Source organism: Bacteroides sp. RCH18 (assembly GCF_058231005.1).
Window position 1 is genome coordinate 2,941,242 of sequence record NZ_JBIPTC010000001.1, and the last position, 57,671, is coordinate 2,998,912.

37 protein-coding genes and 1 tRNA gene (2 of these 38 cut by a window edge) are annotated in these 57,671 nt (G+C 44.4%); 12 read left to right on the forward strand and 26 right to left on the reverse strand.

All coding sequences use genetic code 11. From position 1 onward, the window contains the following. Both ACHLI0_RS11805 and secDF read left to right on the forward strand, forming a co-directional pair. Positions 1 to 605: the 3' end of a M3 family metallopeptidase gene (locus tag ACHLI0_RS11805; protein WP_490749219.1), read on the forward strand. Its footprint begins 1,483 nt before the window's first position; the window shows 605 of its 2,088 coding nt (coding positions 1,484-2,088); its start codon lies off the left edge, out of view; its stop codon occupies positions 603 to 605. A 165-nt stretch (positions 606 to 770) separates the two neighbouring features. Next, entirely contained in the window at positions 771 to 3,803 is a 3,033-nt protein-coding gene (gene secDF, locus ACHLI0_RS11810) for a protein translocase subunit SecDF (protein WP_008765303.1), read from the forward strand. Positions 3,804 to 3,976: 173 nt separating this feature from the next. Here the strand turns inward: secDF and ACHLI0_RS11815 are convergent. After that, positions 3,977 to 4,048, reverse strand: a tRNA-Arg gene (locus ACHLI0_RS11815). A gap of 203 nt (positions 4,049 to 4,251) precedes the next feature. Between ACHLI0_RS11815 and ACHLI0_RS11820 the strand changes: the two genes are divergently transcribed. Then, complete coding sequence (locus ACHLI0_RS11820) at positions 4,252 to 6,102, forward strand: 2-oxoacid:acceptor oxidoreductase subunit alpha (protein ID WP_032840807.1); 1,851 nt, start codon at positions 4,252 to 4,254, stop codon at positions 6,100 to 6,102. Positions 6,103 to 6,105: 3 nt separating this feature from the next. Beyond that, entirely contained in the window at positions 6,106 to 7,116 is a 1,011-nt protein-coding gene (locus ACHLI0_RS11825; protein WP_490749220.1) for a 2-oxoacid:ferredoxin oxidoreductase subunit beta, read from the forward strand. A gap of 183 nt (positions 7,117 to 7,299) precedes the next feature. On the opposite strand, the gene ACHLI0_RS11830 is transcribed toward ACHLI0_RS11825, so the two are convergent. The 5 genes from ACHLI0_RS11830 to aroQ are packed head-to-tail and all read right to left on the reverse strand — an operon-like array spanning position 7,300 to position 11,446. Beyond that, positions 7,300 to 8,526, reverse strand: coding sequence for an FtsX-like permease family protein (locus tag ACHLI0_RS11830; RefSeq protein ID WP_062694253.1), 1,227 nt, complete (start codon positions 8,524 to 8,526; stop codon positions 7,300 to 7,302). Continuing rightward, positions 8,523 to 8,855 carry a 30S ribosome-binding factor RbfA gene (gene rbfA / locus ACHLI0_RS11835; RefSeq protein ID WP_008761924.1) on the reverse strand — a complete coding sequence of 111 codons (333 nt, stop codon included), beginning with the start codon at positions 8,853 to 8,855 and terminating at the stop codon, positions 8,523 to 8,525. The genes ACHLI0_RS11830 and rbfA overlap by 4 nt, the downstream gene beginning before the upstream one ends. 16 nt (positions 8,856 to 8,871) lie before the next feature. Further along, positions 8,872 to 9,510: an O-methyltransferase gene (locus tag ACHLI0_RS11840; protein ID WP_055218663.1), complete on the reverse strand. Its 639-nt coding sequence runs from the start codon at positions 9,508 to 9,510 to the stop codon at positions 8,872 to 8,874. Positions 9,511 to 9,534: 24 nt separating this feature from the next. After that, a complete protein-coding gene (pyk, locus tag ACHLI0_RS11845) occupies positions 9,535 to 10,992 on the reverse strand; it encodes a pyruvate kinase (RefSeq protein WP_008761922.1) in 1,458 nt (485 codons plus the stop codon). A gap of 31 nt (positions 10,993 to 11,023) precedes the next feature. Next, entirely contained in the window at positions 11,024 to 11,446 is a 423-nt protein-coding gene (aroQ, locus tag ACHLI0_RS11850; protein ID WP_008761921.1) for a type II 3-dehydroquinate dehydratase, read from the reverse strand. A gap of 74 nt (positions 11,447 to 11,520) precedes the next feature. On the opposite strand from aroQ, the gene xerD reads away from it, so the two are divergent. From xerD to ACHLI0_RS11890, 8 genes are all read left to right on the forward strand, one after another. Continuing rightward, the gene (gene xerD, locus ACHLI0_RS11855; protein WP_008761920.1) at positions 11,521 to 12,480 is read left to right on the forward strand and encodes a site-specific tyrosine recombinase XerD; all 960 of its coding nucleotides are present in this window, start codon (positions 11,521 to 11,523) and stop codon (positions 12,478 to 12,480) included. A 138-nt stretch (positions 12,481 to 12,618) separates the two neighbouring features. Next, positions 12,619 to 14,310 carry a tetratricopeptide repeat protein gene (locus tag ACHLI0_RS11860; protein ID WP_008761919.1) on the forward strand — a complete coding sequence of 564 codons (1,692 nt, stop codon included), beginning with the start codon at positions 12,619 to 12,621 and terminating at the stop codon, positions 14,308 to 14,310. Between the two features lie 112 nt (positions 14,311 to 14,422). Next, on the forward strand, positions 14,423 to 15,538 hold the full coding sequence (locus ACHLI0_RS11865) for a DUF4369 domain-containing protein (RefSeq protein WP_490749221.1): 1,116 nt from the start codon (positions 14,423 to 14,425) through the stop codon (positions 15,536 to 15,538). Between the two features lie 13 nt (positions 15,539 to 15,551). Continuing rightward, a complete protein-coding gene (locus tag ACHLI0_RS11870) occupies positions 15,552 to 17,090 on the forward strand; it encodes a YifB family Mg chelatase-like AAA ATPase (RefSeq protein ID WP_490749222.1) in 1,539 nt (512 codons plus the stop codon). 99 nt (positions 17,091 to 17,189) lie between these two features. Next, the gene (locus ACHLI0_RS11875; RefSeq protein ID WP_490749223.1) at positions 17,190 to 18,824 is read left to right on the forward strand and encodes a tetratricopeptide repeat protein; all 1,635 of its coding nucleotides are present in this window, start codon (positions 17,190 to 17,192) and stop codon (positions 18,822 to 18,824) included. A 198-nt stretch (positions 18,825 to 19,022) separates the two neighbouring features. Beyond that, positions 19,023 to 20,231, forward strand: a complete 1,209-nt coding sequence (locus tag ACHLI0_RS11880) for a DUF4934 domain-containing protein (protein ID WP_490749224.1) — start codon at positions 19,023 to 19,025, stop codon at positions 20,229 to 20,231. A 328-nt stretch (positions 20,232 to 20,559) separates the two neighbouring features. After that, complete coding sequence (locus ACHLI0_RS11885) at positions 20,560 to 21,573, forward strand: aldose epimerase family protein (protein ID WP_490749225.1); 1,014 nt, start codon at positions 20,560 to 20,562, stop codon at positions 21,571 to 21,573. A 125-nt stretch (positions 21,574 to 21,698) separates the two neighbouring features. Then, entirely contained in the window at positions 21,699 to 23,252 is a 1,554-nt protein-coding gene (locus ACHLI0_RS11890) for a sensor histidine kinase (RefSeq protein ID WP_234120302.1), read from the forward strand. A 487-nt stretch (positions 23,253 to 23,739) separates the two neighbouring features. On the opposite strand, the gene ACHLI0_RS11895 is transcribed toward ACHLI0_RS11890, so the two are convergent. The 20 genes from ACHLI0_RS11895 to ACHLI0_RS11990 form a co-directional block, all read right to left on the reverse strand. Next, entirely contained in the window at positions 23,740 to 25,896 is a 2,157-nt protein-coding gene (locus ACHLI0_RS11895) for an alpha-galactosidase (protein WP_490749226.1), read from the reverse strand. A 106-nt stretch (positions 25,897 to 26,002) separates the two neighbouring features. Further along, positions 26,003 to 27,547, reverse strand: coding sequence for a glycoside hydrolase family 43 protein (locus ACHLI0_RS11900; protein ID WP_490749227.1), 1,545 nt, complete (start codon positions 27,545 to 27,547; stop codon positions 26,003 to 26,005). A 29-nt stretch (positions 27,548 to 27,576) separates the two neighbouring features. Then, on the reverse strand, positions 27,577 to 27,765 hold the full coding sequence (locus ACHLI0_RS11905; protein ID WP_008765291.1) for a hypothetical protein: 189 nt from the start codon (positions 27,763 to 27,765) through the stop codon (positions 27,577 to 27,579). Continuing rightward, positions 27,762 to 30,041 (reverse strand): glycoside hydrolase family 3 N-terminal domain-containing protein, encoded by a 2,280-nt coding sequence (locus tag ACHLI0_RS11910; RefSeq protein WP_490749228.1) that lies wholly within the window; start codon positions 30,039 to 30,041, stop codon positions 27,762 to 27,764. The genes ACHLI0_RS11905 and ACHLI0_RS11910 overlap by 4 nt, the downstream gene beginning before the upstream one ends. 6 nt (positions 30,042 to 30,047) lie before the next feature. After that, positions 30,048 to 32,963 (reverse strand): galactose-binding domain-containing protein, encoded by a 2,916-nt coding sequence (locus tag ACHLI0_RS11915; protein ID WP_490749574.1) that lies wholly within the window; start codon positions 32,961 to 32,963, stop codon positions 30,048 to 30,050. 243 nt (positions 32,964 to 33,206) lie between these two features. Continuing rightward, complete coding sequence (locus tag ACHLI0_RS11920; protein ID WP_011108514.1) at positions 33,207 to 34,421, reverse strand: DUF4998 domain-containing protein; 1,215 nt, start codon at positions 34,419 to 34,421, stop codon at positions 33,207 to 33,209. A gap of 39 nt (positions 34,422 to 34,460) precedes the next feature. Next, entirely contained in the window at positions 34,461 to 35,666 is a 1,206-nt protein-coding gene (locus tag ACHLI0_RS11925) for a DUF5000 domain-containing lipoprotein (protein WP_074857929.1), read from the reverse strand. Between the two features lie 29 nt (positions 35,667 to 35,695). After that, positions 35,696 to 37,636: a RagB/SusD family nutrient uptake outer membrane protein gene (locus tag ACHLI0_RS11930; protein WP_118337064.1), complete on the reverse strand. Its 1,941-nt coding sequence runs from the start codon at positions 37,634 to 37,636 to the stop codon at positions 35,696 to 35,698. A gap of 13 nt (positions 37,637 to 37,649) precedes the next feature. After that, a complete protein-coding gene (locus ACHLI0_RS11935; RefSeq protein ID WP_490749229.1) occupies positions 37,650 to 40,778 on the reverse strand; it encodes a SusC/RagA family TonB-linked outer membrane protein in 3,129 nt (1,042 codons plus the stop codon). Positions 40,779 to 41,014: 236 nt separating this feature from the next. After that, a complete protein-coding gene (locus ACHLI0_RS11940; RefSeq protein WP_490749230.1) occupies positions 41,015 to 45,028 on the reverse strand; it encodes a two-component regulator propeller domain-containing protein in 4,014 nt (1,337 codons plus the stop codon). A gap of 877 nt (positions 45,029 to 45,905) precedes the next feature. Continuing rightward, complete coding sequence (locus tag ACHLI0_RS11945; RefSeq protein WP_008765282.1) at positions 45,906 to 47,096, reverse strand: OmpA family protein; 1,191 nt, start codon at positions 47,094 to 47,096, stop codon at positions 45,906 to 45,908. Positions 47,097 to 47,279: 183 nt separating this feature from the next. Beyond that, entirely contained in the window at positions 47,280 to 49,652 is a 2,373-nt protein-coding gene (locus ACHLI0_RS11950) for a GumC family protein (protein ID WP_490749231.1), read from the reverse strand. Between the two features lie 18 nt (positions 49,653 to 49,670). Next, entirely contained in the window at positions 49,671 to 50,486 is an 816-nt protein-coding gene (locus ACHLI0_RS11955; protein ID WP_055218696.1) for a polysaccharide biosynthesis/export family protein, read from the reverse strand. A 3-nt stretch (positions 50,487 to 50,489) separates the two neighbouring features. Next, a complete protein-coding gene (locus ACHLI0_RS11960) occupies positions 50,490 to 51,659 on the reverse strand; it encodes a glycosyltransferase family 4 protein (protein ID WP_490749232.1) in 1,170 nt (389 codons plus the stop codon). Then, the gene (locus ACHLI0_RS11965) at positions 51,656 to 52,777 is read right to left on the reverse strand and encodes a glycosyltransferase family 4 protein (RefSeq protein ID WP_258970396.1); all 1,122 of its coding nucleotides are present in this window, start codon (positions 52,775 to 52,777) and stop codon (positions 51,656 to 51,658) included. Before ACHLI0_RS11965 ends, ACHLI0_RS11960 begins: the two co-directional genes overlap by 4 nt. A gap of 98 nt (positions 52,778 to 52,875) precedes the next feature. Beyond that, on the reverse strand, positions 52,876 to 54,009 hold the full coding sequence (locus tag ACHLI0_RS11970; protein ID WP_490749233.1) for a glycosyltransferase family 4 protein: 1,134 nt from the start codon (positions 54,007 to 54,009) through the stop codon (positions 52,876 to 52,878). Between the two features lies 1 nt (position 54,010). Then, positions 54,011 to 55,030 carry an acyltransferase gene (locus ACHLI0_RS11975; RefSeq protein ID WP_490749234.1) on the reverse strand — a complete coding sequence of 340 codons (1,020 nt, stop codon included), beginning with the start codon at positions 55,028 to 55,030 and terminating at the stop codon, positions 54,011 to 54,013. Beyond that, positions 55,027 to 56,274 carry a hypothetical protein gene (locus ACHLI0_RS11980; RefSeq protein WP_234120287.1) on the reverse strand — a complete coding sequence of 416 codons (1,248 nt, stop codon included), beginning with the start codon at positions 56,272 to 56,274 and terminating at the stop codon, positions 55,027 to 55,029. The genes ACHLI0_RS11975 and ACHLI0_RS11980 overlap by 4 nt, the downstream gene beginning before the upstream one ends. Positions 56,275 to 56,286: 12 nt before the next feature. Then, positions 56,287 to 57,285, reverse strand: a complete 999-nt coding sequence (locus ACHLI0_RS11985; RefSeq protein WP_055218706.1) for a glycosyltransferase family 2 protein — start codon at positions 57,283 to 57,285, stop codon at positions 56,287 to 56,289. Further along, positions 57,282 to 57,671: the end of an acyltransferase family protein gene (locus tag ACHLI0_RS11990; protein WP_490749235.1), read on the reverse strand. It continues 714 nt past the right edge of the window; only the last 390 of its 1,104 coding nucleotides appear in the window; the start codon falls outside the window, past its right edge; the stop codon is at positions 57,282 to 57,284. The genes ACHLI0_RS11985 and ACHLI0_RS11990 overlap by 4 nt, the downstream gene beginning before the upstream one ends.

Here is a 57,671-nt window from a genome sequence, read left to right on the forward strand (position 1 = left end):
ACGGCTTGCTGACAAAGTGCGAATACAAAGGGACCTCCGGCACCAATGTCGTACGCGATTTTGTTGAACTTCCTTCTCAGATCAACGAACATTGGGCTACCGAACCGGAAGTGCTGAAAATGTATGCCAAACACTATCAGACAGGAGAAGTAATCCCCGATGAAATCATCGAAAAGATTCTGAAACAGAAAACGTTCAACCAAGGATTCATGACCACCGAGTTACTGGCTGCCGCCATCCTCGACATGAACCTTCACATGATAACAGATGTAAAGAATCTGGATATACTTGCTTTCGAAAAAGAAGCCATGGACAAGCTCGGTCTGATCCCCGAAATTGCCCCCCGTTACCGCGTCACTTACTTCAATCATATCATTGGCGGATACGCTGCCGGATACTACAGTTACCTTTGGGCGAATGTACTTGACAATGATGCCTTTGAAGCCTTCAAAGAACATGGAATCTTTGATAAAAACACTGCCGATCTCTTCCGCTACAACGTATTGGAGAAGGGAGACAGCGAAGATCCGATGATACTTTATAAGAATTTCCGCGGTGCGGAACCAAGCCTGGAGCCGTTACTGAAAAACAGAGGAATGAAATAAAACGGCAAAAAAGCCCTTAAACATCAAATATTTGAGGGCTTATTACATATGAATGTGAAAAAAAAACTATATTTGCAGCCTTGTATGCGGCAAAATGGACTTGTATACGGCAGAATTTAACTGAAAATTAAATTAAAAAAGTAATCATCATAAATTAAAAGTAAAATGCAAAACAAAGGATTTGTAAAGGTTTTTGCGGTACTACTCACGCTGGTATGCGTGTTCTACCTCTCCTTCTCCTTCGTAACCCGCCATTACACTAATAAGGCGAAAGAGATTGCGAACGGCGACCCGAAAGTAGAACAAGACTACCTTGACTCTCTCTCCAATGAGAAAGTAATGCTGTGGAACTGGACGCTGAAAGATTGTCGTGAAATGGAGATCAGTTTAGGTTTGGACCTAAAAGGTGGTATGAATGTTATCCTTGAAGTTTCTGTGCCTGATGTTATCAGAGCATTGGCTGACAACAAGCCGGATGAAAACTTCAATAAAGCGCTGAATGAAGCTGCAAAACAAGCTGTCAACAGCCAGGACGATATCATTACCTTGTTCGTCAGAGAATACCAGAAGACTGCTCCGGGCGCAAAACTTTCCGAACTTTTCGCAACACAACAGTTGAAAGATAAAGTTAACCAGAAATCATCAGATGCCGAAGTAGAAAAAGTATTGAGAGCAGAAGTAAAGGCTGCCGTTGAAAACTCATACAACGTGCTTCGTACCCGTATCGACCGCTTCGGTGTTGTTCAGCCGAACATCCAGAGCCTCGAAGATAAGATGGGCCGTATCATGGTGGAACTTCCGGGTATCAAGGAGCCGGAACGTGTGAGAAAACTTCTTCAAGGTTCGGCCAACCTCGAATTCTGGGAAACATATACTGCAAAAGAGATTCTTCCGGCTATGCAGTCGGCTGACTCAAAATTGCGTGCTATCCTGTCACAGGAAACTGCCGCTGATTCTACAGCCACTAACGCAACTGCAGACACAATCCCCGCAGCCAAGCTGGCAGAAGCTACTCCGGCAAAGAAAGCCGTAAGCGTTGCCGATAGTCTCGCAGCTACTCTGAAAGGAGATGCCAAAGACGAAAAGGCGGGAGCAAATATGGAAGAAATCAAAAAGCAATATCCGTTGCTAGCTGTTCTTCAGTTGAATTCAAGCGGTCAGGGTCCGGTGATCGGCTATGCTAACTATAAGGATACAGCCGATATCAACAGATATCTGAGCATGCCTGAAATCCAGTCAGAACTTCCGAAAGACCTTCGTCTGAAATGGGGTGTTTCTCCTTCTGAATTCGATAAGAAAGGACAGACATTCGAATTGTATGCTATCAAGTCTACCGAACGTAACGGCAAAGCTCCGTTGGAAGGTGACGTAGTAACAGATGCAAAAGACGAATTCGACCAATACAGCAAACCGGCTGTAAGCATGACCATGAACTCTGACGGTGCACGCCGCTGGGCACAGCTGACCAAGCAGAACATCGGTCGTTCTATCGCTATCGTTCTTGATAACTATGTATATTCTGCTCCGAACGTAAACTCTGAAATCACAGGCGGACGTTCACAGATTACAGGTCACTTCACCCCGGAACAGGCAAAGGACTTAGCTAACGTATTGAAATCAGGTAAGATGCCGGCTCCGGCCCATATCGTACAGGAAGATATCGTAGGTCCTTCTCTGGGTCAGGAATCTATTAACGCAGGTATTTTCTCATTCGTTGTAGCTTTGATCCTGTTGATGATCTATATGTGTTCCATGTATGGCTTCATCCCGGGTATGGTTGCCAACTGCGCATTGTTCCTGAACTTCTTCTTCACGCTGGGTATCCTTTCATCCTTCCAGGCGGCACTGACCATGTCCGGTATTGCCGGTATGGTGTTGTCACTCGGTATGGCGGTGGATGCGAACGTACTTATCTATGAACGTACAAAAGAAGAGCTTCGTGCCGGCAAGGGTGTGAAGAAAGCATTGGCTGACGGTTATTCAAATGCCTTCTCTGCTATCTTCGACTCCAACCTGACATCTATCATCACCGGTATCATCCTGTTCAACTTCGGTACAGGTCCTATCCGTGGTTTTGCCACTACATTGATTATCGGTATCCTTGTATCCTTCTTCACTGCTGTGTTCATGACTCGTCTGGTTTACGAACACTTCATGAATAAAGACAAGTGGCTGAACCTGACATTTACTTCCAAGATTTCCAGAAACTTGCTGGTAAATACCCGTTTCGACTTCATGGGAACCAATAAGAAATCACTGATCATCGTAAGCGCTATTATCCTTGTTTGTATCGGTTCGTTTGCATTGCGTGGTTTAAGTCAAAGTATTGACTTCACCGGTGGACGTAACTTCAAGGTACAATTCGAGAATCCGGTAGAACCGGAACAAGTTCGTGAACTGATCGCTGACAAGTTTGGTGAAGATGTAAATGTAAATGTGATCGCTATCGGTACAGACAAGAAGACAGTACGTATCAGTACCAACTACCGTATCGCAGACGAAGGTAACAATGTAGACTCTGAGATCGAATCATACTTATACGAAACACTGAAGCCGTTGCTGACACAGAACATCACACTGGCTACTTTCATCGACCGTGACAATCACACAGGCGGTAGTATCGTAAGTTCACAGAAAGTAGGTCCGAGTATCGCAGACGATATCAAGACAGGTGCCGTATGGTCAGTTGTTCTGGCTCTGATCGCTATCGGTCTGTATATCTTGATCCGTTTCCGCAACATCGCTTACAGTATCGGTTCTATCGTAGCTCTGACTTGTGATACGATCATGATTATCGGTGCTTACTCATTGTTGTGGGGTATCGTTCCGTTCTCACTGGAAATCGACCAGACATTCATCGGTGCTATCCTGACGGCTATCGGTTACTCTATTAATGATAAGGTGGTAATCTTCGACCGTGTACGTGAGTTCTTCGGCTTGTATCCGAAACGTGACAAGCGTCAGTTGTTCAACGACTCTCTGAACACTACACTGGCTCGTACCATCAATACTTCATTGAGTACGTTGATCGTATTGCTGTGTATCTTCATCCTCGGTGGTGATTCAATCCGCAGCTTCGCATTCGCAATGATCCTCGGTGTTGTTATCGGTACTTTATCTTCGTTGTTCATTGCATCTCCGATTGCATACAACATGATGAAGAACAAAAAAGTAGTGGTAGCAGCTACGGAAGAATAATAAATTCCAGAAATAGAAAAAGCCTCTTCCGAACATTCGGAAGAGGCTTTTTCTATTGATTATTAAAACAAATAGAAGCTATAAGACGTTAATCTTTAAAGAAGCCATTGTAATACTTAAAACTCAATACAGTATGAAGCAAAACAACACCGCCTCCCGCAGATTTCTCTTAGTAGCCCCGAGGGGAATCGAACCCCTATCTAAAGTTTAGGAAACTTCTATTCTATCCGTTGAACTACAAGGCCGCTTTTATTTTGGTTGCAAAGATAACGGTTTCTGTTGATTTAACAAGAATAAAAATGCAGGTTCCTTTCAGTAAATCCAATTATTTGGCGTCAATAGGACAATAAAGTTCGATTTATTTTGATAATTCGATTAACTTTCCGACCTTTGCGCTCACAAATTGAAAGTAAAATCAGTTTTTAAATTAAATATAGTAATTAAAGTTATGGCAGACGAAATGATGGTTAAAGAATTGGAGGAAGTCGTAGTACGTTTCTCCGGCGACTCCGGCGATGGTATGCAGCTGGCAGGCAACATCTTCTCGAACGTGTCGGCTACGGTAGGAAATGACATCTGTACATTCCCCGACTATCCGGCAGACATCCGTGCCCCGCAAGGTTCACTGACCGGTGTTTCCGGTTTTCAGATCCACGTAGGCGCAGGACAGGTGTACACTCCAGGAGACCGTTGCCACGTATTAGTAGCGATGAACCCCTCCGCACTGAAAACACAAATCAAATTCTGTAAACCGCAAGGACTTATCATTACCGACTCCGACTCGTTCGAAGCCAGAGACCTGGAAAAAGCACAATTTAAGACCAACAATCCTTTTGAAGAATTAGGCGTTAAACAAGAAGTGCTGGAAGTGCCCATCTCTTCTATGTGCAAAGAAAGTCTGAAAGATTCCGGACTGGACAATAAAACGATTCTCCGTTGCAAGAATATGTTTGCGCTCGGACTGGTTTGCTGGCTGTTCAACCGCAATCTGGCAGCAGCGGAAAAGATGCTGCGCGAGAAGTTCGCCAAGAAACCGGAAATCGCAGAAGCAAATATTAAGGTATTGAACGATGGCTACAACTACGGTGCCAACACACACGCTTCTACCTCTACTTATAAGATTGAGAGCAAAGCTCCGAAATCAAAAGGGCTTTATACAGATATTAATGGTAACAAGGCAACGTCTTACGGGCTGATTGCCGCTGCCGAGAAGGCCGGTCTGGAACTGTATCTGGGTTCGTACCCGATCACTCCGGCTACCGACATTCTGCATGAATTGGCCAAGCATAAATCACTGGGAGTAAAAACCGTACAGTGCGAAGACGAAATCGCCGGTTGTGCTTCTGCCGTTGGTGCAGCTTTTGCAGGTGCGCTGGCAGTAACGACAACTTCCGGTCCGGGCATCTGCCTGAAAAGTGAGGCGATGAACTTGGCCGTTATCGGCGAACTTCCATTGGTGATTGTCAACGTACAGCGTGGTGGCCCGTCTACGGGTCTGCCTACCAAATCGGAACAGACCGACTTGCTGCAAGCACTCTACGGTCGTAACGGCGAAAGCCCGATGCCGGTTATCGCCGCCACTTCACCGACCAACTGTTTCGATGCCGCCTACATGGCAGCCAAAATTGCTTTGGAACACATGACTCCGGTCGTATTGCTGACAGATGCTTTCGTTGCCAACGGCTCTGCCGCATGGAAACTTCCCGATCTGAATGACTACCCTGCCATCAACCCTCCGTATGTAACTCCGGACATGGCGGGCAACTGGACCCCGTACCAACGTAACGAAGAAACAGGCGCACGCTACTGGGCGACTCCGGGAACAGAAGGCTTCATGCACCGTATCGGTGGGCTTGAAAAGAGTAACGAAACCGGCGCTATCTCTACCGAACCCGAAAACCACAACAAGATGGTTCACCTGCGTCAGGCAAAAGTGGACAAGATTGCAGACTACATCCCCGAACTTGAAGTGCTGGGCGACGAAGACGCAGACTTGCTGATTGTAGGCTGGGGCGGTACCTACGGACATCTCCGTCTGGCTATGGACTTCATGCGCGAACATGGAAAGAAGGTTGCATTCGCACACTTCCAGTACATCAACCCGCTGCCGAAGAATACAGCCGACGTATTACGTAAATATAAGAAGATCGTAGTAGCCGAACAGAATCTGGGACAATTTGCCGGTTACCTGCGTATGAAAGTACCCGGACTGAATATCAGCCAGTTCAACCAAGTGAAAGGACAGCCTTTCGTTACGAGAGAATTGATAGATGCATTTACTAAATTATTGGAGGAATAAGAGATGAGCGATAAAGTATATACCGTACAAGATTATAAATCAGGTCAGCCTCGCTGGTGTCCGGGATGCGGTGACCACGCTTTCCTGAACTCACTGCACAAGGCAATGGCCGAACTGGGAGTAGCTCCGCACAATATCGCCGTAATTTCCGGTATCGGTTGCTCTTCCCGTCTGCCTTATTATGTAAATACGTATGGCTTCCATACCATCCACGGACGTGCCGCTGCCGTTGCAACAGGTGCCAAAGTGGCTAATCCGGCTTTGACTATCTGGCAGATTTCCGGTGACGGTGACGGTCTGGCTATCGGTGGTAACCACTTCATCCACGCTGTTCGTCGTAACATTGACCTGAACATGATTCTGTTGAACAACCGTATCTACGGACTGACCAAAGGACAGTATTCACCGACTTCCGAACGCGGATTCGTCAGCAAATCGTCTCCTTACGGAACGGTAGAAGACCCTTTCCATCCGGCAGAACTGGCATTCGGCGCACGCGGACGTTTCTTTGCACGTTGTATCGCTGTAGACGGCGCCGCTTCTGTAGAGGTTCTGAAAGCAGCTGCCAACCACAAGGGTGCATCCGTTGTGGAAGTTCTCCAGAACTGCGTAATCTTCAATGACGGAACTCACGCTTCTGTTGCAACAAAGGAAGGACGCGCAAAGAATGCAATCTATCTGGAACACGGCAAACCGATGTTGTTCGGTGAAAACAAAGAGTTCGGATTGATGCAGGAAGGTTTTGGACTGAAAGTGGTGAAACTTGGCGAGAATGGCATCACAGAAAAAGATATTCTGATTCACGATGCTCATTGCCAGGACAATACTCTTCAGTTGAAGCTGGCTTTGATGGAAGGTCCCGATTTCCCGATTGCACTCGGTGTGATTCGTGAAGTAGAGGCGCCTACTTACAACGATGCCGTAGCAGAACAGATTGAAGAAGTCAAAGGCAAGAAAAAATATCACAATTTCCAAGAGTTGCTGATGACAAACGATACTTGGGAAGTGAAGTAATTCACTTGACTGAGAAAAAATAGAAAAGCGCAGGTAAAGGAGTTCGTCTCCTGCCTACGCTTTTTTGTTTATATAGTTTCTGCCCAAATACATAAAATACTTTAGTTCCACTTTAGCAAACTCCCCTACAAAATACCTACACCTCCGTATTCTAAGGTTATAATCTTTTTCTTCTTCAGCCAATTACAGAAGTCGCTTGCTTAAATAGCGCACCGGATACCATACAGACAAGAATCCCACTGCTAAAACAGTAATAAAAATAAGCACTACATCCCACGCATGAACACTTACCGGATAAGCGTCCACCACAAAAGTTCCACCACCTCCGCCAAGGGTAATGATGCCAAACTTCTGCTGAATGAAACACAATATCAACCCCAGTATAATACCGGAGATAGCACCAAAGAGAGAGATGAGCCGTCCCTCAAATAAAAAGATACGGGATATCAGTTTATCACTGGCTCCCAGACTGCGCAAGGTTATGACATCGTCTTTCTTATCCAAAATCAACATGGAAAGAGAACCAATCACATTAAAACAGGCAATCATCAGAATAAAAGTAAGAAACAGATAAGAGATCAGCTTCTCTATTTCCATGATACGGAAAACATCTGCTTGCTGCTGATAACGGTTCTGTACCACAAAGTCATCACCCAGCATTTTTTCTATTTTAGACTGTACGGATGATATATTGGCGTTCGGTTTCAGTTTCAACTCAATGCCGGAAACCTCTGTCGTATAGTCCAATAAGTTACGAAGAAAATCAAGGGAAGTGAGAATATAGCTTTCATCATACTTTTGTTGGTTGACCACGAACACAACACCCGGTGAATAAAGATAGTCACGATTGAAAGAAGCCCCGGGATTCGCCATATTCACTTTGGCATTACGCTTGGGAAGATACACCTGCAAAGGATCCACGAAGGCCAGTCCGGTACCCAAAGTTGAAACCAGTTCCACGCCCATCACCCCATAATTCACTATCGAATCATGAAGAATAAACTCGCCGGCTCCGTAAAGAATGCTATCTATTTCGGTTAAATCCTCAAAGTTATCTTCCACGCCTTTCAACACAACCATAGCCTGACGGTCTTTATATTGCACCATCGCATTCTCTTCCAGCGTCTCTGTAGATACCGAGACCTCCGGAAGCGCACAGACCGCACGAATCTTTTCATCCTGTCCATCGAAGACTTTTCCCTCGCGGATGGTAATCTTCAACTGAGGATCAAAAGCTGTGAAAAAGCTGGCTACCATATCCTGAAATCCGTTGAATACGGAAAGCGTGCAGACCAGTGCCAGCGTAGCAAGTGCCACCCCGCATACTGATATGCCGGAAATAATATTGATAGCATTATGCTTCTTTTTCGAGAAAAGATAACGCCGGGCTATGTAGAAGGGAAAATTCACTTCAGCAAAGAGTCAATCTTCTCAATATAATCCAGTGAGTCGTCCACGAAGAACTTCAATTCGGGAATAATCCGTAATTGATGACGCACACGAGTTCCGAGTTCAAAGCGGATGGACTTCATGTTCTCATTGATATTCTTCACCATTTCTTCTGCTTTCTCTGACGGGAAAACGCTCAGGTACACGCGTGCGATACTCATATCAGGACTGATACGAACAGCGCTGACCGATATTAATATACCCGGCATTGCCTTTGTCTGAAGCAGGAATATCTCGCTCAGCTCCTTCTGCAGTAGGCGGGATATCTTATTCTGTCTGGTTGTTTCCATAAATTTACTCCTTATCTTACTTTTTTCTTATTATAGTTAACCCGTCACGCAAAGGCAGGATTACTTTCTCCACCCGGTCGTCCGTCACAAGGGCGTCATTGAATGCTTTGATGCCAATGGTCTGCGTATCCGTACTACGAGGTTGCTCCAACACATGACCATCCCACAATGTATTATCGGCAATGATATACCCACCTGTGGAAAGATGCTTTAAAACCATCTCGTAATAATCGATATATTTACGTTTATCACCGTCAATGAAGGCCAGATCGAACGTAACGCCCAAATGAGGAACAAGCTCCAAGGCATCTCCTATATAAAAGCGAATCTTGTCCGCAAAAGGAGAATTTTCCAGCCAGGGACGGGTAAAGTCCTCTTGTTCATCATTAATTTCAAACGTATGCAACATTCCGCCCTCTGACAAGCCTTCCGCCAGACAAAGGGCAGAATAACCGCTATACGTTCCTATCTCCAGTATATGCCGGGGGCGAATCATCTCTACAAACATTTTCAGCATCCGTCCCTGTAGATGCCCGGAAGCCATACGGGGACGAAGCAGTTTCACGTGCGTATCCCGGTAAAGTGCTTTCAGATAGTCACTTTCCGCATCGATATGCTGCAAAATATATTCATCAATAGATTCAGTCTCCTGCATAAAACCTTATTTTATAAGTAACAGTTAGAGATAACGATTGTTGTTAGGCAATACAGTTTCTCCCGCGTGTTTCAACGCATCTTCCACGACATTGATTTCGAGGAATGAAGTTTGTGTACCTGCCTTACCGCTACTCAAATATCCTACCATATCTGTCGGCTGCAAACGTCCTTCCTTCAACAGGCGGCGCAAAGCGGCAAAATAATATTCCTGTCCGTTGGCCAGCTCCGGCATATAGATTGCTTCCACTCCATAAGAAAGTGCCAGATGACGCATGGTCTTTTCTTTATAGCAGATAGCCAATACCGGGAATTTGCCACGGAAAGCTGCCAGATTACGGGCGGTCCGTCCGCTATAGCTGTCTGTGATGATGGCACGTATCTTCAGTTTCGATGTAGCTTTCACTGCCTGTTTAGCAAGGAAGGCCGTTACATCGTTACTGTTTTCGTTCAATGGGATACGGATATCATTTTCTTCCAGTTTATCTTTTTCAGCCTGAGCTGCGATCTTGGTCATTGTCTTGACTGCATCTACCGGATATTTGCCATAAGCAGTCTCACCGCTCAACATCAGAGCATCCGTACGATAGTAGATTGCATTCGCAATATCGGTCACCTCCGCGCGGGTCGGACGAGGATTGTTGATCATGGTATGAAGCATCTGAGTCGCAACGATTACCGGTTTCTTTGCCAGGATACATTTGCGGATCAGCACACGCTGGATACCCGGAATACGTTCCTGCGGCACTTCGATACCCAAGTCACCGCGAGCTACCATCACGCCGTCCGCCACTTCAAGAATCTCGTCGATGTTGTCCACCCCTTCCTGATTCTCAATCTTGGCAATAATCCGGATATCACTGTTGTGAGCATCCAGGATTTCACGGATATCGAGTACGTCCTGACGGTTACGCACAAAAGAGTGAGCGATGAAATCGATATCTTTTTCAATCGCGTAAAGTATATTGTTACGGTCTTTCTCTGTCAATGAAGGAAGATTGATACGAACACCCGGAACGTTCACGCTCTTGCGGCTTCCCAACGTTGCATCGTTTTTCACTTCGCAAAGCAGATAATCGGCTGTCTTATCGATTACTTCCAGTTCAAGATCACCATCGTCAATCAGAACCAGACCTCCGATATTCAAATCGTTCACAAAGTTAGGATACGAAACAGCGATACATTCACGAGTCGTCTCCTGATCAGGATTGCCGACAATCTTTACTTTATCACCTATCTGATATGGAATCGGTTCCGCATTGGCAGTTGTACGTACTTCCGGTCCTTTGGTATCCATGAGGATTGCAATCCGGTTGGATACGGAACGTACATTAGCAATCAACGCTTCAAAACCTTCACGGCTAGCGTGAGCCGTATTCATACGTACCACATTCATCCCAGCTTCAAACAGCTGTTTTATAAAGTCCACATCGCAACGTCTGTCCGAAATGGATGCGACGATTTTTGTCTGTTTCAGTAACATAGCCTTTTTACCTATTTAATATATTAATACCTTATTTATTACCTAACAAAGCCTCCAGAGCCAACCGATACGAGTTCAGCCCGAAGCCACAGATCACTCCTTTGCACGCGCAGGCGATCATAGATACATGCCGGAAAGACTCACGGCTATGTACATTAGAAATATGTACCTCGATCACCGGAGAAGTCACAGAACGAATGGCATCCTGCAGAGCGATGGATGTATGTGTATAAGCGCCGGCATTCAGAATGATGCCGTCTACCTCAAAACCTACCTGCTGAATGCAGTCAATCATTTCTCCCTCAATGTTCGATTGAAAATAGTCGATCTCCAAATCAGCATATCTTTTACGAAGCTCAGCCAGATAGTCTTCAAATGTAACACTTCCGTATATGGAAGGTTCACGTTTGCCCAACAGATTGATGTTCGGGCCATTAATAATTTGTATTCTCATCGCCGTAGTCCTGCTTTTTTAATACCTTTGTATCCAAAGAACAATATTTCAGGCTACAAAGGTAGAAAAAAGAAATGGAAATCAACGAAAAAAACAAGAAGAAGGAGCAACAAGCACTGATAATCAGAAAGTACCAGCAGTACCTCAAGCTGGAAAAGTCTTTATCTCCCAATACATTGGACGCTTATCTGACCGATCTGGATAAACTGATGAGTTTTCTGACTCTGGAAGGGATAGATGTTCTTGAAGTATGCCTGTCCGATCTCCAGCGTTTCGCTGCGGGATTGCATGACATCGGCATTCATCCCCGTTCTCAGGCACGCATTTTATCCGGCATCAAGTCCTTCTTCCGTTTCCTGATTATGGCGGATTATCTGGAGGCTGATCCCAGCGAACTGCTGGAAGGTCCCAAGATCGGATTAAAACTCCCCGAAGTGCTGACCGTAGAAGAGATCGACAACATCATCTCCTCCGTAGACCGCAGCAAAGCCGAAGGACAGCGCAACAGAGCTATTCTGGAAACATTATACAGCTGCGGACTCCGTGTATCCGAACTTGTCAGCCTCAAATTATCCGATCTCTATTTCGATGAAGGCTTCATCAAAGTAGAAGGTAAAGGAAGCAAGCAACGTCTTGTTCCCATTTCTCCCCGTGCCATTAACGAGATCAAACTTTATTTCTTGGACCGCAACCGGATAGAAGTTAAAAAAGACTATGAAGATTTTGTGTTTGTCAGCCAACGGAGAGGCAAATCACTTTCCCGGATTATGATCTTTCATATGATAAAAGAATTAGCACAAAATGCGGGTATCACCAAAAACATCAGTCCGCACACTTTCCGGCACTCCTTTGCCACTCATTTACTGGAAGGTGGCGCCAATTTACGGGCCATCCAGTGCATGCTCGGACACGAATCGATTGCGACGACCGAAATTTATACCCATATCGACCGAAACATGCTTCGCAGCGAGATTATCGAGCATCATCCCCGAAATATCAAGTATCGGCGAGAAAAAGAGTCGGGTTTTCATTAAATTATGATAAAAACCTCCTGCTAACTACATAATTATATTAAGAATTAATATCTTTGCGATGTTTTTCCTTTATTAGGATTGAAAAGGGGTTATAAATATGACGATATTTCAATTACAAACATTTAATTTATACCTAAAATGACAAAGAAGTTGTACTTGCCTTTACTCATGGCAATTGTTGTTGCACTTTTCTCTTCGTGCAAGAAAATGGGTCCCCTGTCAGCGGACTACTTCACTGTTACTCCACAAGTGTTGGAAGCAGTAGGTGGTAAAGTTCCTGCTACCATTAATGGTAAATTCCCTGAAAAGTATTTCAAGAAAAAAGCTGTAGTAGAAGTTACTCCGGTTTTGAAGTGGAATGGCGGTGAAGCTAAAGGACAAAGTGCTGTGTTCCAAGGAGAAAAAGTAGAAGGAAACGATCAGACTATCTCTTACAAAGTAGGTGGTAGCTATACAATGAAAACATCTTTCGACTATGTTCCTGAAATGGCAAAATCTGAACTGTGGCTTGAATTTAAAGCTAAAGTTGGTAAAAAGGAAGTCGTTATCCCCGCTGTGAAAGTAGCTGATGGTGTAATCTCTACTTCTGAATTGGTAAATAACACATTGGGCAGCGCTAACCCGGCTCTGGGCGAAGATGCTTTCCAACGTATCATCAAGGAAAAACACGATGCTAACATCATGTTCTTGATCCAACAGGCTAACATCCGTTCAAGCGAGTTGAAAACTGCTAAAGAATTCAACAAGGAAGTTGCTAACATAAACGAAGCTGCCAACAAGAAGATCAGCAACATCGAAGTTTCTGCTTATGCTTCTCCTGATGGTGGTGTAAGCCTGAATACAACTCTGGCAGAAAACCGCGAAAGCAACACTACCAAGATGCTGAACAAAGACTTGAAGAAAGCTAAGATCGACGCTCCGGTTGACGCTAAATATACTGCACAGGACTGGGAAGGTTTCCAGGAACTGGTTTCTAAATCTAACATCCAGGATAAAGAACTGATCCTTCGCGTATTGTCTATGTATCAGGATCCTGCACAGAGAGAACAAGAAATCAAGAACATCTCTTCTGTATACAAGAACCTGGCTGACGATATCCTTCCTCAACTGCGTCGTTCTCGTTTGACTTTGAACTACGAGATCATCGGTAAGTCTGACGAAGAAATCACTAAGCTTGCTTCTTCTAATCCTTCTGAACTGAACATCGAAGAATTGTTGTATGCTGCTACACTGACTAACGATCCTGCAAAACAGGAAGCTATCTATACTCAGGCTACAAAACAGTTCCCTAACGATTACCGCGCATACAACAACCTTGGTAAGCTTGCTTATCAGGCTGGTAACGTTGACAAAGCTGAATCTTACCTGAAGAAAGCTGCCAGCGTAAACGCTGCTCCTGAAGTAAATATGAACTTAGGTTTGATCTCTTTGATCAAGGGTGACAAAGCTGCTGCTGAAGCTTACTTCGGTAAAGCTGCAGGTACAAAAGAACTTGGCGAATCTATGGGTAACCTGTACATCGCTCAAGGCCAGTACGAAAGAGCAGTTAACTCATTCGGTGACGCTAAGACTAACAGTGCTGCTTTGGCTCAAATCCTTGCTAAGGACTACAACAAAGCTAAAAACACACTGGCAGGCGTAGAAAAACCAGATGCTTACACAGACTACCTAATGGCAGTTCTGGGTGCTAGAACTAACAATTCTTCTATGGTAACCAGCAGCTTGAAAAGCGCTGTTGCTAAAGAACCTGCGTTGGCTAAGAAAGCTGCAACAGACTTGGAATTCTCTAAGTTCTTCACAAATGCAGACTTCATGAGCATCATCAAATAAGAGAATTACCACTCTATTTTAGATATTGAGAATTGCTCGTCATTACAAATGACGGGCAATTCTTTTTTTTATCTGTAAAAAACCGTACTTTCGCAGAAAAGAAATCAAAGCAATGAAAAAGAGTAGTATTTTAATCCTCATCATTATCTGTCTGGTCGGATGCAAGAAGGGCTCCAATGAGACAACCATCACCGGAGAGATCAAAGGACTCGGAACAGATACACTTTATTTGTACGGCATGGACGAGCTGTACGACCGGATAGACACCATTTATGCAGAAAACGATAAGTTCTCCTACACTACCAGCGTAGATACAATCACTTCTGCCTATCTGTTACTCAAGAACCGGATTGAATATCCTGTCTTTCTTGATAAGGGTAACAAGGTCAAGATAAAAGGAGATACGATCAACCTGAATTTCCTGACTATCAGCGGAAATATATACAATGAGGAGTTCACAGACTTCCAGAAAGCACTGGAAGGTCCGGCTGATCCTTCAGAAAAAGCCGGCGAAGAAACAGTGGATAAAAGAACAACCGTAGAAAAAGCAAACATTGCCGAAGAAATGGCGGAAGAGTTCATACTGCAACATCACTCCTCCTATGTAAGCCTTTACTTATTAGACAAATACTTCGTTCAGAAAGAAACGCCTGACTTCAGCAAAATCAAAAAGCTAGTTGAAGTAATGACAGGTGTATTACAGGACAAACCGTATATCGAACGTTTGAATGAAACAATCACTCAGGCAGAGAAATCGGAGATTGGCAAATATGCACCTTTCTTCAGCCTAACCAATGCTAAAGGAGAAAAGATTACCCGTTCATCAGACGCCTTCAAGCAGAAAAGCCTGCTGATCAACTTCTGGGCTTCCTGGAACGACAGTATCTCTCAGAAGCAGAGCAACAGCGAGTTAAGGGAAATCTACAAAAAGTATAAGAAGAACAAATATATAGGAATGCTCGGCATCTCGCTGGATGTAGACAAACAGCAATGGAAAGACGCCATCAAACGCGATACGCTGGACTGGGAACAGGTATGCGATTTCGGCGGACTCAATTCTGAAGTAGCCAAGCAATATTCTATCTATAAAATACCTGCCAACATACTTCTCTCGTCGGACGGAAAGATTTTAGCTAAGAACCTTCGGGGAGAAGAGCTGAAAAAGAAAATAGAAAACATCGTTGAGGAAGCGACAGAAAAAGAAAAGAAAAACAAACAGAAAAAATAAACGGTAATCAAACGTGCTAATTAAAGTTTTCGGAGCGGCTGTTCAAGGGATTGATGCAACACTCATCACAATCGAAGTCAACAGCTCGCGTGGCTGTATGTTCTATCTCGTCGGTCTTCCGGATTCCGCAGTGAAGGAAAGTCACCAACGTATTATCTCCGCACTGCAAGTCAATGGCTATAAAATGCCGACCAGCAACCTGGTTGTAAATATGGCGCCGGCCGATATCCGCAAGGAAGGCTCGGCTTATGATTTACCTCTTGCCATCGGCTTGCTGGGTGCCAGCGAAACCATATCTTCCGAAAAGTTATCCCGCTATCTGATGATGGGAGAACTTAGTCTTGACGGGAGCATTCAGCCGATCAAAGGAGCACTGCCTATTGCTATCAAAGCCCGTGAAGAAAACTTTGAGGGACTCATTATTCCTCAACAAAATGCGCGGGAAGCAGCAGTCGTCAATCAACTGAAGGTATATGGCGTCAGTAATATCAAAGAGGTTATCCAGTTCTTCAATGGTGAGCGGGAGCTGGAACAAACGGTTGTCAACACGCGGGAAGAGTTTTATCAACAGCAAGCAGCCTTTGACCTGGACTTTGCAGACGTAAAAGGACAGGAGAATGTGAAAAGGGCTTTGGAAGTTGCCGCCGCCGGAGGACACAATCTCATCATGATCGGCGCTCCCGGCAGTGGTAAATCAATGATGGCTAAACGCTTACCTTCCATCCTTCCTCCCCTCTCCTTGGGCGAAAGCCTGGAAACGACCAAAATACATTCCGTTGCAGGAAAACTAAACCGGGGCTCTTCACTGATTTCCCAACGGCCATTCCGTGATCCCCATCATACGATATCGCAAGTTGCAATGGTGGGAGGCGGAAGTTTTCCCCAACCGGGAGAAATCAGCCTGGCGCATAACGGAGTTTTATTTCTGGACGAATTACCCGAATTCAATAGAGGGGTATTAGAAGTCCTGCGCCAGCCACTGGAAGACCGGCAGATTACCATCTCCCGCATAAAGAGCACAATCAGTTATCCCGCCAATCTGATGCTCATTGCATCCATGAATCCATGTCCTTGCGGCTACTATAATCATCCGACCAAGGCATGTGTATGCAGTCCCGGTCAGGTACAAAAGTATCTGAACAAGATATCCGGTCCGTTGCTGGACCGTATTGATATTCAGATAGAGATTGTTCCTGTTCCGTTCGACAAGATATCCGATCAGCGGCAGGGAGAAGCAAGCAGTGTTATTCGGAACAGAGTCATTCAGGCACGCCGGATACAGGAACAGCGCTATGCCGATCATCCCGGCATCTACTGCAATGCACAGATGAACAGCAAGCTATTATCCATTTATGCGCGGCCGGATGACAAAGGACTATCCCTACTGCGAAATGCAATGGAACGCCTCAATCTTTCCGCACGCGCATACGACCGTATATTAAAGGTGGCACGTACCATTGCCGACCTTGAAGGTGCGGAACTGATACAGCCCTCCCATTTGGCTGAAGCCATCAGTTACCGCAATCTGGACAGGGAGAACTGGGCGGGATAAAATCACTTGACAGTAAATAGAAGTAAATCAATAAAATACCATAAAGAAAAAGTCTTTGTCTCATATAAAATACTATTTTCGCAAGATAGAATCTAGTATATGAATAAACACGACAACCCATATTACCCCCTATTTCTACTCATCGGATGGCTTATCATGCTGAGTAGTTGTCAACCTGCCCCATCTCACCTTCTGGAAAAAGCGATGCAGATGGAGAATGTATCAACCGACAGTATCTTTTTCTACCTGCAACAAATAGAAGAACCCGACAAATTACCTCTCAATGATCAGGGAGATTATTACCTGTTGCTCTACAAGGCAACTCTGTGGAAAACAGGAACACCTGATGATTCATTATTGCAGATCGCCATCCGGCAATATAAACAAAACGAGCAGCAAATCCAGTATGTACGGGCACGCATTGAGCAAAGCGCCTCCTATTTATATCGTAATCTGCCCGATTCCACATTACTGATGAGCGAACAAATCCTGAAAGGATACCAGCTAAATGATACGCTAAAAACAAGGCTGTACGGGCTACGAAGGGCAGCATACAGCAGAAAGCAGGATTATCCGCAGGCATTGGTGATGGCAGACAGCAGCAGACAACTGGCTCTTAAGATGAAAGATACACTTTTCTATTTTTCTACCAGCCAGCTATATCTGCAAATTATAAACAAAATGCAAGATCATAACAGATACACCCAAAGCTATCTGCAGCTAATGAAAGAACTTATGGATTCGCCCAAATACCAGTCTTTGAATTATTATGCGTTGGAAAGTCTGTTGAATACCAGTCTGCAAAGAAAGGATTTCCGGCAAGCACTCATATATCTTCAACAATTATCGAGCCAACGGCGCGGAAGAAATGAAGTACCACATTATCTGCTGCTATGCGGAAGAACCCACGCCGCCTTGAACCAGATTGATTCCGCCAAATATTACTATCAGCAAGCCGCTATTTCATCTTCCAGCTTTATTGCCATGGAAGCCAATGCACGCTTATTCAATCTGATCAACGAAAAAGAATATCCGGAACAAGTCTTTTATACCAAACAGAAGGAAAGCACGATAAGGGACAATATACTGAATAATATCAGTACAGGGATACGGGAAAGGGAATTCAACCAACTCAAATTACAGAACGAATTATACCAGCTGCATCTGCAACAGCAGCAAAGGGAACTATGGATGCTGGGAATCGTTACAACTCTGCTGAGTATCGGATTCATCGCATTTTTCTTTTATCAGAGAGAGAAAAAGAAGCGACTGCTGCGGGAAAACCAGTTATTGTACAAAGAAGCCGAAGTAAGTGGACTACGGGAGAAAGAAATCCGGCTAAGGAATAAAGAGGCTGAACTCCGTGAAGCGCTTTTCCGGAGAATGCCATTCTTTCATAAGCTGCCTTCACTCCAAGCCAGCAACAATCAGGACGAACCGGGCACCAGTCACAAGATAGTAGTGACAGATGCAGAATGGGCAGAAGTCACTTCAGTAGTGAACGATGCGTTCGACAATTTTGTCGTCCGATTACGACAGGCTTATCCACAGTTGGGAGATAAAGAAATCGGCTTCTGCTGCCTCGTCAAAATCAATGTCAACATACAGGATTTATCCGATATCTATTGTGTGAGCAAAGCAGCCATTACCAAACGGAAATATCGAATAAAGACTGATAAGCTGGGAATTACCGATGAGAATATAAGCTTAGACAGTTTTCTCAAAGTTTTTTAGCTGCCGACACGGGGTAGTTGAAGTCTTTGTCCGCCTGAAAACGGACACACATAGATATTATACATCTAATAATCAGCGACATACTGCTATCCACATCGTATCTTTTTGTCCGCCTGTTTTTTTGTTTTTCTACTCACTTCGGTCTACTTTTGCCTCAGTGATAATCAGAAAAACAGTACTAACCAAATACAGAACCGTATGAAGAACAGAATTATTATTTTAAGTTTATGTACTAGTTGTCTACTTGCAATTGTTGCTTTTGTATACAACAGTGAAACAAAGACCGATCCGCTGGCACTCTCCCCTATTGTAGCGAAACGAGTCACGACATCTACCGGCACATTGGTCTCATGTAATTTAAAGGCTTTGAAAGACACAGTAGACATTCCACTCAGCTATTTGACAGAAGAACTTCAAGTTGTCAAACTAGACAACCGGGACGAAGCACTGGTAGGAGGCTGGATACGCACCACAGTGGGAGAAAAATACATCCTGGTGAGCAATAACAAACAGACTCCCTACAAACTTTTTACCCGCGACGGCAAATTCATCACCACTATCGGTGCCTACGGACAAGGGCCCAACGAATATGGAAACACATACGCCGACCAGTTGGACGAAGTCCACAACCGTATCTACATACTGCCCTGGCAGAGTGACAAACTGCTCGTATTCGATTTACAAGGCAATCCTCAGCCTCCCATTCCTTTATGTATGCGCGTGCCCAAAGGCAAATTCAGAGTAGATACGGAAAAGTCGGAAGTCACTCTGACAACTCTGCCTTTCGAAGGCTGGCCGGCTGTCGTGTGGACACAAGATTTCAAAGGTAAACGCAAGAACTTTATCGCACCGGGACATCTGACCGTTCCGCGCGACTTTAGCAACGAAGTATTTATGGATAATAATACTAATGATTACAGCGTTATGTTAATGGTGATCATGCCTGCCCCACGAACGGACAGTCTGTACCACTATAACGCAGTCCAAAATCGACTCGAAGCCAGATTCACCGTGGAATATCCGAACAAGGAGAAAATCCCCTGGCACGGTTATTCCGAATACCCGCGTCATTTTATCGGAGACGTTTCCGTGCCGATACAAGTATCAGAAAACACTTGGAGCGGCAGCAAGCCTGCCAAGTATATCATAGATAAGAAAACACTGCATGGCAGCTACTTCCGCCTGTACAATGATTTCCTGGGAACGAAAAAGATGCAGATATGGCCCTCATTCGGCAATGGTTATTATGTTGCCAACATGGAACCTGCCCAGCTAAAAGAAACACTGGAAAAAGAAATAGCCCGAAAAGATATTCCGGCGGAGGCAAAGAAACGTGCACAAACATTGATAAATTCACTGGATGAAGAAGGCAACAACGTCATTCTACTCGCTAAAATGAAGAAATAACTATCAGAAAGCCAGAGGGTGTTTCAAAAGTCAGTAGTAACTAAAATGGGGTTGTCTAAAATTTACTATGAATGAAAGAATTGCGTATTCACCTACCACCTCCCCCTGCGGGTACTCCTCCTTCCTGAAGGAGGAGATTTAAGATACTACCGATTTTAACACACCTTCCGGCATTCCGTTGAGAGAGCACATCCCCATTTCCTTTCGATAGAAAAACACAGACACAATTCTTATAATTGTCCATCTTTAAACTGATTTTCTCTATTTTCTGATTCTTTGATTTTGCCTTCCTTTGCAAAGCAAAAGATTCATATAAAATAAGCAGATCATGCAGTTTACGATTACACATTGGGGATGTACTCCGTCGGGAGATTCCATCTATCTGTTCCGGTTGACCAATGCTTCCGGAGCCTCCATCGAGCTTACAAACCTGGGAGCCACCTGGGTTTCGGCCAATATACCGAACAGATACGACGTCTTTGAAAACATTTTGCTGGGATATGACAAAGTAGAAGGATATCTCAAAGACACCTATTATATGGGAGCCACTGTCGGCCGGTTCGCCAACCGTATTCATCAGGCATCCTTTTCTATCGAAGGCACTACCTATCTGCTGGAGAAAAACGACGGAGAGAACACCAATCACGGTGGACTATCCGGCTTTCACAAGAAGATATGGCAATGGAAGCAGACAGATTCCGGCATCCGTTTCCTTCTCCACTCTCCGGACATGGAAGGAGGATATCCGGGGAATGTACAGGCGGAAGTGGAATATCAATTCACAGAAACCAACGAACTGACAATCAGCTATCGCGGAACCACAGACCGCCCTACTTATCTGAATCTGACCAATCATGCCTACTTCAACCTGTCCGGCGATAAACGAAAAATAACGGAGCATGAGCTCATGATACCTGCTGCACGAATATTAGAGACAACCTCACAATTTATTCCTACCGGACAGACACAGGACGTCAAAGACAGTCCGTTTGATTTCAGCACCAGTCGCAGCATCGGAGCACATCTTTACGACGATAACGAGCAGTTGCACTGGAATAAGGGATACAATCATTGCTATATCCTGAAAGAAGAGTCGTCCGACACGTTATTGACAGCCGCCGTATTATCCGACCCTTTCTCCGGCAGAAAGCTGACTGTCAGGACTGACTTACCCGGTGTTTTATTATATACCGCCGGCTATCTCGATCCCACGCCGGATATCGGTATATGTCTGGAGACACAATACTTTCCGGATACCCCTTCGCATCCACATTTTCCGTCCTGCCTGCTCATGCCGGGGGAAAAGTATTACCACAGAACTATTTATACATTCGAAAAATGATTTCTTGAGTATTCTACATATTGTTCCCGCTTAGCTTCATATAAACAGCTATATTTTTTTACTGGCTATATCTTTTTTATTCATATATTTGTTTTACATTTGTAGTAAATAATAAAAGCAATAGTATGAAAACGTCCATTGTAACTCTTTTAATCACATTTTGTTTTTATCTGTCAGTTTATGCACAAGCACCTCAGGATAAAGCCACAGAACTAAAAGAACAGGCTTTGAGCAGCCTGAAGCAGAAAGATTACATCAAAGCCCGTTATCTGTTTAAGAAAGCGTATGAAGCATTTGCCGTGCGAGAGAACTATCCACAAGCTATAGAATGTGGTATTCAAGCCAATGCTCTATATGTCAGAGAAAACTTCTACAAAGAAGGTTTCGAATTATGCCGTAATATGGAACAACTCATCTGGACAGGCGAACAGAAGCAAAACAAAGTCTTTTATGACTTACGCTTTCCTATCAGCAAGGAACGGTTGCAGATGTACATTTCACTGAAGAATCCCGCACAGGCAAAGAACCAGCTGGACAAATTGGAAGAGATGGCCAGTCTCGCCAAAAATGACTCTTTAATGGAAGTGCTGCTCTATACGAAAGCCAACTATTACTATACTTTCAATCAGAATACGCAAGGAGACGCCTGTTTCCGCAAACTCATCAGCCAATACAAGGAAAAGAAGGACTACGATAAAGTGAGCGACTGCTACAAGACTCTTATCGGCATCGCCCGCAAAGCCAACAATGCTCCGTTGATGGAACGCACGTACGAAAACTATATTGTATGGACAGACTCGGTAAAAGCCCTGACTGCCCAGGATGAGCTGAATGTCCTGAAACGAAAATATGACGAAAGCCTGCAGACCATACAGGACAAAGACAGTACACTATCCGCCAAGCAATACATCATCATAGGACTTTGTACGCTTGTAGCTATCCTTGTAGCCGCAATCATTGTACTTGCCATCTTACTGCTGAAATTTATCACCGGCAACCGCAAACTCAAAAAGAGCGTGGTCATAGCCAACGAGCACAACGAACTGAAAACAAAGTTCATCCGGAATATATCCTCACAAATGGAACCGACTCTGAACACTTTAGGAACTTCTGCCAAAGAGCTCTCCGCCCAAGCTCCAAGGTGCGCAGAGCAGATGCAGGCACAAGTAGCAGCCTTAAAGCAATTCAGCGACAATATTCAAGAGCTTTCCGCCCTGGAGAACTCACTGACCGAACCTTATGAAATGGGAGAAGTCAATGCGGGTACTTTCTGCGAAAGTGTCATGGAGAAGGCGAAAGAATTTATGAAGCCGGACGTCACCCCTTCTGTAAACGCCCCCAAACTCCAAGTAAAAACGAATAAAGAACAACTGGAACGTATCCTGCTCTACTTGCTGAAAAATGCCGCTTTCTATACGGAGCAGGGACGGATCAGCCTCGACTTCAAGAAACGGGGGGCACACACCCATCAGTTCATCATAACCGATACGGGAACAGGTATCCCGGCAGAGCAACAGGAAAATCTCTTCAAACCCTTCACCCAGGTCAAAGACCTGACTACAGGTGATGGCTTGGGATTACCTATCTGCTCACTCATCGCCACCAAAATGAATGGCAGTCTGACATTGGACACAAGCTACACCAAGGGATGCCGGTTTATACTGGAACTTCACGCATAAATAACGTAAGGTATTCAAGAGCTTTGTATAGTTAGATTACCCGCAACCATTGTCAACTATAATTATCGTAATTAGCTATAATCGGAGAACGCACATTCTAACTATACAAAAATAGCAACAGAATACTGCATAAACGGCAATCGGATTTATAATAAATACTGTGATCGTTTATTATAAACGTCCCCCTCGTTTATTATAAACTTTAAAATAGGAATTTGTAGAATCAGGATTGAATTTATAATACAAAAAAGGCTGCAAACCTCATAAAGTTCGCAGCCTTTTCCTATATCGGAGTATCCTATCCTCGGCTATATGTCAGAGAGATAAATACTATTTGTTACTATATTATACCACCGCAGCCGATGATTCCACACTAATTTTCTCATTTTATTTATCGTTCTTATATTATTCAGTTCAGGTTTGGAACTACAAATATACAACAATAAAAGGCGTTTGTCAAGTGATTAACGGATTTCCGTCGGTCCTGTCATTCAGCAACTACTTCTATAACTCTGCTGTTCAGACGCTGACCTGTAAATATATTCAGTCCTACCGTCATCAGATATTCACCAGAGAATAACTCACCGTTTCCTTGGAGAGAAGAGTTAGCGCCCGGCATCAGATTAATTTCCTTCACCCGATATTGGCGGTCGGCGTCCAGTCCTTGCAAACGGACAGGCAACAGTTTCTCGCCATAACGGGGGTAAATATCGAATGCAAAGACAACAGCTCCCTTCTTATCTTTCCCCACATATTGGGTGGAAGTATGGTTTCCGCTATAAGGAGATACCAGCCGATACATGTCTCCTTCGAGCACCACCGGTTTAAGATGATTGTAGTTGGTGACCGCATCACGGCAGAACTTCTTCTCATTATCATTGAGGTCCGACAATTTGATATCAAAACCAAGTTTGCCCATCATTGCTACGTCTGTACGAAATTTGATACTTGCATCATGATTCCACGTAGTGACATGTGCACAAAGAGTTTTTGCCGGGAAAAGCTGAGAGTATCCCCATTGGATAAACAGACGTTCGATAGGGTCCGTGTTATCACTCGGCCAGAACTCGGTGAAGTATCTGAGCGCTTCATAGTCAATACGCCCGCTACCGCCCGAACAAAGCATCATCGGCAGATCAGGGTACTTCGTTTTAATACGTTCCAATACATTATACAGACCGCGAACATAGTCGATGTACAAGTGCGACTGTTTCTCCTTCAGATAAGAAGAGTAGATATTAGTGATCGGACTATTGCAATCCCATTTGAAGAAAGCGATACCGGGATATTTAGTCATCAAATTATCCACTACTCCAAAGACGAAGTCCTGCACTTTCGGATTGCTCAGGTCAAGTACCAACTGATTACGGAAGTAATATTCATCCCGATTGGGAAGATGGATGACCCAGTCTTTATGTTTCTCGTAAAGCTCACTCTTCGGATTCACCATTTCCGGTTCTATCCACAGACCGAACTTGATGCCCTTCTTAGTGGCTTCTTCGACCAGACGCCCGATACCGTTGGGCAGTTTATCTGCCGTTTCATCCCAGTCTCCCAAGCCTTGATGATCGCTGCTGCGCGGATATTTATTGGCAAACCAGCCGTCGTCCAACAAGAACATATCCACTCCGAGACCTGCGGCATCGCCAATCAGTCCTATCAGTTTCTCCTCATTAAAATCGAAATAAGTCGCTTCCCAGTTATTTAGCAGGGTCATACGGGTTTCATCTCCGTCCTTCAACTGATAACGGCGTGCCCAATCGTGGAAATTACGGCTGGCTTTGCCCTTACCATTTGCACTATAGGTAAAATAGAAATCGGGAGTACGGAACACGACACCTGCCGGAAGGTAATATTCAGAGGCATAAGGGTTGATACCCGAAATGATACGCAATTCGTTCTTGTTGTCCACTTCGAAAGTAAAGCGGAAATTGCCGGTCCATCCCAATGTACCTACCAGCACTTCACCACAATTCTCCGTAGCCAGCTGGTCCAAAGAAAGCTGGAAGAACGGAGGGGTAAACATGTTGGCACGGGCGCCCAGTTTGGTATCGAGTACTTTTTTACCAAACTCCAACGGCTGGTCGGAGATATTAGCTTCGTGAGCCCAGTCACCCGCAAATTCTGTCAGATAATACTTCGCACGGTTCAGATGAAGCATACTAGAGGCATATTGGTGAAGCACTACGGGCTTCTTCTCCTTATGGCTGATTTCCGTATAGGTTTTAATGATATCCTCGGCAGGATAAGTGACGTAATGCAGCTTTACCGTAACCGGATATTTATCATCTCCCAGGGTGATAATGGTTTCGTTAACTCCTTGCGACACCACTTTCGTCTCATGAGAGACATACTTCAACAGAAGTGACGGATTACCGTCATTGTGAAGGATATGAATGGCAGGTTCAAAGTAGTCCTCCATACCGTGGGTGATATAGGCTTCCGTCCCTTGCAGAAGATGGGAAATATCGGCCTCATGGCTCAGCTTTTTGCCCAGATAACTCTGGTATAACCGCCCGTTGTCGGCTACGCGGAAGATCAGACTACTGTTATCCGTATGAATCTGAATGACAGGCTTGTCCGCCGCGTTCAGAAGACAGGTGATACTAAGGAAACAGATTAAAAAAAGGATTCTCACTTTCATGATATACATTTAATAAGGTTTATAAATCAAGTCGTTAAAATTGTGGATGGCTGAATCAATTAAAATGATGGATAGTTGAATCAGTTAAAGTTGTGAACGAACTGAATCAGTTAAAATCGTAAGTGAACCAGTTGAAGAAAGCATTTCCTCCGTCACGAAGCGTATTGTATGAGTACAGACCGACACGGGCACCTTTCCAGTCACCGAATCTCAGCGAATAAGGTTCTCCGCAGGGAGTAAAGTTCTTATTGTCCGTGCTATAGTACAACTGATGCTGGTTGGTACGTGCATTCATCGTAGCCCGAAGGTAAATCTTCTTACCGCTTACCGGCTTTACTTTCTCCACATTACCATTATTTTCCAGATACAGATAGTTCTTGCCATTCTCTTTGAGTATTCCAATGCCATTGAACAAATTGCCTATACAGAATAGTCCGGCACGTTGTCCCTCGGCCCAAGAACTCATATCCATTTCTGTCGTAACCGTCCCCTCGTATCCGATACACTTCTGTGTCAGCATATTGCGTGATGCCCGAAGATGATCCGCTTTCAGAGCTTTCAACAGTAACCATCCTTTTCGTTCCGTCAGATTCCAGTCGGCGTCAGAAGGATTATGATTGAACTGCCACTGCAAGTTCAGCTCGGGCGAATCAAAGGAATCGCCTCCCTGCGGGAAGCTTACAGGCACTTTCTTTCCGGTATTCGGCTTTGTCCAGACTTTTACCGGTTCGCCTATGCCATTCATATCGATGTCCACCCCAATCACGGGCCATCCGTCTTTCCAATGTGCAGGTTGCAGATGCACGACTCTTCCCAGCGGTTCCGTCAACTGGAAGTGATAGAACCACCACTCACCTTCGGGAGTATCTACCAGTGCACCTTGGTGAGGCCCGTTGACATTGGTAGAACCTTTTTCCAGTACCACTTTCTTCTCGTAAGGACCGTAGATGTTTTTCGAACGCAGAATTGTCTGCCATCCCTCACCTACTCCGCCTTCGGGAATACTGATATAGTAATATCCGTCCCGCTTGTGAAACTTGGTACCTTCTGCCACCGGACCGGTATAGATCACGTGTCCGTCATCTTCCAAGGTCCTCCCGTCGGCGCTCATCTTATGCAAGATGATAGGTCCGGCTCCCAACTGGCTCCGTCCCAGATAAGCCTGACCATTGTCATCCCATATCGGGCAAGGGTCTTCCCATCCGCCAATCCGTTTCACACAATGTAAGGGTGACCAAGGGCCGTGAGGATCGGTAGCCGTACTCATCATCAACCCTTCACGGGGAGTACAGAAGTAAATCCAGAACTTCCCGTCATGATGACGGATAGAGGGGGCCCATGAGCCTCCTCCATAATTTCCGTTCGTATCCCAGTCCGGAAAATCCAGACGCCGGTACACCTGACTGATAATCTTCCAGTTAATCATATCATCGGATTCCAGCACCGGCATGCCCATATAATGAAAGTCCGAGTTTACCATATAATACTTATCGCCTACCCTGATGACATCCGGATCGGAATAGTCCGCATTCAATATCGGATTGATATACGTGCCGTTTCCCTGATCTCCCCATGTCACATTCTTTGTTTGTGCACCCGCTATCTGACAAATCAGAAGCGCTATCCATACGCAAAGGATTTTTGTATTCATAATCATTGTTTTAAGTATATACTCAAGCTTCATCTTCTACATGCCGAACGAAAGACCAGAAACAACATGCCTATACTGATCAGCCAGCCAACCAGTATCACGATGAAAGATTTCACCGTAATACCGCCATAGAAATGATTAATGACCAGCTGAATCGGCAGTATAAACAACCCTATCGTCAGAAACAGACCTCTTCGTTTTTTGTCGTTCGGTGTCATTTTCCCTTCACAGTTATCACCTTCGTGAAGTGGATATTGTCAGCGGCACTTCCTATCTGAATCTCAAACTCTCCCGGTTCCACCACTTCCTGCATACGGGCATTCCAAAGTGCCAGCTCCGAGATGGGAAGCTTTAGTGTGAAAGTGTTTGTTGCACCGGCTTTGATTAGGTCTTTCCTGAATGCTTTCAGCTGGCGGATAGGAGTAGCCACGGAACTGAAGCGGTCGCGTACATACAGTTGCACTACCTCTTTGCCATCCATCTTGCCGGTGTTTTTCACTTTTACCGTTACCGTCAGTTGATCCTTGTCGGTCAATACAGAATCACTCAACGCGCAATCCACATATTCAAAAGTAGTGTAACTCTGTCCGCTGCCAAAGCTCCATAACGGGTCGGGGGCGTCAAAGATATAATGTCCTTTCGGTTCTTCGGGACTGCCCGGCTGGTCGAACGGTTCATTACGGTCTGTGATAAAATGATTGTAGAAGCAAGGAGTATTGCCTGTGCTACGCGGGAAAGATACATTCAGTCGTCCCGACGGATTGACCTTCCCTACGAGGATATCCGCCAACGAACGTCCCTGCTGTTCGCCGCCATACCATTGTACCAACAGTGCGTCGGCATTCTCTTTTACCCAAGGCATAGCCAATGGTTTGCCGGCTATCAATACGACAACCATCGGTTTTCCGGTTTTCTTGATTTCCTGCAACAGTTCTTCCTGTACTCCGGGAAGTTCCAGCGAAGAGAGGTCGAATCCTTCTCCGGTAGTGGAATATTTCGGACTTCTACCCAGATAGGTACTGCGTGTTCCGACGGCAACGATTGCCAGATCACTGCCGCGAACGGCTTCCACCGCTTCCGCTATCTTATCCTTTTTACTACTCCACCAGTCACATCCTTCGGCATGGCGAACCGTTACTTTATTTCCTAATACCTCCTTTAATCCCTGAAGCAAAGTGACACCTTCTTTGGTATCTCTGGTAGTCCAGGCATAATCTCCGTATATCGTCTGATTGCTGTTCGGACCTACTACGGCTATTGACTTATACTTAGCCAAATCCAAAGGAAGAATCTGATTCTTATTTTCAAGCAGAATAGCGCTCTCGTCAGCTATTTCCTTAGCCAAAGCTACTTTCTCCGCACTGCGGACAACTTTACTCACTGCCTTCGGATCGCCATAAGGCGCATCAAACAGCCCTAACTGAAACTTAACCGTCAGGATACGGCGAACGGCAAGGTCAATGTATTTTATATCCAGACGGCCTTCCTGTACCATCCGTTCGAAGTTATCATAAGCAGAGTCGATGTTCAAGTCTACCCCGGCTTCCAATGCCAGGCGTCCGGCCTCATCGGTTTCGGGCGTGATAGCATGAAAGGTTTTAAGGCGGTCCACCGATCCCCAGTCAGAATAAACATACCCTTTGAAACCGAGTTCACCACGAAGAATATCTGTCATGTAATAAGGAGAACCTGTGATGGCTACTCCATCATAAGCACTATAACAAGTCATCAATGCCAACGGATTCGTCTCCTTGATGACACGACGGAACGGATAGAGATACAAACTTCTCAGTTCCCGTTCACCACCGCTGACCTGCGCACAGTTCAATCCGCCGGAGGGAGTGCCGTGCGCAACAAAATGCTTCGGCATACAGGTGATGCGGTTTTTCTGATATCCATTGATAAAGGCGATACCCATTTCGGAAATAAGGTAAGGGTCTTCACCAAAGGTCTCTTCTACACGTCCCCAGCGAAGTTCACGGGCAATGTCCAGTACAGGAGAGAGAATCTGATGGATGCCAATTACTTTGGCTTCCTCTCCCGCAGCTTCGGTCATGCGCTGGATCAGAGCAGGATTGAAGGTACTCCCCTGCGCCAAAGCGTGCGGAAACAGCGTACAATTATTTTGCAGGATTCCCTGAATGCCTTCGGCAGAAGTAATAATGGGGATTCCGAGCCTTGTTTTCGTCAGCATGTACTGTTGCAGTTCTTTGTACATGGCAGCACACTCGGCGGCAGTCGTACCCATTTCGTGGGTACAGCCAAAACTCTCACCGTTGAATATACGGTCTATCTCGTCCAGACGACCTGCGCCCCGGTTCTGCAATTGCAGAACCTTTTCACGCAGTGTCATCCGTCCCATCAGGTCGTCTACACGCTTCTCGATGGAAAGTGATTTATTCTTATAAGGTGGTACCTCCGTCTTTCCGACAGCCTGTCCCGAAAGGGTAAGCAGGCATAAAGTTACAGCACAAGTTATATTTCTCAGTGTCATAGCAAGTTAGTTATTATAAGGTGTAACCAGTAATTTGTAAGAACCGCCTTTCAACAAAGACTTGTCAAAGTTAATAGTAATCTCTTTATTTTCACCCGGCATCAACGTAAAATAATTATCATTCATGATAGCCGGAAGAATACGTTCACCATCAACTGTGCGTACAGCCTGTACATGTACGGCAAAAGCTACACTCTTGGCAGACTTAGGCAGTCCGATTGTTGCACGGATTTCCGCTTTCTCTCCCTTCTGTTCCATTTTGGAAGAAACTTTCAGTTCGGCCTTCGGAAGTTGGTTCAGAGCAGTGAAGTCTCTGCGGTCATTTCCTCTCCAGTAGTTATTTTCCGAAATCAGTTTACCGTTCTTATCTGTCAGTTTCAGACGGATGAAATGTACATCGCTCAAACCTTCGCTCTTACCGGTTCCTCCCAGCACATCGAAGCTCCACAGAGAATATCCGTACCACCAGCCTCTCTTGAACCCGAACATACGTACATAACGTGCGTCCTTTTCGGGGAAAGTGATCAGTTCCACACCACCGATTCCATTTTTCGTGCTGTAAGCCTCTTCCCACTGCTGGGCGTCATTCGATACCTGAATCTTGTATTCCTTTCCATAAGATGCCTCCCAGTCAAGACGGACACCGCCAACGGGTTGTACCTTGCCCAAATCAACATATATCCACTCGTTATCACGGTAGGCACTTGACCAACGGGTATCTTTCTTTCCATCCACAGCCATTGACGGATCGCCTTCGGAAGTAGAGGAAACAACTACTTTCTGATTCAATCCCAGGTTCGGTCTTTCCTTATTAAAGTCGATGGTAAAACACTCCAGCGTACTATTGGACGCTGAATGAACAACAGAGGATTTGCTATAAGCCGGAACCGCTTTTCCGTCCATATTGTAGACTGTCACTTCCGCTTTCAAATCCTGATAGTTTTCTGCGGTAGTATTGGCCACCTTCACTGCGTCCGTCACCGGATTCCAGAGGATATGCAACGGTTCGCATGCGGACTTCGTTCCCCAGTAAGCGCCTGTAAGATCATAATAGTAATCATAAGTCTGCCATACCATAGAGGGGTAAGCCGATTGCCCCATCCAGGTCATGATACCGGAAGCGTCGTCCCACATACGGTCCAGCCAGCCTTCATACATAGCTTTGTTCGATTCGATATTGATAAGCTGCGCTTTACGGCAATAGTCCTCGATTCCAGAGGGGGCGCCAAAACCTTTGGCAAGAGAAGCGTCATATCTGTCCGGTGCGGCATTGAAAGCAGACTGACCGAAGTAGTGCAAATCCCACATCTTATTACGGGGCCACCAGTCTTTCTCCGGCATAAACTTCTTGAAACTTTCAAAAGTAGGAACTACAGCCGTACCTATTTCCGTACGGAATCCCCAGCCACGCTCCGGATCACCTTCCAGTCCGTCAGGATATTCAGTGAAATAGAATCGAGGGTCGAATGCTCCCCAAGGACCGCTACCTGTCAGGTTGCCGGCATGTGAGTTCGGTTGGAAATAGCGGTCGCCACCATCAAAGGTTTTGATATTCTCTGCCATCCAGCCTTCCAGCGGGGGCTGCGGGTTCGACTCATTATCACCACACCATACAGCCAGAGAGGGATGATTACGGACACGCTTGATTTTCTCTATCATATTGTTATTGAACGTATTCAAGTCGTAAGGAAGATTGGGATTAGAGTTAATCCAAAAGTCATCCCATACCATCAAACCATATTTATCACACATTTCGTAAAACTCGTCATCGGTAGTAGAGCCAAGCCAGTTACGAATCATGTTGAAATTCATTTCGTGATGGAAACGCAGCTTGGTGTCATACTCTTCACCACGGCATCTCAGCATATATTCCGACATTCCCCAGTTAGCTCCTTTCACAAATACAGGTACACCGTTGATGTGCAGATGCAGGGTGTTGTTGTTTGTGTCATAGCTATACTCCTTGATACCGAAGGTGACGTCTTTAGTTTCGGAGACTTTCCCGTCTACGGATACTTCCAGTTTACAGGTATACAGGTTGGGCTCACCATATCCGTTGGGCCACCACAGTTTCGGCGAGTTGATCACCAGTTGCGGATAATACCGTTTGTCGAACTTCACTTCCGAAGTCGCCCCCGGATTAATGTCTACTTCTTTGGTGAACTTCACATCACCGGGGGTAATCGTACCGTTCACCACGACTTTAGATGGTTTGTCAGAACTGTTTTTCACTTCCAGTGCCACCGACAGATCGGCGCGTGTGCGGCTGGGTAATGGTAAGTCTGTACGAATCCAAGGATCGATGATCGTTGCCGTACCGGTGTTGCTGAGATAAACCTTATCCGTGATACCCATATTCAGTCCCGGCACATAAGGCATCCAGTCCCAGCCACCACTCGACAAGTAAGTAGGACTGCCGTAGTTTGCCAACGGTGTTTGCGGCATGTGAACTAATACTGCCAGTACGTTCGGCTGATCTTTCTTCACTATTTCCGTGATATTGAAACGTCCTCTGTGCATAAATCCATCGAGTATCCCCAGCAAGTGTCCGTTCAGATAGATTTCCGCTTTACGGTTCACTCCGTTAAAGTTGAGCCATGTCAGCGCTTTATCAAAGTCGGCAGGCACTTTAAACTCTGTACGATACCAGAAACTGCGGTCATACTTTGCACGGTCTACGTTGTGAATATTATCCCCAAAGTTAGGGTCCTTTTCCAGTCCTGCCGTTACGTAAGAAGTAAAAGCAGTGCCCGGTACAACAGCGTCCACCCATGATGATGTGTCATAACCTGCGTTCAGCAGAGCCGGAACATTTGTTCCGACTTCCGCCTCCGGCTTTAACTTCCAGGAAACAATCGATTCACCACTATGCAGATAAACGGGGCCTGCTTGCAAAGAAGATACCAACAATGAACCAACCATTGCAAGTCCGATACCCAGCGATTTACCTTTTTTCTTTATAAACTTCATACACATTATTGATTATAGTATTATTATTTATTTTCTTATCGTAATCATGTCGTTTGCAGCGCATATATATCCTGGTTATTGGATCTATATGTCCAACTCGTAGCGTATATATGTCCTGCGCGTTGGATCTATATGCCCTGCATGCAGGGCATATATGGTGTATATCCACTATTCCAAGCACTTATAAGAACCGAATTATTCGGCTATATCCGCTATATTCATCAGCTTGATATAGAGCACTTTCATCCAGGTAGACGATCCGAAGGTGACTACCCAGCCTACCGAAACGGTAGCAGGTTCCGCCAAAGAGAAGGTCAGGGTATGCTTTCCGCCCATATTGGAGTCACCGTACTGGCTATATCCCAATGCTTCTTCTTTCAATCGGTCAATGTCCGGCAATACGCTGCCGCGGCTGGCTGCCAGATATCCGTTCATTCCGTTACTACCCCCTTCGAGTTCACACTCCAATTGATAATTTCCAGCCGGAAGTTCAAAACTTTGATAGACCTTACCATTCGTGATTCCTTCTCCATCCCAGTCTTTCGATTCCAGATGGATGGAATAATTGCCCCAGTCTTCGGACCAACCGCCTTTTCCATTACTCTGATTCAGGATATTGGGAGTGAAGTCCCAGTCAACGAGTATTCCCCATTTATTATCCGCATTCTTATCCCTTCCTTCAAACGGACGTTTGTAGTTCTTCAGATACAAGTCGGTAATGTCTTCACTGACTCCGTAAGAGACAACTGCCGTTTTAAAGGTATCAATTGACATTTCATCCGGCAGGAAGTAAGTCTGCACATCAAACTTGGTCATACTCTTGTAGTCCTTCAGGACGGTTTCTTCTTCGCTGTTTTCGATCTTCAGTTCCTGTACTTTTCCCGAGTTATCAGTGTAATGCACCATCGTATAAAGAGCTGTCGGTTCCGCCGGCGACCAGTCGATCGTTACATCATCTTCTATCTTTTCTACCTTCTTCACCAAGCGGTTGACCAGTCCGTCTTTGTAGGAGTCACCATATGACGTTCCGGTAAGGTTGAAAGGAACCGAAGGATGCAATCCGTCTTTATCATAGGTATGCATTTCGAAATTATAGGTCCCTTCTTCCAGAGGAATCGGTATAATCAGCACATTATCATTTCCTTCTCTCCGGATATCCTGTTCCAGAGAGTCCTGTTTCAAGTTCCAATATATCTTTATCTTGGCTATTTTAGGGTCGGATGCCAGTACTCCGCGGAAGACCACCCGGTTGTAACCGGAATACATGGCGATAGAATCAGGAATACCCGTATAAAGAATTTCCTTTCCATCCGTATATTTCAGATATTCGTCCATCTTTGTGCAAGATGTAATCCCCAACAGCATCAGTAGTGACATCAGATAGGGCGTATGTTTGATAAATTGTTTCATATTCTTTCTGCTTTAATCAGTCGGTTAACACTCATTGAATTATTCTTCGTTATCATTCCCCCAGAAGGTGAGTTCCGTGAAACAGATGTTGTAATTGTTAGACCAATTCTTCAGACATTTGATACGGATATAGCGTACACGCGGCATATCCAGAGGAACATTTGCCTGATCTCCTATTTTCGCAGCTTCGATATCATCTTCCGTCAAGATACCGATAGGCGAACCGGAAGGCTTCACATTCTCCATATCCAATAGTTTCACCCACTGATCCCAGCTACCGTCGGGGTTAGGTTCCGTAGCGCATCCCCATACTTCGTAGCGTCTCGGGCTCATGTCGTTATAGAAGTGCTTCTCGTCTTGAATAGCCCACAGTGCAAAGCGGCTCAGTTTAGCCAGTACGCCAAGATCGAAGGTAAATACTGCCGGACCGTCTTTCGTGCCTGTTCCGGTGTGAAGCCCTACGCCACCACTGTCACCATCTTTGGAGATTCTTCCGTTCCATACATATTCCATCTTTCCGTCATACGAGTCTACGCGGGAATCGTTCTGCAAATACATTTCCCTGAACTTCGTCTTATCCAGTTCTCTTTCGTAGATCGGAGTCAGCTCGGTGAACAGCGTGTCTGTCTCATTCCCATATTTATCCTGCAGGAAGATGCCGAAACGACGGGGAACTGCATCATACCCTCTGACGGAATAAACGATCTCTTCACGTGCCGAGTAGAATGTTTCGGCCAGCACCATATCGCCTAACTCATCGGGAGTACAGACGTAGATAGCAAGATCGGACTTGAACTTATTGTCCATCTCGAAGGTCATGCCGCCAAAGTCAGAAACCACCGATAGCGACTCGTAGCAGGACAGGATAGGAGGAGTCAGCGGAGCGACTTCCACTATCTGAGGCTGAGAACGGTTCTCGCTACGGTCTACAGTGTACAGTTCTACTTTATAAGTATCCGTATCGCCAAAACCTTCTACCGTAACGGAGTTCGTGTAAAACGAGGAACGGAACTCCATTACTTTTCCTGTTTTATTAGTATACTTGGCCAACACATACAGCAAATCCGGATCGGAAGGCAGTGTATAAGTGAACTTCACAGCTCCTGGAAGGCTTTCTGTTTTTACGTCCTGAACAGTGCCAGGGGCGTCTTTATCGTTTTCAATGGGCTTTACCATATCTTCTGCGCAACTACTGAAAACGAAAAGCAAGCCGCAAGCCCATATTATAAATTTACGTGATATCATATTCTGCTGATTTTAAAATGAGACATACATTACCATCCGGGGTTCTGAACCAATTTCGGGTTGACTACCAGGTCATTCTGATGAATCGGCCAGAAATAATCACGCGGAGCGATAAACTTTAATGTATACAGGGTTCTCTGCGAATAGTACTCTGCGGGAGTTTCACCTTCAAAGTTCCATCCGTGGATCTTCTCGTTCAATACCTTATTGGCTGTCTTCCATCGACGGAGATCCCAGAAACGGCTGCCTTCGAACATCAGTTCGATAGCACGCTCACGCTGGATAATCTCACGAAGTCCTTCCTGTGTCTTGTATCTGTTGGGATACTTGGAGTAAGTGTCCCATGATTCCTTGATTCCTTTCAGACCGGCACGTGCTCTGATCTGATCCAGGTAGCTGATAGCCAGTTCACGGTTGTTGGCGTCGTCTTTCTCGTTCAGCGCTTCGGCATAGAGTAAGTATAAGTCAGTAAGGCGCATTTCCGGCCAAGGGAATCTTTCGGTCGTATAGCCACTCTGGGTAACTTCATAAGTGACGCTGACCAGTTTTTTGGTCCAGTATCCGGTGGTTGTATAGCTGTTGGTTCCCAGTTTCCCCTGTGCTTGTCCGGCGCGGTTCTTCGCTGTCCAGATGTCTTTTTCACTGTCTGATGGACAGTTATACTGATACCAGGTGCAACCGTCAAAACCGATATTGGCATAGAAGCGAGGTTCTCTGTCAAAGTTCATCTGTATTGTTTCATAATAAGATGCCAGTTCGTATGGTTGCTCGTTGGTGTGCATCTTTACTTTGAAACGGTCGGCATAATTCCATGTTTTATCTTCGTCCATTGGGACACCGTTCTTTGTGTAGTACAGATTCGTAGCTTCCATTGTAGGGTTCAGCATTTCCTGTCCTCCCCACATATTGTTGGGATAAGCTCCGACACGGGTCATACAAAGACTCTGCAAGTGTGCGTCCGAACGTGAAGAAAGTCCCCAGATCAGTTCTGTATTCCACTTTTCCGTTACGCTGTTGCGAATGCTAAGCTGGCATTTGGTTTCATCCGACAGGATCAGGTTGCTTTTATAGGAGTATAATTCTAATCCTAATTCCGGGTCCTGACTGGCTTCAATGGCGGCTTCGCATGCGGCAATGGCGGCGTCCCATTTAGTCGGGTCTTCGGTGGAGTTAAACAAATGTTCTCCATCCTTATCCACATAGTTTGCATAATCCTTATTACCATTGAACAACGGACTGGCAGCTGTTACCAGCAGTCTGGCTTTCAGAGTCAGGTTTGCGATCTGCGTCACACGGCCCAACTCACTACCTTTGTTGGAAATCACTCTCGGAAGGTCTTCCAGACATTCGTCCAGCAAATCTACAATGTACTGCACTACCTTATCTACCGGTTCACGTTTCTTTCTCACTTCTTCCGGAGTAGCCGAAATCGGGAGATTGTCATCAGCAATCACGATAGGACCGTACATTCTGAACAGACAGAAATGATAATATGCTTTCAGGAATTTTACTTCGGCAAGCCATCTCTTCCGCATGGAAGGAGTCAAATCTCCTACTTTGCTCATGTCTGATACGTTCTCCAGAAAGATGTTGCAATCACGGATGCCACGGTAATATACATACCACATGTTACATAAAGGGTCATTGACATTCTGACGTCCCAGTGCAATCTTCCAAGGGCCAAAATCGTTGTACGGAGTAAGAGGGTAATAACTCCAGAGTTCGTCCGCGCCCATCAGAGCGACATTATTGTATGGGCTGTCATTGCCCGGAATGTATGAGTAGCAAGTATTCAGATACTTTTCCGCCTCGTTGCGGTTTGTAAACGAGTTGTCAATCGTTCCTATCTTATCGGGCACTACATCCAGATAGCTGCAGGATTGTGTCAATGCCGTTCCTCCAATCAACAGAAGGAAGTATGTCAGGTTTCTGACCTTATTCTTCATTTGGTATATCATTCTATTTTTCATGCTTTCCTAGATTTTAGAAGTTAATTTGTACACCCAGATTGATGACTCTCTGAATAGGATATCCCAATCCGGAACCTCCCATTTCGATGTCCCACAGTTTAAATCCGCTAAGGAGGAGCAGATTGTTTCCGCTGCAATAAACACGTGCGGATGATATATAGGCCTTCTTCGTCCAGCTTTCCGGCAGTGTGTAACCTACTTCCAGCGTTTTCAACCGCAGAAATGCACCGTTACGCATAAACCAAGAGCTGGTTCTCACGTTATTTTCAATCACTGTCGTACTCAGACGGGGCCACATAGCATACAGGTTACGGTTACTTTCCGACCAGTGGTCGTTGGCATAAGCTTTCAATAAAGGAATATCCTGATGATAAGGATCGTCATCCGTAGGATTGATGTGCTGGAACGGAGAAGTTGCCTTCGCATCTATCCAGAAGGAAGAACGTGCCGAACCTTGGAAAAAAGCCGAGATATCAAATCGCTGGTTACCGAATGAGAAACCGAATCCGTAGACAATTTCGGGTACTGTAGGATATCCCAGCGGAACCATGTCGGCATCGGTAATCTGTCCGTCACCATTCACATCCCGATATTTGATGTCACCGGCTCCATATTCGCCAAAGGTTTGTTTCGGGGAGTTCTGCACATCGTATTCATCAATAAAGAGACGTTCGGCGATAAGACCGTACCATTGGTTCAACGATTGACCGATATGGCTTCTGTATTTCTCGTTATAGGCGGGTTCTTCATATTTCAGAAATTCGCTGTGCGCATAGGTAAAGTTACCGTGTGCCTGCAACCAATACCCATTGCGGAAGAACTTATTATAATCCACTGACAAGTCTACTCCGTTTGCTTTCGCTTCACCCACATTGGCACGTACTTTGGCAGCCAGACCCATATCAGCCGGGATAGAAGCTCTGTCCATCAAAATGTTCGTACGATGCTCTGTAAAGTAATCCAGCTGAATATTCAAGGCATCAAACAAAGTAAGTTCCAAACCGTAGTTTGCTTTTTTCGCCCGTTCCCAAGTGATAAGGCGGTTATCGTAACGCTTCACCGTCACTCCCGGTTTTCCTTCGTCAAAGTTGGTTCCAAACCAATATCCCTTACCTGAATCATTCGGATCTACCTCGGAGAGATAGAAGAAACGGTCATTCTCGTCTCCAATCGCATCATTACCTACCAGACCGTAGGTTGCTTTCAGTTTCAATTTAGGGATCACCTTGTTCATCGGACGCCAGAATTTCTCATTAGAGATTACCCAAGCCAAGCCGGCTGCGGGGAAGAATCCCCAACGTTCGTTTTTATAGAAGCGCTCGGAACCGTTGTAACCGAAGTTCAGCTCTGCCATATAACGGCTGTCGTAACTATAAGTGAAACGACCGGACAAACCCTGATTACGGTAAGGCAGAGACTTCTGCAAAGAACCGCTGTTCGCATTGATCTTTTCGCGCTGCTGATATACCAGCAAGCCACTGACTTCGTGAATATCGAAACTACGATTATACTGCATAGCAGCTTCTATATAGGTGGTAGACTGTATATCTTTCCAGCCTTCGCTATATCCCAGATAGTCTGTCGGATTGGACTTCTCGTTCAGCAGACCGATATTATATTGATTCGTCTTTTTATCATACGAACTTACATTATAATAATAAGGATTGAACGAACGGTTAACGTCGAAATAAGAGTAACGGGAAGTATTATACAATCCACGGATGTTCAGCCCTTTCGTGATAAAGGATAAGTCTTGCTTTAACTCAAACTGTGCATCCATTGTAGAACGGGAGTAGTCTTTATATCCTTTTGTCAGTTCGGCATAAGGATTGGTATAGTTCGCCTCCGTCTCACGGATAGCGTTACCATACAGCAAGTGCTTCGCCGTAGGCAGTGCATCCGACGGGTAATAGGCAGGAAACAATACAGGGTTGGAACGGACTATCTTCTTATACATCACATCTCCTCCGTCCAGAGGTCCGCGATAGTCGTCAAAAGTACCGGAAAGACGTACGACAGCTTCCGTCGTCTTTGTCAGATTAATATTAATGTTCGAACGCAACTGATAAGAACGAAGATTAATGTTATTATCGAAACCATTCATCGAATTGCTCTTCAGGTTTCCGTTATCTTTGGAAAAAGAAGCTGCAATATAGTATCTTGCCAGCTTACCACCACCGCTGACATTCATGTTAACACGCTGATTGGCGGTCATATCCTTTACTAAAAGTTTTCTCCAGTCATTGGCAGGATAGACATACGGATTTGTACCTTTGATCGTGTTGTCTATCTTCTCACGCGAATATGCCAGAGGAGCCAGCGGGTTTCTGGTTCTAACCGCTTCATTGGCAAGCTGCATAAAGGTGATCGGATCGGCCAGTTCCACATTCTTGGTATTGGAAGAGAATGAGTTCTCTACACGAATAGACACTTTAGTCGCTCCTTCCTTACCTTCCTTCGTGGCTACCTGAATAACACCATTGGCACCACGGGCACCGTATAATGCCGTAGCAGTAGCATCTTTCAGAATAGAGAATGCGGCAATATCGTCCGGTTGCAGACGTGCCAGCTCGGTAGTAGTTGTTTCGATACCGTCAATCAGAATCAACGGGTCTTTTTTGTATCCGAAGGTCGTGACACCTCTGATAAAGAAGTCTGCGTTATCTTTTCCCGGCTCTCCACTACGCTGATAGGCAATCACACCGGACATACGACCTGCAAGAGCAGTCGTCAGGTTACTGGACGGTACTTTCAGCTCTGCGGGTTTGATCGTCTCGATGGAGCTGATCATACTTTCTTTCTTTTGTGTACCGAAAGCTACCACCACGACTTCATCGAGAGCCTTACTGTCTTCTTCCAACACTACAGCCACCTTATTATTCTTAGGAACCCTTACATATTGAGTAATATACCCGATATAAGAAATCTGAAGTTCTTTCCCTACAGGGATTGAAAGAGAAAAGTTTCCATCAACATCGGTGATAGTACCATTGGAAGTACCCCTCACCACTACACTCGCACCGATAATCGGTTCTTCGGAACCTGCTGCCGTTACCTGTCCGGTAACTGTCTTATTCTGTGCCGACAGCTGGCAGCAGCAAAATAAAATCAAAGTCAAATAGATAAGCCTGATTTTTTCCATGTATCAGAATTTTAAGTTAGTATTAGAGTTCACTTTTAAGGATAAATCAATCCGTTCGTCCAAAGAGATTATTTCTCCTTATCCGGAACAATGGCAAAAGTAGGGGGATATATATAGGTGGGATATTAAAAAACGCTGCAAAAAATACCATTTTTGCAGCATTAGATCACATCTGAGGCCTATTTTCCGCAGATGTTTCATTTTTGTGCATCATTTGTTATAGTGCACCCGGACGGTCAGGAAGGCATATCCATCTTTTCTTTGTCTGCCTGACTTTGTTTCTCGAAATCTTTAGGTGTCATGCCAAACTGTTTCAGGAAAAGTTTGCTGAAATAGGACGGTGAATTGATACCTACCATAAAGCAAATATCCCCGATCAGATACTTACCTTCATGAATCAGTTCGGCAGCCTTCCTCAATCGGATTAAACGGATGAAGTCCACAGGAGAAAGATTGGAAAGCATCTTTATTTTGCGCAGCAGACTGGAACGACTCATGCCCAGAATCTCGGCAAGATGCTCTACGTTCAGATTGGTATCTATGATATTTTCCTCGATGGTACGAATCACTTTATTCATAAACTCTTCATCCACCTTATTCATCTGCATCTTATTCGTCGGGAAGAACGGACGCTTGGAGAATGCTTCGCGTTCTTTCTGACGATTATACAGCAAGGATACGATCTGCGTTTTGAGGTAGTTGAAAGAGAACGGTTTCTCTACATATGCTTCCGCACCTATCTTCAAGCCGTTGATCTTGCTGTCGATATCATTCTTGGCTGTCAGGAAGATGACGGGAATATGGCTCAGGTCCATATCCGACTTTATCTCTTTACACAACTCCCACCCGTTCATAACGGGCATCATGATATCGCTGATGACCAGATCAATCCGTCTGCTCCTCAACACTTCCAGTGCTTCCTGTCCATTTTTTGCCGTTTCCACCGTAAAAACCTCCAGCAGGCGTTCGGACATAAATTCCAGCATGGTCTCATTATCTTCTACCAGCAACAAAACGTAACTTTTCATTTCCGCCTCTACCGGCACCCCTTCACCCAGGGTATCTGCCTCGACCGTTATCTCTTCCAACTTGGGCAAAGACCGCAAGGTATTTTCGACCAGAGGAACAGAAAGAACGAAAGAATTATCTTCATGCTCTGAGTCCAGATATAGCTTGCCTCTATGAAGAGATGCCAACGAACGTGCCAACGGAAGTCCTATGCCGACACCAAATGAGGCGGAGTCTTTTTTCGCTGCCTGATAGAACGGTTCGAATATCTGCTGGCTAATCTCCGCCGGTATCTTATCACCGTCACTGGTCACCCGCACAAGGAATGCCTCCGTCTCTCTCTGCAATTCCACGCAAATAGAATGACGGGCATATTTTAAAGCGTTATTCAAAAGGTTACTCAGAATCTTAGTAATAGCCTCCTTATCAACGACCGCTTCTATGGATTCTTCCGGAATATGAAGAGCCAGTTCTTTGTTCTTCTTGGATATAGTAGGTTCAAAGCGTGCAACTGTTTCACGAAGCAGCGACGTAATATCCACACATTCCATCGTCATCTCAAATTTATGAGCGCCTATCTTCTGAAAATCAAGCAACTGCCCCGTCAGTGTCAGCAGGCGATTGGTGTTTTGCGTAATCACCGACAGATTCTTCTGAATCTTAGGGTCGGCAATTTCCATCTCCTGCAACGTCTCCAGCGGACCATTGATCAAAGTAAGCGGAGTACGCACTTCGTGGGCAATCTCCGTAAAAAAATTGACCTTAGACTCATACAACTCTTTTTCTTTCTCTATCTCGAACAGTTTCTGACGCTCTTCCATTTCCTTTTCCTTCCGGTGTTTATACCAGAAGAACCAGGATACCACCACGCAGACAAGCCAGATAAAATAGAATACGTATGCCCAAGGGGAGAACCACCAGGGCGGTAGTATTTCAATAGACAAGGAGCGTTCGACAAATTGCCCTCCATTATCGTTGCTCGTTGCCTTTACTTGAAAGGTATATTGTCCCGGAGGCAATTTCGCATACGATATATTCTGATTGGTAGCGGCTTTAATCCAGTCCTTGTCGATCGGAGCCATCCGATAGTAATATTGGTTAGCCTCAGCGGTAGAATAGCTGAGTAACGCCACGTCAAAACTAATATTCGACTCATCATAATTCAATACGATACGATCGGTATGCGTGATACATTCCTTCAAAGGTGAGTCGGCTGTGTGCACTGTCACCTCCTTATTATATATACTGAATTTGGAGATATAAATAGGCGGCACAAAATCATCCGTCTTCGCTTCTCTCGGGTCGAAAGCGACCAGTCCGTCTATGCCCCCAAAATAGAATTTGCCATTGCGCGCCTTCAAAGCCGATTTATAATTGAACTGATTCCCCAACAGCCCGTCTTTTGTCGTAAAAACACGTATATCATTCTTGTCGGGATGAAAGCGAACGAGTCCGCGGTTCGTCCCAAACCATAGATTTCCTTCTTCATCTTCCAGAATCTTGTAGGCAACATCGTCGGGCAATCCTTCCTTTATTGAATAGGTGACAAAGTTATCCTTTTCTTCATTGTAATAGCAGATTCCGCCCCGGTCGGTAGAAAACCAGACACGTCCTTTACTGTCCTGCATAACGGAGCTGACTGAGTTTGAACTCAACCCATCGGGTTCATTTTCCTTGCTTTCATACTTTTTATAGGAGTCGGTCTGAGGCGAATATCTCCACACGCCACTTCCCATCGTGGCAATCCAGACAGAACCGTCTTTCGCTTCGCACAGATCGAAAATCCAGTTGTATCCGGTCTCCTTGACATTCACAAAATTAAATGAACCAGCCTCGGCAACATACAGTCCCCAGCCTGTTCCCAGCCATTTACGTCCTTTCCTGTCTATATGGAAAACATATACGCTGCCTTCTCCGATCTTCAGTTCCGACGGAGTATAATGCCTGACAGTGTATCCCGGAACCTGAATAACGTCAAGTCCGGCCTTGAACAGTCCGCAATATATCTGATCCTGAAAAGGGACTACTGCCAAAGTAACCAGATGATTTCCGGATTTATTATCCTTTACCTGCCTTATCACACCGTTCTCTACATTCAACACACTGATTCCCGCATCTTCCGTACCGATCCAGATATTGCCTTTCACATCTTCCGCCAGTTCACGGATACGTTTGGTATTCAGTGAATTTCCGGAACTTCCGGGTACGAACTTATCGAATTGCAGATTCCGGTTGGGTAAGTAGTTCACCCCGCCAAACAATGTCCCGATCCATATCCCTCCTTCACTATCCTGACACATCGAATAAATCATCTTATCCGACAGGCTGAACGAACGCATCAGGTCTTCCTTCAACGAAACGACTTCATTCTTCTTCTCATCAATGACGTACAGTCCATTGAAGGTTCCCAGCCAGATTTTACCTTTCATATAGGCTACCGTAGTATAGAACGTATTATCGGCTCCTGCTACTTTTATATCTTCCAAGACATGGGTTTTCGTATTATATTTTATCAATTCCCCTTCGTTGGCAGCCATTATCAGCCAATCGCCATACTCGCAGATAGAATTAATATTCTTCCCCACCAACGGACGTCCGTCCCTATCCTCCACTATCTGTTCAAACGAATCTTTCTGCGGATTATAACGACAGATTCCTAATCCCCAGAAGCCAATCCAGACTTCCCCATTTTCACGGACGCAAATACAATTGGGGGATTCCTGCTTAAATTGTCTCCTATTGCTGATTTCATAAAAATATAATTCGTTGTCTTTATAACGGAATATTCCCTGATCGGGGATAATAACCCATATATTACCCTGTGTATCGCCTACGATGGCCGACACCCAGTTATCCATTGTTTTACCCTCTTTTGTCTTTTGGTTTATATGGGTGAATACATCAGAAGCCGGATGATACAAATAGACACCCCTGTCCGTACCCACCCAAAGTGTGCGATTGGCATCCTCATACAAAGCGGAAATGTTATTATTGCCTTTCTTTAACTGATGATCTTCGCAGTTCATCCGCAGGATGGAAGTACCGTCAAAACGATTGAGACCATTCTTCGTCCCGAACCACATAAAACCGTAGCTATCCTGGATAATCGCTTTCACGTTACTCGACGAAAGCCCGTTATCTCCATTTATGTGAGTAAAATAATAACTAGAATTCTCTTCTCCGCTTACCTTTTGCAGAAATAAAGTAACCAATGCCAATAGAATATACAATGTGTTCCTCATGATCATATTTTATTTCGGTAACAAAGATAAGGTAAATACTCTTAAATAGATGGAAGGAAATTAAAACTTTTGCATTTAGAGGAATAACCGTCTGTCCGCTGCAAGAATCCAAACTGCTGAATATCAAAAATGATCACCGTCTTCACCTCCCTTAGAAAAAGAATAAAGCACAAACTTGGAGAAAGAAAGCCGTTGTTCTTTCATTTTACTTCATATCTGACAGATCACAGACGCCATACATGTTCACTATAATTACCAGCATTTTATTTCATTCCAATTATAGACTTCCAAGCATACGAAAATAATTACAGTTCAATGCATAAACGGCAACCGGGTTTATAATAAATACTGTGATCGTTTATTATAAACGTCCCCCTCGTTTATTATAAACTTTAAAATAGGAATTTGTAGAATCAGGATTGAATTTATAATACAAAAAAGGCTGCAAACCTCATAAAGTTCGCAGCCTTTTCCTATATCGGAGCATCCTATCCTCGGCTATACGTCAGAGAGATAAGCACTATTTGTTACTATATTATACCACCGCAGCCGATGATTCCATACTAATTTTCTCATTTTATTTATCGTTCTTATATTATTCAGTTCAGGTTTGGAACTACAAATATACAACAATAAAAGGCGTTTGTCAAGTGTTTAACGGACTAAGCCATGAGAAAGCACCTCTCCCCCACTGGAAAAAGATGCTTTCAAACAAGCAATAGCGACCATCTTCACAGATGACTATTTTTTCGAGGCACTCCGTTGCCGGAATTATGCCCCATGAGATTTATAGATGCTTATGCATCTTTCAACTAATTACAAATTGTTTTATAAGTGTGTTTTTTATCTCATCTCATCCATATTTATGTAAAAGGGTTTATTTAATCACCGTTATCACTGCACGGCTTACTCTCGGATCATCATAGAACATATTGTCCACACCACCTTCATAAGTTATTTTCAGTTGCGATGCCGGTACTCCGAACTCATTGACCAGACAGTTGTAGACTGCTTCCGCACGAGCCTTGCTCAAAAACTGGTTAAACTCCTTAGTCCCTGTACCCTTATCGGCATAACCGATAATCGTATAGACAGCATTCTTGTTTTCCTTCATTATCTTAGCCTGAAATCCGATATTTACACGAGCTTCATTGCTAAGAGCATACCTTGATATCTGGAAAGTGACCAGATAAGGAGCAGAGAGGATATTCGTTTCCACCACTCTCTCCGTAACCTTATTGGAAGTTGCTAATTCGTCTTTCAGACGATTGTTCTCGTCATTCATCGCTTTCAGTTGTTCGCGCATCAGACGTAGTTCTTCATCACTAAAGGTAATGGTCTTGACAGTGCTGCGCCCCCATGTACGCCGTGGGAATTTATAAGTAACTCCTACTGTTACGGACAATAATCCTTCTTCTTTACGCCCGCCACGTTCACCGTCAAACTCATCCTTTGTTGCAGTGCCACGCACGTCCAGATTCAAGTCGAACGCAGAACTCAGACGGAACGAGTTGATCAGACCGATACTGGCATTGAAGTTACGTGCACGCGGACTTTCCCATGTGAGTATCCAGCCTAAACCGACATAGGGAGTTACAGACCAAAAACGTTTTTCATTATAACCACAAAGTAGATTCGAGGCATTGAACAGCACGTCTCCATGAATATTCATAAAGTCGAATTTCTGTTCGTCCAGCCATTGTGAAGCATCGTACACTTTTCCGGTAGAGTGACTGCCGTTCTGTGTAGCACCTTTGATAGTCAGTCCGCTATACATGAAGCGTATACCGATGCCGGGGGTAAACCACTTTCCAAAACCGATGTCAAGTGCCGGACTCAGACGGTCGCCAAATTTCATCTGCATATTATGGTCACCGAAAAAGATCAGTCCGCCACCACCGGCAGTTACAAACCAGTTGCTCCAAAAGCGATTGGTTTCTACTTTATATTTATCAGCATTTTCTACGATTGTAGTTGTCGTTTTTAAAGATTTAGAGTAGTCCTCTTGTGCATAAACACTCATTCCTGTTATCAGCAACAAGGCTGATAGAACAATTACTTTTCTCATAAGTGATTCTTTTCATTAAAATTCAATATACCAAGTTCCAATTGCAAAGTTGGGGCTTTTTTTCCAGTTTATCGTTCACATAAAATCCGATAACCTTCTCACTTTATACAGAGCCTCATTAAAAGTTCCTCTTAGTAAGCAATGTACGATTTGTATGTCATTCTGTCAAAGCAAAACAATGCATTATTTCTTTCCCTTACGTCTCCACCATCCTCCTTTCTTTTTCTGAGTTGCAGCATAACCATAACCGTAATTATAGCCGTACCCGTAACCATAACCACTACTGCCTTTTTCCGTTCCGTTAAGCACAACAGCCATATTGTTCAGCTTATGTTCCTGGTACAAGCGTTCCAGCTCGGGCAGTTGACGGCGGTCAATCTTACCGACACGCACGATAAACAAGGTCAAATCAGTGATACGGTTCACAACCGTAGCATCGGCAACCAAGCCTATCGGCACATTGTCGACAATGATATAATCATATCGCTCCCTAAGCTTGTCTACCAACTCATCCAGCCGCTTACTCAACAAGAGTTCTGTCGGATTAGGAGCTATAACACCGATGGGGACCAAGTCAAGACCTTCTCCAAAAGCATCCCGTAGGATAATATCATTTACCTCTATAGATGGATTGGACAGATAATGGGCTACCCCTTTAACCTGTGTGCAATGAGACATTTCGCTCAATTTTCCCTTTCGGAGGTCCAAGTCAAGTAACACGATTTTCTTTTCAGTCTGTACCAGACTGGCCGCCAGATTAATGGAGATGAAGGTTTTACCCGCACCGATATTAAATGAGGTAAGCGTAATCACTTTCCGTTCCTGCGTCTGGGATAACATAAATCCTAAATTGGTGCGAAGAATGCGGAACGATTCGGATAATGCATCCAGTCCGCGGGCACGTACCACCACCTCATGCACATTAGCCATCGCTTTGGGTGTCTGCGGAATATCTGCCAGGAAAGGGGCACTGACAATTGATTCAACTTCTTTCCGGTTATGAACTCCGGTGTCGAGTATCAACATCAGTAACAAAATAACAGAAGGAACAATGACTCCACAACCTACCCCTAACATGAGCTTTTTATATTTATTGGGAGAAATCGGAATATTACTTCCCGAAACCGGATCAAAAACCCGCGCATTGTTATCTACCATCGCTTGACTCAATGCGTTTTCTTCCCGCTTGTTCAACAGAAATATATACAGGGACTCCTTGACTTTCTGTTGCCTCTCGACGGACAGCATTTCCCTTTGTTTTCGAGGAACTGCCTGTACTTTCTGCCGCACTTGGTTTTCCTGAAGACTATAATCCTGCTTTTTCAGCCTCAGCGTGTTAGAAAGGTTATCCAATGCCCTATAAATATTTTGCTTCATTGTCTGCATCGTACGGTTCAATTCCTGCACCACAGGATTATTGCTGCTACTTCCGTTCATCAAGCGGTTACGTCTCAGCAATGTCTCATTGTAACGTGCGATCTGACTTTCTATATTAAGGTCTTCCAGCCCTATATTACTGGGAATCAATTCATCCTCCTTACTTGAATCCTGCAAATATTGTTTGATGAATGTGACCAGTTGCAGCTGTGTATCCAGTTCTTTGATCGATGATTCGTACTGCCGGCTGTCTTGAATGTACATGCCTGCGGCCATATTGATATCAACCCCATTATTTGCTTTTTTCAAGTCCTCGATATCTGTCTCCACACTACCTAATTCGTGTTCAATGATCTGCAAACGTTCTTTGATAAATTCCGCCGTATTCACGGCAATCCGGTTTTTATCCTTTATAGCTTCCTCATTATATATAGTAATCAGCATATCAAGAATATCGGCGGCACGTGTTGGGGAAAGGTCGTTCATTGCTATGCGCAAAAGAGCGGCATCACCACTCATTTGTCTGATCGACAGATTATTGAGCCAGAAAGATACCATTTCTTCCAGAGGCTTACAAGTCACCACGATCGGTTTACCGAAACAGGATTCCCCATAATTTTCGGCAGCGAATACAACTAACTTGCCCAGTGCCGTCTGAATGGTGTCATTCAGTTTCACAACTTTCCGTTGTTCCATCCCACGTGAGAAATCAGAAAGTTCTACCTGTACATTACTCTTAGGAGTGACAGACAAAGAATGAGCCTCATCCGTTCCCGCCTCCAGGAAGGCTACACGCACGGGAGATTCCGTATACAGTTCTACAGGCCGAAGACCTTCGTGCACTGTATAACAGATATTTGCCTGCAGGCGATCGATCACTTTCCGCATCAGTTCTTTCGACTTGAATTGCAGAATCTCACTTGCCACGTTGACTTGTCCCGCAAAGTCGGAGTTATTCAACTGCATGGTCGATCTCGAATTGGCCGGCGTCTTAATCATTACAATCGCCACCCGACTGTATTCAAACGGCGTTTTGCAGTAAATATACCAGAAACATCCCCCAAACAGTAAAATGGAGAGGACGAACCACTTCCAATGGACGAGCAGATAAATAAAGAGATCGACAATATTGATGGACTTCTCCTCCTCCGTTACAGCCAACTTTTTATGTTTTTCCATATTCTGTCTTATCGTTAGTTATTTTAATAATACGGTCAGTGTGGTAATCAGGCTTAGAAGAGTTACTCCAAACGAGTAGAAGCCCAGTGTACGGCGTTCTTTTGTATTAGCTTCCGCAAACTTAGGATGTATATACACCATGTCATTCTGCTGCAAATAATAGCAGGGAGAATAAAAGATATCCGACGAACGGATATCGTGCATGTACATCTTGCGCTCGTTTCCTTCTTCACGGATGACCGCTACCCTGTCCAGAAGAGCGTTAGAGGTTACGCCACCGGTTCTGGTGATAGCTTCGAGCAAGGTTATGCGACTATCGTCCACCTGCAATACCTGCGGACTTTTAACTTCTCCCATGACGGTAATCTTTATATTCAAAATGTCTACAAATATTAAAGGATCATTAATCAGATTCTCACTGATCAAGCGACTCTTGATAAGATCGGCTACCTGCTTGCGGGTCAGGTCGACCACTTTCAACTTACCCAAAATCGGAAATTCGATATATCCGTTCAAGTCTACCATATACCCTTTTTCTTGCTTCTGACTACCGGCAGTCGTGGATACGTCTCCATTGGAAGTCACCTGAAAGTCTCCTCCGGTAGATATATTGAAAGGCACTGTCAGTTCCGGATTTCTCGAACTGACAATAATGCTCAGCCGGTCGTCCCTCTGAATTCTCATCTCCGGCTGCGCATTCATCGGATAAGAAATGTCTTCTCTCATATCTTCCAGATAAACGATCCTTTTGGTATTGATACAAGAAGTCATCAACAGTACTGCCAAAACCAATATTACAGGCCTGCTTTTTCTTAAATAGTCTCTTTTTCTCATGTTTTATATTTCTTGGATATTATTATTTTCTGTAATCTGGGTATACTGGTCAGCATCACTTCTCAATACTTTCCGGTAAAGGTTCAGGCAAAGTTCTGTCATCAGTTCTTTGGTGAACATCGTTTCGTAACGTCGTCGAGCGCCTTTCGACAATTGATCATACAGATGCTCATTGGTCAGCACCGTTATGATCGCTTCCGCCAATGCATCCGCGTCCTCCGGGTTTACATTAATTCCAGAGAAGCTGTTTATATTTACCCAACTGACTCCCGACTCCGGAATGTTCATAGCAATCACCGGTTTGCCACAGGACATCGCTTCAATCTGTACGATTCCGAAAGCTTCTGTTTTCCAGATAGAACTTAAACAGAACAAGTCGCAGGCACCAAAATAATCCGGTAAATCATGGTCCTCAATAAAGCCCAGCAGCTTGACTCGATCCGCTACGCCCAATTCGTCTATCAATGTCTGCAAGTACTCCTGAAGAGGTCCTCTTCCTCCTATCAATATGACATAGTCGTCTGTCAGCCGGCGGGCAGCCTGTATCAGATACTCATAACCTTTATATTCCACAAGTCGCCCCAAAGAAAAGATAATCTTCTTGTCGGCATATTTTTCCTTGATTTGTGCTACCCGTTCGGGAATCGGTTTCATTTCATCCACACCGATAGGGATGCTGGTAACCTTACGCTGTATGTTTTCCAAAAAAGGAGATTCTCTCACATAAACGGGAGTAGTGCCGACTATTACTTCCGCCCTCCGGAGCAACCAGTTTTGCAAGGGTGAGTATAGTTTTAACAACATCCTCTGCTTCAGTATGTCGCTATGCCAATGCAAAACGACAGGACCTTTATAGCCGGACAGGAATAGTGCCAGACACGCCATCGGGTCGGGATGATGGATATGGATGATATCATATTCCTCCCGTATTTTACGCAATCGGAATATCATAGCAGGAGATAGCATAGTAGCAGCCATCTTCTTCCATGTAGGCACACACAATACACGTGCATAGTCATTCAGTAATAGATTCCCCAAGTCTTTTTTCTCTGCCGAGGCACATAACATATCGCAATAGACCTGTTTCTGTGACAGCCCCAAAGTAATGTCGTACATCACTTTTTCTATCCCTCCGCTAATCGGATAGAATTTACCTATTTGTAATACTTTCATTTTAATAGAATATGAAATAGTTTTTCCCATGATTCAGCAACAGGAGGCAACACCTCTTCTTTCCGTAGCGTAGCCAGAAAGGAGTGATCCCCTCGAAGTAGTTTTGCCATCTGAGCAGCCAGTTCCTGCGGCCGGTCCGGATGGAAGAAAGCCACCTGTTCACAACCGGCAGCAGTTTCATGTGCATACGGAAGATCGGACAGGAGCATCGGCTTGTTGAAAACCGCAAATTCAGTAATCGGTAGTCCCCACGTTTCTACCTTCGAAGAGAAAATCAAACAATTACTTCTTTGGTAGTATGCGTAGAGTTGCTCTTTAGTCAGGTATCCGACGAATGCCAGAGCCGGAACCTTTCCCCAGTGTGAATAAAGCCAACGGGTATACGCATTCTCATCTCCCTTCACAGTGAGGTAAACTTTAAATTTCAGCCCCGGCATTCTCTGCCGCAGAAGCACCGAGGCCCTGCAAATACACTCAAAATTCTTATGACTATCCGAAGTTGCCGCATAAAGGAAGGAATATTCGTCCTCATCCATCTCTATGCTTGCTGTATTCGGACTCTTCTTCATTGATGGTTGCCGTTGCAGCACAGGTGGTGCTACGATAACAGACTCGTCCGGCAGGTGAAACCAGTGGGTGAAAGCCTTCCGGAACCATTGTTGCTGTACAATGACATATTTGTTTTTGTGAATATTAATCCGATAAACATACCTGGAGAATAGCGAGAACAACACTATTCTGGGAGCAAACAGGATTTCCTTCATTTTCCAGCGATAAAAAGGAAATGAATTATGGCAATAAACAGCCCTTCTTTGTGCCCTGACACTGGGAGTCGTATCATGCAAGGATAGCCACAGAAATACAGGAGCAAGCCGGACTGATATTTTACGCATGGCGACATACTCGCACCAAAGCCTGTTGCCCCAATTCTTCTTAGGCCATTTCAGCTCTATATACTCTATATGGGGATAATCGGCTAATTTTCTGTCATATACCAAAGCGATAACCTGATATTCACCTGTCGCAGCCAAACCGGACAAGTGCCGCAGACAATCGCGCAATATAGTCAATGTACCTCCGACTTTCAGATTCACAGCCGATATTACTATTCTCTTCATATACGTTTACCTATAACTTTTGAGATCATCTATGGAGTCCTCTCCGGCATACCACCACCTATAGCAAAAAAACAAAGCATGCAGTTCCAATAGTAGTTTCATGTAGTAATACTCAGAGAGTCAAATAACTTTTCCCATTTCCGCATAATTGCCGGCTCCATAAAGCGGTATGAACTTTTTAAAGCAGTTTCGCCCATACGTTTACGCATATCTTCATTTTCTATCAGTTTCAGTATCCTGTCTGCCAGCACGGAAATATTTCCTTCGGGTACTAAAAAGCCATCTTCTCCGTCAGTGATTACATCTTTGGGGCCACACTTGCATGCAAAGGAAACAATGGGCAGTCCGAATGACTGTGCTTCCAGCAGAACCATAGGCAGCCCTTCATAACGAGAAGACATCACCAATAAAGATGCTTGTCTGTACTCTTCTTCTATATGGCTGGTGGCAGACTTCAAACGAATGCAATGATTGAGCTTATATTCGTCAATCTGCCGTTGCAGCCGGTTCAGCCATTCTCCTTCTCCGATGATATCCAGCCGCCATTCCGGCTGAGAATGATGGATAATTGCCCATGCATCGATCAGATAATCAAAGCCTTTCTGATAATTATACCGGCCAACTGCTATTACCTTTTTATTATTTAATGGAGCCGGTCGACCGACAGGATAAGTCAGTGCATTCGGAATAACCATGATATTCGGCAAATCGCCCCAATATGACTTATCTTCATGAGTTAGTACCACAAAACGGGCATATTTCTTTACTACCTTCTCATCCATCCTGCTTCTCCACTGATCAACCATCTTCCAAGCTCCTTTACGCCCATATTGCAAACGCTTAAAACGGGAGAAATGAATTTCAAGTACTTTCAGGCTACCATCATTAAGCTTCCACAAGAAAGATACATCGTTGCAAAACATGGAAATCACTCTATCGGCATTTAATTCCCCGAGCAATCCGGACAACCGCCTCCGATGCTTCCACTGCTTGAACGGATAATGGAGGATTTTATTCAACAGGGATTTTCCGTTATTCTCTTCATAATTAATATCCAAGTCATAACACCATATGCGTTCATCCAAACTAAAAAAAGGTTGCCGCCCGCGTTGATCGGTAGTAACTATGAATACTTCATATCCATGACCTACCAGATAGTTGGCTTTATTAGCCAAAACCCTCTCCATACCACCGGAATTATAAGTCCCGGCTATGCAATAGACTATTCTCATCTCACAAACCGGTTGCTATTATTCTCTGTAATCGATTTTTCAAAAATGCAACAAGAAAGGAAGAGATAAGCACAAGAGGTACAAGAATAAAGAAGTAACTACCGAATTGCACTTGGGTAACATAAAAATGATTCTTAAAGAACGGATAATAAAGCACATCGAAAATATAGCAACACAAATATATATCCAAAGAATACAGAGATATATTCATCACCACTTTTTCTACAATCTTCTTCTTTATATTGATCTGATAAAAGATCAGGAATAATAGTATTGTAATAAAGAAAGATACAATATCCTCCGGACCACCTCCTAACAGCAACAAAGAACGGGTATGCAACAACAAATTCAGAACCGGATTCAACAAACATAATCCCATTATAAGAATTGCTACAAGTCCCAGCCTTACCCGTGGTTGATATTCCTGTATGTATGCCCCGATAAAATAAAAAGTTAAAGGCCAGCATTGCTGCCAGAAAGCAGGAAACAGATGCATTCCATCTCTGTTCAGCCAATGTGGAAGAGTCGTCATCAGAAATAAAATACCGATCAACAACTGTTTTACATTTCGGTTACCCATATTCTTATAAAGTATATTGAGAAAAGGAGTCAGAAGATACAATCCTATCCACATTTCAATATACCATGCATAGGGGATAGCGGAAAAGTCCAAAATCTTAAGTCCCCATTCTATCCATGTCTCCGTATCGCCTAAATAGTATTTTCTAAATAAAATAGTCAGTATGGAAAAAAGTAGATAAGAATACAATACCCTTTTAAAGTTTTTGTAGTATGTCCAACTGCAACTTTTGCTGATATTCAAATAACCCGTCAGTACAACGAACAGAGGAACCCCAGAAAGAAACAGAGATAAAAAAGTGCCTTGCACGAATAAGGATATGCCTTTAAAAGGAACTTCACGTAGGGAAGTATGCAACAGAAAGAAATGCCCGCCTATTACAAAAAAGATTGCAATGCTTCTAATTACATCCAAACCTATATTGCGAGTCATATTCTTCATTCTACAAGTATTTTAGCTTCGCTTTCTTTCCAATCCAAGCAATAGAACAAAGCATATATAAAGAAAATGTCAGTAGCTACTTTTATCCAGATGATAAAAGTCAAGGATAAAAGGAGAAAAGATAAAAGGAGAAAGTGCTCTCTTTTGCGGGCAAAAACGCAAGCGTTGAATATGAAGAATGAAGAAAAGACTCCGAAACCAATCAAGCCACAATAGAGTATAAAACGGCAGTAACCAATATCGGTACTGAAAGTATAAAATCCGAATTTCCCTGTTCCGATCATCCAACTCTTAAAACTTTCCGGCCAGACCCACATGATGGCATTCAATCGATCGGTGGAACCTGTACGCCATTCACCCATTTCTATCCAGTTAAAGAAACCTTCAAAAGCAAACCGCATATTCTGATAAAAGTTATGGTTATTCTGATACATATAAACTCCCCAGACAACAAATACAACCAACAGACACCCGAAAACGGAATAGAACTTAAAATTACGGACCGATATACTCAGACGAAAAATTCCGGTTGAATAAATGATATAGGCCAGCCCCATCATCATTCCGATAGTAGTAGTCCGCGAAATCATATTTCCTAAAATCGAGATAATAAAAAAGCAAACCAGAAATCCCGTTATTTTCTTCCGGTCCTGCCGAATCACATCATCTTCACACAAAAGGTAAGCTATCAGCAACAATACAACAGTAAACCGTACTCCGGCAGGGTCCAGTGCCGCCCCAATACCGTATAATCTGCCGACTTCCTGATAAAATTCCTGTCCCTGATCAATATAAGAATCCACCAGCATCCGAAAAGCAGGAATTCTGTCTATCAGAATAGCCAATATACATTGCGTTGCACAGACAAAAGCCAGGTAGCTGACCAACAATTTCAAAGTGACTTTTCCATGAAGCAGACGAATGGCTGCACAAGCCGCATACGCTCCGCCCAACCAAGTGAAGAAAGTGGCAAAGTAGGTCACATAAGAATAATCATCCGTGTGATTATAATCAATTGAAAACAGACATACGAAAGAAAAAAGGCAAGCCAGCACTACTGCTCCCATCAGTTCCTTTGAGAAAGTAATCCCGCGCTTCCGACATCCCTCATAAAGTACCAAACCGATACCGATGACCGCCAATACCATCTTCGTATTCACGCCCGGCAGAAAGGTAAAGGTAAATGGAAAATAATACCCGCTGACTATCATAGCTACCACCAACATGGCTAATAAACGCATCATAATCTTACTATCCTATTTATAAATAGTTCCATAAATCAACTTGAAAACACACTTGTGATAAAGTTTCAACAAACTAAAGTTCTGTCTCACCGCCATCCACTGCACGAGGCGTGTTCTTAAAGAAATCCGCTTATTATGCATCACAAAATCATTTGCTTCCGGAAACCATTCCAACCATTGACGATAGTTCGCTGTATCATCCGTCATAAGAAGCGGAAGTTTAATATTCAATTTCAGAAAAGGAAGGTAAGGAGATAATAAACCGGCATAAGCCGATTCGAGGACATAGCGTTCTACCTCATATACATTATTGGTCACTTGCATCATATGCTCCCGTGAGTAGACCTTTGTCAACGAATTCACATTATTCTGCCCATAGTGATAAAAAGGCCGATGTATGATAGAGGCACTCCTTGCACAAATAAACAGTTTCATCATCACCATCATATCTTCTCCCATATTCATACCTTCTGTAAACCGGATATCATTCTCCACATAGAGCGAACGCTTCACTAAAAAGAGCCACAGATTCCAGCGCATCACTCCACACATCATATTTCGTAAAGCCTCCATAGGAGTGCTATAGTCAGCCTGTTCCATGTAGCGTTCATTCGAGCTGAAAGTCAGATACCACTCATGTCCCACAATATCCAGTCCTTCTTTTCCTGCTTCTCTCGCCAGACACTCCAATGCATACCGTTCGATAGAATCATCCGCATCAACATAATAGATATAATCACCCGTAGCATGTACCAGTGCCGTGTTGCGTGCCGCCGCTACTCCCTGGTTCCGTTCGTGGTGCAATACTCTGATTACTCTGTCAGTATCAGTATTCCGTTCTGCATAACAGGTCAGCATGTCCAGACTGTTGTCTGTGCTGCCGTCGTCTACAAACAAAAGCTCCAGCTTCCTGTAAGTTTGTCTGTCCAAAGACTCCAGACAATGGTGCAAGGTGGTTGCCGCATTGTATACAGGGATAATCACCGAAATCGTCACGTTTTCAATATTCATCTGCCACTTTCCGTTATTTGGCTCTTTACCCGTCCGCCAACCAGCACGGCAAGCGCTTTAGGAGCCACCTTGTTCAACATATAATAAAGTCCCAGACAAATGCCCAAAGTTATAAAAGGAATAAGCATATAACTGAGTAATAATCCTCCACCAGAACCGGCAAGGGAAGTACGGGAAAAGAACCCTTTCGTCCAGTTTATGATGTATATTTCATGAGCCGCATAGATAAAGAAAACCGTAGCCGACAGACTGCAAAGATGCTTCTTCCAAGTTTCCCTGTTTATCAGCCAGTTCATCAGATTAAAAACGGTTATGATACCAAACAGCACATAAATTCTAACGATATATATATGTATCTCCTTTCCATTACATACAGTGGCGCAACA

Bases quoted from the DNA above. Each gene is read 5' to 3' on its own strand.
- ACHLI0_RS11940 (WP_490749230.1), bottom strand. From the start codon at position 45,028: ATGAGGAACACATTGTATATTCTATTGGCATTGGTTACTTTATTTCTG.
- ACHLI0_RS11840 (WP_055218663.1), bottom strand. From the start codon at position 9,510: ATGCAGGAGACTGAATCTATTGATGAATATATTTTGCAGCATATCGAT.
- ACHLI0_RS11905 (WP_008765291.1), bottom strand. From the start codon at position 27,765: ATGACACCGAACGACAAAAAACGAAGAGGTCTGTTTCTGACGATAGGG.
- ACHLI0_RS11985 (WP_055218706.1), bottom strand. From the start codon at position 57,285: ATGAATATTGAAAACGTGACGATTTCGGTGATTATCCCTGTATACAAT.
- ACHLI0_RS11865 (WP_490749221.1), top strand. From the start codon at position 14,423: ATGAAAAAGAGTAGTATTTTAATCCTCATCATTATCTGTCTGGTCGGA.
- ACHLI0_RS11975 (WP_490749234.1), bottom strand. From the start codon at position 55,030: ATGAAGAATATGACTCGCAATATAGGTTTGGATGTAATTAGAAGCATT.
- ACHLI0_RS11885 (WP_490749225.1), top strand. From the start codon at position 20,560: ATGCAGTTTACGATTACACATTGGGGATGTACTCCGTCGGGAGATTCC.
- ACHLI0_RS11925 (WP_074857929.1), bottom strand. From the start codon at position 35,666: ATGATATCACGTAAATTTATAATATGGGCTTGCGGCTTGCTTTTCGTT.
- ACHLI0_RS11945 (WP_008765282.1), bottom strand. From the start codon at position 47,096: ATGAGAAAAGTAATTGTTCTATCAGCCTTGTTGCTGATAACAGGAATG.
- ACHLI0_RS11965 (WP_258970396.1), bottom strand. From the start codon at position 52,777: ATGAAGAGAATAGTAATATCGGCTGTGAATCTGAAAGTCGGAGGTACA.
- rbfA (WP_008761924.1), bottom strand. From the start codon at position 8,855: ATGGAAACAACCAGACAGAATAAGATATCCCGCCTACTGCAGAAGGAG.
- ACHLI0_RS11960 (WP_490749232.1), bottom strand. From the start codon at position 51,659: ATGAAAGTATTACAAATAGGTAAATTCTATCCGATTAGCGGAGGGATA.
- ACHLI0_RS11935 (WP_490749229.1), bottom strand. From the start codon at position 40,778: ATGGAAAAAATCAGGCTTATCTATTTGACTTTGATTTTATTTTGCTGC.
- ACHLI0_RS11970 (WP_490749233.1), bottom strand. From the start codon at position 54,009: ATGAGAATAGTCTATTGCATAGCCGGGACTTATAATTCCGGTGGTATG.
- aroQ (WP_008761921.1), bottom strand. From the start codon at position 11,446: ATGAGAATACAAATTATTAATGGCCCGAACATCAATCTGTTGGGCAAA.
- ACHLI0_RS11825 (WP_490749220.1), top strand. From the start codon at position 6,106: ATGAGCGATAAAGTATATACCGTACAAGATTATAAATCAGGTCAGCCT.
- ACHLI0_RS11890 (WP_234120302.1), top strand. From the start codon at position 21,699: ATGAAAACGTCCATTGTAACTCTTTTAATCACATTTTGTTTTTATCTG.
- ACHLI0_RS11980 (WP_234120287.1), bottom strand. From the start codon at position 56,274: ATGATGCGTTTATTAGCCATGTTGGTGGTAGCTATGATAGTCAGCGGG.
- ACHLI0_RS11930 (WP_118337064.1), bottom strand. From the start codon at position 37,636: ATGAAAAATAGAATGATATACCAAATGAAGAATAAGGTCAGAAACCTG.
- xerD (WP_008761920.1), top strand. From the start codon at position 11,521: ATGGAAATCAACGAAAAAAACAAGAAGAAGGAGCAACAAGCACTGATA.
- ACHLI0_RS11950 (WP_490749231.1), bottom strand. From the start codon at position 49,652: ATGGAAAAACATAAAAAGTTGGCTGTAACGGAGGAGGAGAAGTCCATC.
- ACHLI0_RS11895 (WP_490749226.1), bottom strand. From the start codon at position 25,896: ATGAAAGTGAGAATCCTTTTTTTAATCTGTTTCCTTAGTATCACCTGT.
- ACHLI0_RS11820 (WP_032840807.1), top strand. From the start codon at position 4,252: ATGGCAGACGAAATGATGGTTAAAGAATTGGAGGAAGTCGTAGTACGT.
- ACHLI0_RS11910 (WP_490749228.1), bottom strand. From the start codon at position 30,041: ATGACACTGAGAAATATAACTTGTGCTGTAACTTTATGCCTGCTTACC.
- ACHLI0_RS11875 (WP_490749223.1), top strand. From the start codon at position 17,190: ATGAATAAACACGACAACCCATATTACCCCCTATTTCTACTCATCGGA.
- ACHLI0_RS11860 (WP_008761919.1), top strand. From the start codon at position 12,619: ATGACAAAGAAGTTGTACTTGCCTTTACTCATGGCAATTGTTGTTGCA.
- ACHLI0_RS11880 (WP_490749224.1), top strand. From the start codon at position 19,023: ATGAAGAACAGAATTATTATTTTAAGTTTATGTACTAGTTGTCTACTT.
- ACHLI0_RS11920 (WP_011108514.1), bottom strand. From the start codon at position 34,421: ATGAAACAATTTATCAAACATACGCCCTATCTGATGTCACTACTGATG.
- ACHLI0_RS11915 (WP_490749574.1), bottom strand. From the start codon at position 32,963: ATGGTTGGTTCATTGTTGGTATCTTCTTTGCAAGCAGGCCCCGTTTAT.
- ACHLI0_RS11900 (WP_490749227.1), bottom strand. From the start codon at position 27,547: ATGAATACAAAAATCCTTTGCGTATGGATAGCGCTTCTGATTTGTCAG.
- ACHLI0_RS11955 (WP_055218696.1), bottom strand. From the start codon at position 50,486: ATGAGAAAAAGAGACTATTTAAGAAAAAGCAGGCCTGTAATATTGGTT.
- secDF (WP_008765303.1), top strand. From the start codon at position 771: ATGCAAAACAAAGGATTTGTAAAGGTTTTTGCGGTACTACTCACGCTG.
- pyk (WP_008761922.1), bottom strand. From the start codon at position 10,992: ATGTTACTGAAACAGACAAAAATCGTCGCATCCATTTCGGACAGACGT.